33 protein-coding genes, 11 tRNA genes and 1 rRNA gene (1 of these 45 running past the window's edge) are annotated in these 50,648 nt (G+C 46.0%); 3 read left to right on the forward strand and 42 right to left on the reverse strand.

Going from position 1 to position 50,648, the window contains the following annotated elements:
• The 7 genes from AC0YN0_RS27260 to AC0YN0_RS27290 all read right to left on the reverse strand — a co-directional run.
• Nucleotides 1–1,380, reverse strand: the 5' end (the start) of a protein-coding gene (locus tag AC0YN0_RS27260; RefSeq protein ID WP_475824103.1) for an S-layer homology domain-containing protein. It extends 2,970 nt beyond the left edge of the window; only the first 1,380 of its 4,350 coding nucleotides appear in the window; the start codon lies at nucleotides 1,378–1,380; its stop codon lies off the left edge, out of view.
• A gap of 883 nt (nucleotides 1,381–2,263) precedes the next feature.
• Nucleotides 2,264–2,431, reverse strand: a complete 168-nt coding sequence (locus tag AC0YN0_RS27265; protein WP_475824104.1) for a hypothetical protein — start codon at nucleotides 2,429–2,431, stop codon at nucleotides 2,264–2,266.
• Entirely contained in the window at nucleotides 2,428–6,510 is a 4,083-nt protein-coding gene (locus AC0YN0_RS27270; protein WP_475824105.1) for an NACHT domain-containing protein, read from the reverse strand. The genes AC0YN0_RS27265 and AC0YN0_RS27270 overlap by 4 nt, the downstream gene beginning before the upstream one ends.
• Nucleotides 6,507–7,736 carry a UvrD-helicase domain-containing protein gene (locus AC0YN0_RS27275; protein WP_475824106.1) on the reverse strand — a complete coding sequence of 410 codons (1,230 nt, stop codon included), beginning with the start codon at nucleotides 7,734–7,736 and terminating at the stop codon, nucleotides 6,507–6,509. Before AC0YN0_RS27275 ends, AC0YN0_RS27270 begins: the two co-directional genes overlap by 4 nt.
• Nucleotides 7,723–9,351: an ATP-dependent nuclease gene (locus AC0YN0_RS27280; protein WP_475824107.1), complete on the reverse strand. Its 1,629-nt coding sequence runs from the start codon at nucleotides 9,349–9,351 to the stop codon at nucleotides 7,723–7,725. Before AC0YN0_RS27280 ends, AC0YN0_RS27275 begins: the two co-directional genes overlap by 14 nt.
• A gap of 70 nt (nucleotides 9,352–9,421) precedes the next feature.
• Nucleotides 9,422–10,351, reverse strand: coding sequence for an AlbA family DNA-binding domain-containing protein (locus AC0YN0_RS27285; RefSeq protein WP_475824108.1), 930 nt, complete (start codon nucleotides 10,349–10,351; stop codon nucleotides 9,422–9,424).
• Between the two features lie 2,443 nt (nucleotides 10,352–12,794).
• Nucleotides 12,795–13,547, reverse strand: coding sequence for an SEC-C domain-containing protein (locus AC0YN0_RS27290; protein WP_475824109.1), 753 nt, complete (start codon nucleotides 13,545–13,547; stop codon nucleotides 12,795–12,797).
• Here AC0YN0_RS27290 and AC0YN0_RS27295 point away from each other — a divergent pair.
• Nucleotides 13,482–13,715 (forward strand): IS3 family transposase, encoded by a 234-nt coding sequence (locus tag AC0YN0_RS27295; RefSeq protein ID WP_475824110.1) that lies wholly within the window; start codon nucleotides 13,482–13,484, stop codon nucleotides 13,713–13,715. The genes AC0YN0_RS27290 and AC0YN0_RS27295 overlap by 66 nt on opposite strands.
• 216 nt (nucleotides 13,716–13,931) lie before the next feature.
• Here AC0YN0_RS27295 and AC0YN0_RS27300 read toward each other — a convergent pair whose 3' ends face one another.
• The 9 genes from AC0YN0_RS27300 to AC0YN0_RS27340 form a co-directional block, all read right to left on the reverse strand.
• The gene (locus AC0YN0_RS27300) at nucleotides 13,932–14,264 is read right to left on the reverse strand and encodes a helix-turn-helix domain-containing protein (protein WP_475824111.1); all 333 of its coding nucleotides are present in this window, start codon (nucleotides 14,262–14,264) and stop codon (nucleotides 13,932–13,934) included.
• Nucleotides 14,265–14,440: 176 nt separating this feature from the next.
• Nucleotides 14,441–16,273, reverse strand: a complete 1,833-nt coding sequence (gene glmS, locus AC0YN0_RS27305; protein WP_475824112.1) for a glutamine--fructose-6-phosphate transaminase (isomerizing) — start codon at nucleotides 16,271–16,273, stop codon at nucleotides 14,441–14,443.
• A 637-nt stretch (nucleotides 16,274–16,910) separates the two neighbouring features.
• A complete protein-coding gene (glmM, locus tag AC0YN0_RS27310) occupies nucleotides 16,911–18,251 on the reverse strand; it encodes a phosphoglucosamine mutase (protein WP_475824113.1) in 1,341 nt (446 codons plus the stop codon).
• Between the two features lie 62 nt (nucleotides 18,252–18,313).
• Nucleotides 18,314–19,711 (reverse strand): CdaR family protein, encoded by a 1,398-nt coding sequence (locus tag AC0YN0_RS27315; RefSeq protein WP_475824114.1) that lies wholly within the window; start codon nucleotides 19,709–19,711, stop codon nucleotides 18,314–18,316.
• Complete coding sequence (cdaA, locus tag AC0YN0_RS27320) at nucleotides 19,704–20,552, reverse strand: diadenylate cyclase CdaA (protein WP_475824115.1); 849 nt, start codon at nucleotides 20,550–20,552, stop codon at nucleotides 19,704–19,706. The genes AC0YN0_RS27315 and cdaA overlap by 8 nt, the downstream gene beginning before the upstream one ends.
• A 207-nt stretch (nucleotides 20,553–20,759) precedes the next feature.
• The gene (locus AC0YN0_RS27325; RefSeq protein ID WP_475824116.1) at nucleotides 20,760–21,398 is read right to left on the reverse strand and encodes an anti-sigma factor family protein; all 639 of its coding nucleotides are present in this window, start codon (nucleotides 21,396–21,398) and stop codon (nucleotides 20,760–20,762) included.
• A gap of 229 nt (nucleotides 21,399–21,627) precedes the next feature.
• The gene (gene sigW, locus AC0YN0_RS27330; protein ID WP_442051345.1) at nucleotides 21,628–22,185 is read right to left on the reverse strand and encodes an RNA polymerase sigma factor SigW; all 558 of its coding nucleotides are present in this window, start codon (nucleotides 22,183–22,185) and stop codon (nucleotides 21,628–21,630) included.
• Between the two features lie 11 nt (nucleotides 22,186–22,196).
• Nucleotides 22,197–23,120, reverse strand: a complete 924-nt coding sequence (locus tag AC0YN0_RS27335; RefSeq protein WP_475824117.1) for an EamA family transporter — start codon at nucleotides 23,118–23,120, stop codon at nucleotides 22,197–22,199.
• 186 nt (nucleotides 23,121–23,306) lie between these two features.
• Nucleotides 23,307–24,473 carry a S1C family serine protease gene (locus AC0YN0_RS27340; RefSeq protein ID WP_475824118.1) on the reverse strand — a complete coding sequence of 389 codons (1,167 nt, stop codon included), beginning with the start codon at nucleotides 24,471–24,473 and terminating at the stop codon, nucleotides 23,307–23,309.
• 187 nt (nucleotides 24,474–24,660) lie between these two features.
• Here AC0YN0_RS27340 and AC0YN0_RS27345 point away from each other — a divergent pair, with 187 nt between their 5' ends.
• Complete coding sequence (locus AC0YN0_RS27345; RefSeq protein WP_475824119.1) at nucleotides 24,661–25,887, forward strand: peptidase; 1,227 nt, start codon at nucleotides 24,661–24,663, stop codon at nucleotides 25,885–25,887.
• 88 nt (nucleotides 25,888–25,975) lie between these two features.
• Here AC0YN0_RS27345 and ppc read toward each other — a convergent pair whose 3' ends face one another.
• From ppc to AC0YN0_RS27390, 9 genes are all read right to left on the reverse strand, one after another.
• A complete protein-coding gene (gene ppc, locus AC0YN0_RS27350) occupies nucleotides 25,976–28,780 on the reverse strand; it encodes a phosphoenolpyruvate carboxylase (protein WP_475824120.1) in 2,805 nt (934 codons plus the stop codon).
• A gap of 382 nt (nucleotides 28,781–29,162) precedes the next feature.
• The gene (locus tag AC0YN0_RS27355) at nucleotides 29,163–29,876 is read right to left on the reverse strand and encodes a GDSL-type esterase/lipase family protein (protein ID WP_475824121.1); all 714 of its coding nucleotides are present in this window, start codon (nucleotides 29,874–29,876) and stop codon (nucleotides 29,163–29,165) included.
• Nucleotides 29,877–29,913: 37 nt separating this feature from the next.
• Nucleotides 29,914–31,023 (reverse strand): glycoside hydrolase family 88 protein, encoded by a 1,110-nt coding sequence (locus tag AC0YN0_RS27360; RefSeq protein ID WP_475824122.1) that lies wholly within the window; start codon nucleotides 31,021–31,023, stop codon nucleotides 29,914–29,916.
• Between the two features lie 30 nt (nucleotides 31,024–31,053).
• Complete coding sequence (locus AC0YN0_RS27365; RefSeq protein WP_475824123.1) at nucleotides 31,054–32,685, reverse strand: response regulator; 1,632 nt, start codon at nucleotides 32,683–32,685, stop codon at nucleotides 31,054–31,056.
• A gap of 7 nt (nucleotides 32,686–32,692) precedes the next feature.
• Nucleotides 32,693–34,414, reverse strand: a complete 1,722-nt coding sequence (locus AC0YN0_RS27370; RefSeq protein WP_475824142.1) for a sensor histidine kinase — start codon at nucleotides 34,412–34,414, stop codon at nucleotides 32,693–32,695.
• Between the two features lie 55 nt (nucleotides 34,415–34,469).
• Nucleotides 34,470–35,348 (reverse strand): carbohydrate ABC transporter permease, encoded by an 879-nt coding sequence (locus tag AC0YN0_RS27375; protein ID WP_475824124.1) that lies wholly within the window; start codon nucleotides 35,346–35,348, stop codon nucleotides 34,470–34,472.
• Between the two features lie 14 nt (nucleotides 35,349–35,362).
• On the reverse strand, nucleotides 35,363–36,262 hold the full coding sequence (locus tag AC0YN0_RS27380; RefSeq protein WP_475824125.1) for an ABC transporter permease: 900 nt from the start codon (nucleotides 36,260–36,262) through the stop codon (nucleotides 35,363–35,365).
• Nucleotides 36,263–36,358: 96 nt separating this feature from the next.
• Nucleotides 36,359–38,098 carry an extracellular solute-binding protein gene (locus AC0YN0_RS27385; RefSeq protein WP_475824126.1) on the reverse strand — a complete coding sequence of 580 codons (1,740 nt, stop codon included), beginning with the start codon at nucleotides 38,096–38,098 and terminating at the stop codon, nucleotides 36,359–36,361.
• Between the two features lie 182 nt (nucleotides 38,099–38,280).
• A complete protein-coding gene (locus tag AC0YN0_RS27390; RefSeq protein WP_475824127.1) occupies nucleotides 38,281–40,500 on the reverse strand; it encodes a GH92 family glycosyl hydrolase in 2,220 nt (739 codons plus the stop codon).
• Nucleotides 40,501–40,650: 150 nt separating this feature from the next.
• Between AC0YN0_RS27390 and AC0YN0_RS27395 the strand changes: the two genes are divergently transcribed.
• Nucleotides 40,651–41,508, forward strand: coding sequence for a helix-turn-helix domain-containing protein (locus tag AC0YN0_RS27395; RefSeq protein WP_475824128.1), 858 nt, complete (start codon nucleotides 40,651–40,653; stop codon nucleotides 41,506–41,508).
• 915 nt (nucleotides 41,509–42,423) lie between these two features.
• Here the strand turns inward: AC0YN0_RS27395 and AC0YN0_RS27400 are convergent.
• From AC0YN0_RS27400 to AC0YN0_RS27480, 17 genes are all read right to left on the reverse strand, one after another.
• Nucleotides 42,424–42,693, reverse strand: a complete 270-nt coding sequence (locus tag AC0YN0_RS27400) for a hypothetical protein (protein ID WP_475824129.1) — start codon at nucleotides 42,691–42,693, stop codon at nucleotides 42,424–42,426.
• Complete coding sequence (locus AC0YN0_RS27405) at nucleotides 42,690–42,971, reverse strand: hypothetical protein (RefSeq protein WP_475824130.1); 282 nt, start codon at nucleotides 42,969–42,971, stop codon at nucleotides 42,690–42,692. Before AC0YN0_RS27405 ends, AC0YN0_RS27400 begins: the two co-directional genes overlap by 4 nt.
• A gap of 876 nt (nucleotides 42,972–43,847) precedes the next feature.
• Nucleotides 43,848–43,921, reverse strand: a tRNA-Gly gene (locus AC0YN0_RS27410).
• Between the two features lie 8 nt (nucleotides 43,922–43,929).
• Nucleotides 43,930–44,006: transfer RNA gene (locus AC0YN0_RS27415), tRNA-Pro, on the reverse strand.
• Between the two features lie 29 nt (nucleotides 44,007–44,035).
• Nucleotides 44,036–44,112, reverse strand: a tRNA-Arg gene (locus tag AC0YN0_RS27420).
• Nucleotides 44,113–44,119: 7 nt separating this feature from the next.
• Nucleotides 44,120–44,194 (reverse strand) — tRNA-Gly (locus tag AC0YN0_RS27425).
• Between the two features lie 255 nt (nucleotides 44,195–44,449).
• On the reverse strand, nucleotides 44,450–45,304 hold the full coding sequence (locus AC0YN0_RS27430) for an ABC transporter ATP-binding protein (protein WP_475824131.1): 855 nt from the start codon (nucleotides 45,302–45,304) through the stop codon (nucleotides 44,450–44,452).
• Between the two features lie 216 nt (nucleotides 45,305–45,520).
• Nucleotides 45,521–47,980: a phosphodiester glycosidase family protein gene (locus AC0YN0_RS27435; RefSeq protein ID WP_475824132.1), complete on the reverse strand. Its 2,460-nt coding sequence runs from the start codon at nucleotides 47,978–47,980 to the stop codon at nucleotides 45,521–45,523.
• 91 nt (nucleotides 47,981–48,071) lie between these two features.
• On the reverse strand, nucleotides 48,072–49,685 hold the full coding sequence (locus tag AC0YN0_RS27440; RefSeq protein WP_475824143.1) for an alkaline phosphatase family protein: 1,614 nt from the start codon (nucleotides 49,683–49,685) through the stop codon (nucleotides 48,072–48,074).
• A 101-nt stretch (nucleotides 49,686–49,786) separates the two neighbouring features.
• Nucleotides 49,787–49,869 (reverse strand) — tRNA-Leu (locus tag AC0YN0_RS27445).
• Nucleotides 49,870–49,892: 23 nt separating this feature from the next.
• Nucleotides 49,893–49,968 (reverse strand) — tRNA-Lys (locus tag AC0YN0_RS27450).
• 9 nt (nucleotides 49,969–49,977) lie between these two features.
• Nucleotides 49,978–50,052 (reverse strand) — tRNA-Gln (locus tag AC0YN0_RS27455).
• A 9-nt stretch (nucleotides 50,053–50,061) separates the two neighbouring features.
• Nucleotides 50,062–50,137 (reverse strand) — tRNA-Val (locus AC0YN0_RS27460).
• Between the two features lie 3 nt (nucleotides 50,138–50,140).
• Nucleotides 50,141–50,215, reverse strand: a tRNA-Glu gene (locus AC0YN0_RS27465).
• Between the two features lie 48 nt (nucleotides 50,216–50,263).
• Nucleotides 50,264–50,339 (reverse strand) — tRNA-Thr (locus AC0YN0_RS27470).
• Between the two features lie 4 nt (nucleotides 50,340–50,343).
• A tRNA-Asn gene (locus AC0YN0_RS27475) sits at nucleotides 50,344–50,419 on the reverse strand.
• Between the two features lie 120 nt (nucleotides 50,420–50,539).
• Nucleotides 50,540–50,648: ribosomal RNA gene (locus AC0YN0_RS27480) — 23S ribosomal RNA — on the reverse strand; the annotation flags it as partial.

Below are 50,648 nucleotides of genomic sequence, written 5' to 3' on the forward strand. Positions count from 1 at the left end.
ACCACCGGAGGTGCTGTTGCTAGTATTGCTGTACCACTGGTAGGTTAACGTTCCGCCGTCGATGGTGTATGCCGTCACTCTAAGCGTCGCCGTTCCTCCCACATTTACCGCCTGATTCGCCGGCTGTGTACTGATGGTCGGAAAATCAGCGTTAATCAACATCCTGGCTGCCCTAACCTGACCGGAATAACCATTGGCTTCAGCCCAGAAAGCATATAAACCACCATTGAATTGTTGCATGGAAGGTTCCCAAGCTGTATCGACGGTACCGGCATTAATACCATTTGAACCTCCATCATCTACAGATGACCAACTTGTTGTATCATACTTTTTTACCCGAATTTGAGCTCTGGTAGTGCCATTATCTTCAAGCCAAGTAACGTATAAATCATTATTGAACACCATCGGTTTAGGAAAAGATGCTTCCCTGTTAGTATTTACATTCAAGCCAGTTGAACCCCCGCCATCGACACTCGTCCAGCTTGCTCCATCATACTTCTTGACTCTAATCTGACTACTCTCATACCATGTTGCATACAGGGCATCATCAAATTCGATTAATTCGGGCGCTAATGCGTTGTAAGAAGGATTTACGTTTATACCGTCGCTTCCTCCACCATCGACACTAATCCAACTGGAGCCATCATATTTCTTTACTCTCACATGTGCAGCCCAAGGACCATATTCATACCAAGAAACGTATAAAGCGTTGTTGAATACGGCCATCGTCGGATAGTTTGCAGAATTCAAAGGATCTGCGTTCAAACCTGTAGAGCCTCCGCCATCGACACTGGTCCAATTGGTACCGTCAAAGCTCATTACTCGAATCTGATTAACTCCGTCGTCTACCTTCTCATGCCAAGCTACGTAAAGGATGTTGTTCATGACGGCCATGCGTGGAGCAGACGATGTTGCCGATGCGCTTCCATTCAAGCCGCCTTCATCCACGCTGATCCAACTGGTTCCATCGTATTTTTTCACTCGAATCTTACCAGTTTCCTCCCAAAGCAAGTATAAAATATCCTCATATACAATTAAGGAAGGGTTAAGCGCTCGATCTGCTGGATTTATATTCAGACCGGTCGCACCGCCTCCGTCTACGCTTCTCCATGTTGTTCCATTAAAGCTTTTTACTCGAACCTGATTAACTGCCGATGCCCTTTCAATCCAGGCTGCATAAAGAGTATTATGGTGTACGGCCGTACGCATAGCTTGCGATGCATGACTCGAAGTGTTCACATTCAGGCCAGTAGCCCCGCCGCCATCCACCATAATCCAATTAGAGGCTGCTGCCTCAGCCGTTCCAGGGCCAGCTATCAACGTCAGCATCATACTTACTATTAACAGATAAATCAGCGATCTGCGTTTCAAATGCTTCATAAATATCTTGTTCCTCCTTGTAATCCCATTTCTATTCTGAAAAAAATAATAACCATACTCGACTACCCTACCTCTAAACTCTCTCCGACATTTTGTGCCTAAACGTATGTATTGACTCAGAGGCTTCTTGATTAGCAGCAATTAGATGTTTGAAAAAGCCAAATTTAAAAAGATCTAAATACTCGCTCTCCGTAAGGCAAAGCTAAATTAAGTATAATGGTTGAAATACAAAAAATGACCTACCCAGACGGGTAGGTCAACAAGGAAAAGGGGTAGGTAACGTAGGCGTTCTATAATTACATTTCAAACTAACTTGTCTCCCACAAGCCCCAAAGGACCCGCTACAATCACATTTCTAACTAATTTTGCTCTAGAGGAACTCTAAAGGTCAGGCCACATTCTGCTCGGTCATTATATTTTCTTTTAACACAAGAATAACTTATCCCTGTCGATTAATAGAGAAATCAACTTGAGTCATCTGGTTTAGTTTACGGATCCTTTTTACACGCTAACCTATAGTGCCCGACATTTAGTAGCTCCTTCATAAAAATACCCGATGATCTAGTAAAGCATCATCGGGTATTTTCTAGTTGTTCAATAATTCTTGTTGGAGATCAAAACAATACTTTATTGTAACTCTCCCATCAAGAACATAACTTTATTGTTCAGAGCAATACTTTATTGTAATGAATCAAAGGTGATGTCAGGTGATAAAAATGTCTGGTACCAATTTTGTTGATTTTATTGGGTTTGCCACGGTACATGATAAACCCGAAAAGCAAAATGTCTGGTACCACTAAAAATTACCATAATAAGAATCTTGGAAACCATTCATTAATAATTTCATGAGTTATGTGTGTACTGACTCCCCAATAGTCAACTTTTATTTTGCATTGGACTCCTCCAAGTGCATCGCTTCCTCTTCCATAGGATTGCTCCCTGAAGTTTTATTGGCTGATTTTTGACCCTTATCATAGCCTATTTGATAAGCACAGTAAATTATAGCTACTACAAAAACAAGAAGAGCAAAAAATTTTATAAAAGTTTTCATAAGCCTCCCCCTCTTCCGATGTAACGTCTGTGCAACATACGAAGGGTATTATGGCTTTCCATGCTTAATGAAAGTCTATCCATCCTTTGATTTTGGGATTGATTTATTAATTCTTGCAGATATGACTCAATATCAATCGCACATGGTCCATAGCTATCCATCAGTTCAACAAAACGAACTCTCTCTGTCAGCCCATGTTTGTTAACCAACATATACTCGGAAATATTTCTAACTAATAATTCGTGTATCTGTAAAACTCGACAGTGAATAAAGATAAGATCTAATAAAGCCATTGTGATCCGATGACTTGGTTTTCTATTCGAAATAATATCTACAACCACTCTATATACCAAATCCTCTGTCCAACTTGGATTGGAAACCACAATGAGTTTTTCCAAAGCCTTTAATTGTAATACTTGAAAACTCACATTATTTCTTTGGTTTATATTTCCTGACAACTTCTCTACAATATGCTCTACTAATCCAGGACTCGGATCGAAATGTGTAATCAGTTCGATAAAGCGAAGTTCACTATGCGTCCCCCACCTTCGACCATTTCCGGAATAACCGTATAGAAATTCATCAAATAATTTTGAAGCAAGTCTATCCGATGAATGTTTTAACTTCAACTGAAGCGCATACTCAAACAACCTCAGTACACTATTTGTACTAAACTTATTTTCAAAAATAGTCTTATCTATTACTGACTCTAAATAATGAGTCGGAGTCTCTCTTCGATATCGAGAGGCTAAATTTAAATAATTAAGAACTTCTTGTATTGATGCCGTATTCAATAAATCTACCTTTTGAAGAACTGAATCTACAAATTTTATAAAAAAGTTCTTTTGTGTAACAAAATGATCGCTTAAAAGTACAGCAATTGACAATAACTCTGAGTAATGGCTATAACGATTTTGATAATACATTTCTACTAGTTGTTCGTAAAAATGCACATGTAGTTTCGGGTAGTTTTCAAGTAGATTTTTCAATACTGTTGCATCCAGATAGAATGTTAAAGAGTATGCAACTTGACGCAAATTAAGTATTTCTTCAATACGGTGATGCCACTCAATACTACCGATCATTTTAGCAAACAAACTGCTTTGAATTAGCTGATGGATGTTTTCGTCAAACGTCTTAAATATCACTTCTATTAACTCCATGCTACCTAGTTGACGTCTCAATTCCTGAAACCTATGATTTACTACCTCTAAGGCCCATTGACACAAGTATGGTTCCTTTTGAACAATAAGTTCCAATTCATTAAAATTAATTTCTTCATATTGATGCAGACTCAATATCAGATTAAAATTATTTCCTGCCAGTCGAGAATAATCCCTGAAGAAGTGTTTGACTTCACTTCTTTTCTTAACAATATATACCTCGTTGTCATTATAGTCTATGTCGATCCATTCAAGGAGCTTTGCCACCGAAATATTATTACCTGACATGTTCCACAGTTCAACCATTGTTCTCCATATTCGTGCATTCTCACTTACAGGAAAATCCCCTTGTGATATTTGGCTAGCTCCCATTTCTTGCAGATATAATTTGGAGTTAATACCAGTGCTCGATTCTCCGAGATCAAAATTGATCCGATCCCCATTACTGATAGCAACAAGAAAAAGTATTAAATTTTGAGAGTATATGGATAAATGTTCTAATACAGGCATAGGATCTAAGCCGACATTAATTTCATTTACTGGAAACGTCATTTGATTCTTGCTGTTTATTGTTAAGTCCAGTTCTGAATATATCATTGAAATAATAGCCTTACTATTCTCTCCAATGACATTACTGCAATGTTCAAATAAAAATGAAACAATTTTAGGATGTTTATGTAGCCAATTATATCCTAAACAGAATCTAAATGTCCCTTCCCTACTTAGTTTCCGAAACCTTCTTTCAATTCTGTTATTAGCTATATGCAGCAAGAAATCTGCAGCTAAAAACTCTCCGAATGTCTTATGCAAAAATTCAAAATTGAATAATTGCTCGCCACTTTCTTTGGTGGCCTTGTTCTCGTGTATAAAAAAGAATCCACTAAAAATTTTCTGCCCATCAATATTATCATCGTTCAATTCAAATTGATCAATTTCATTAGTTAAATTCATATCATTGTGACTAGTGCTATCCCTTAAAAACATCATTAATGAAACAAGCCCTAATCTTAATCGGTACTGCAAAACTGCTTTTTCTTTTTCTTTTTCGCCGAGATTAATAAAGTTGCTATCCTTTCCTAACTGTCTCAATGTGAATTTTCGAAACAGTTTATCATATAATTTTGATTGATCAAAATCATATCTTTCAGCATCAATCTGAAGATCTGCATGTTCAAAATCATAAATAGCAAGTAGCAATAATAGCAAAGGCTCTTTAGATAACTCTTTAATTTGTATATTTTCAGGTAATCGAAATGATTGAAACCCAACCTTTGTCTGAAGCCTATTCCATCCCTTGATCCACTGCTCTCTTCTCCTATCATCAAAATTTTCTAGTTTAATAATTGTTGTATCTCTTGGAATAGTAATATCTTTCATAATAGACAACCGACTTGTGATTACTACCCTGAGTGAAATATCGTGTACATATGCTTCTCGTTGGAGATCACGAATCGAACTTAAATATCCATTCAGCATCGTAGGAGAGGCTTGTAACAGTTCATCAAAACCATCTAGTATAATTACAGGTATCCTATTTTTGCATTCCTGCACCCATGAAAACCAATCAACTTCAGCTCTTCCCAATAACGATAAGCTCAGTCCTTGGTTAATATGATCCTTTACGTGACTATTGCTGCTAGCCACGTCTCTTAATTTCACGAAAAATGGAACAAAGTCATGACTATCACATAATCTTGCAGCAAAGATCTGACTAAACATTGACTTTCCCGCTCCCGGATTGCCTAAAACAAGAATAGGCTTACTTGCATTATTAGGATCTACTAAGGATTTTAATAATTGTCCTCCAACATCTTCTCCACTTATAACCCCATTATCTGATCTATTCCAGAATTCAGGTACTAGAAAATCATTCCCGATTCTTTCTGACGAGTAACTTATCAGTTTATAACTCTGCGGAATATACATATTCTCATTAGTCGAGAAATTAATCTCTTCTACTTCTTCACTGTCAAGTATAGGCTTATTCAAATAATCACGCAGCCCTCTGTGATGCATACTGATATCTTTTAATCTATCCGTATTTGCTGCACTAACAAGAATAGTTTCATGCCGACTCATAGATATCTCGTTCTTAATAAACTTCTTAAGACCTACATCGCTCATATAAATGTCGTTTTGCAAATCTGCTATTTGATTGATTAGCGGCTGAAACTGCTTTTCTACTTCACCAACAGCTTCATCTACTATTTTAGCTAGATACTTCATTAACTGCTCTTGTCTTTTTATATCAATCCATAGTGAGAATTCTGGAAATTCCGCTATAAGGTTAATGATATAAGCATTATATATTACATTAGTCTTATCAATACAACTTTGAATTTTGATGCCTAATTGTTCTTTATCACATTCATTTATAAATTCTGAAACGGTATCCTGAATAGACAAAAATAAATTACTCACATACGTGTGCATTTCAGCCAAGTCTCTGAAATTTGGAATACTTAGAGACGATTCTGGAGATTCGCGGTACTGCCCTTTTAACTCTTCTAACTTTTCCTTATGATCCGTCTCAGGCTCAAATTCTGTAAGTAGCTTTTCTAGATAGGGAAAAAACTCCTCCACACAAGCATCCCTAGCAGCAAGATTAATTACAAGAACGTTAACTAGCCCCAATTTCTCATCTCTCTGCCTGGCTGTCAGTTCCCTTCCCTTACGCGAATAATTAAACTTATCATGTAGTAACTTAAAAAAGTTTCCCGGTTTAAAAGCAGTTAGTGTAGCACCGGTTGCTAAATGAGCAATCATAGTTAATGGTGTAGGTGCAATCAGTATAGCGGCTATGGTCCCCGCGGTTACGAAGAATCCTGCATACTTATTTATAGTCTCACTAATATCCTCATGACCACTATCCTTCAACATCTCTACTACGTCTGAAAGAGATTTTTGTATTTTCATGATATACCTCCAATATTCATGTATTTTTTATTACTATTTGGTATAGCGGCTACATCACTAAGAAGGCCATCTCGTTTATCAATAAATTCAATTGAGTGAATAATATTTTGAAATTTGAGGACCTTTATCTCACCACTACCAATATTCATGCTTGATTCATTAAAATACTTGTTTGATACCAACTGCGCAACCACAATAACTAAACTATATTTTGCTCGAGTGATACCAACATAATATTTATCAGGTGCTTTAAATCCTATACTTGGATTTAGTAGAAATTCTTTAAGTGGTTTATTGGGAAATATCAAAACACGTTCCAAAGTCATCCCTTTGCTCACCCCGAAGTTTAAAGATGAATATCCTAGTGTTGGTGTTTTAACATCGTACTTCAGGATACTTGGATTAAAGTGCTCAATATAAGTAGGAACATCAGATTGAAGGATCTGAAAAACCCCTATTGCAGGTTCAACAGCTTCCAATACTCCTACAACCGGATCTTTTGGGTAAACCAAATTTGCAAAATGCGCTATGTCAGGAACAAATCTTCTTGAGGTATTATTTTTTATGATATTTATACGATGTGATTCTCTGCAAGCCTCAAGATAACTAAATACGTTCATACCACCTTTATTCCTATCTGATCTCGGATTATGAGTCTTTAAAGTCGCTTGTTTATAGTCACCAACACAATAAACCTTTATAGATGAAAGGAATAATAATTCGAGGAGTTCTATATCTTTTCCGACTAAATCCTGTAGCTCATCAATATAGATACCTGCATAAGTGTCCTCAAGCCTCTTTAATACAGCTCCATCAGATAATTTGTTTAATAATAATGCAAACTCAGAGGCACGATTGGCTTTAACATCACTATTCCTATTCAGAAAATAAGATGTTGTATTCTTTTTTGAATAATCAACACCATACATATTGGAGAAATCCATTGATTGTATCAGACTTATTTTTTTAGTATAGCTACTCTGATACGGTTTGATTAGCTCTTTTAGAATGAATTGAAACCAAGTACTTACGACAACATTGCTATCGAGAACACCATAATTCTGCTTCGCGTATTCTTTCTTTATTGAATAAATACCTTTATGTGTGTAAGACAACATCAAAACTTTTTTAGTAGTCTCTTCAGCTAAAGACTTGGAATCGCTGCACATTCCATATGTTTTACCTGAGCCAGCACAAGCAAGAACTAGTGTATTATCGTATTGCATGTTTTATATACGAGGGGTACTCGATACTTTCTTCCGAGTCAAATACCCTCAATCCCCATTCTGCTTTATTGTTAATCATGAAAGATTCAACTTCTCCCTCTGTTTTACCTACCATCGAATTGCCCTTAGAAATAACTTTCCTAAACTTATTAAAGATATCTAACTGAACTGAATTAACGGCCAAAATACTAGGCTCTAGTGTATGTAGCGCTTCGTTAGTTTCATAATAGATCTCTATTAGATCACCATACTTTTCGATATAATCATTATATTTATCAGTGATGTTCTGCTTAACATTACCATCATTGTCCGTAATAATTCGTAATGGCTTCCTTACCAAAATAGCCAGATCACAATACCTTTTAAATGCTAGGGAGTCGACTGTAATAACATCCACACCATCTTCAATCGGTAACTTTCCATGTATATCCTTATAAGCACGTTGAACAACTAATTCGTCAGTCGGGCCTTCAACTAAAATCACCTTATCCGCTAGTAAAAACCGAATTGTCCCATAGCCCGGCAATTTTTTAAAGAAATTCATGGTGTTGGGGCCTATATCTTTCAATTGACTTATGTTCCCTTTATAGAGAAGAATAATATTATTTAATCCTAGTTTGTTTGCTACAAAACTACTATGGGTTGATATAAAGACCTGCTTATTGTTATCCTGACTTATTTTCGAAATTAATCGTGACATATTCCCAAAAGCCAAATTGTTTTCTGGCTCTTCAAACAGTACAATGTTAGATTTTTCGCTATCTTGTTTGAAGACCAATTCCATTTTAATTAAGTTCTGCGTACCGAACCCCATGTCCTCAAAAGGAATATCCTCAACATCAATTGCGACTTCATTCATCCATGATTCAATCGCTCCTTCGCGCATCCCAAACTTGATTGTTCTTTCATCAAGCTTTTCTTCCTCCGCCAACCTTTCATTTAGGGCTAATACATTCGGATTGTTATTGAATTCGTGTTTCATTTTCCTGTATGCTCTGGCTAATTGTATTTTTTCATCATCAAATAAATTGTTTGTAATACGTGAATTTATAAATCTATTCACTGCTGAATCGTAATCTTTTTGTGTAGTATCAATTAGCGAAACCTTTAGCGGAAGCGTTCTAAAAATGATCGGATTATCACCAAAATCTCTCCAACTTAATTTATAAAATTCAACAGGAATATCATAAATTTCCTCGTTCTGTACCATTGCCCGAAAGGCTGGCGCATATTCCGAGTTAAACTCTACAGTCATGCGAATACCCGGACAATCTTCACCCAATTCGTTATTTGTCCCCTTGTATTGTGTGTTATTTCCGTTATTTTGAAAATAGGCTTCAACAATTATAGAAGGTAATTCTTCAATCGCTTTTGATGGATTTGAGATAGCTGCTCTAAATTCAGAACGAGTTTCAAAATTAAAGAATGAAACCTTAAGTTGACGTTCAAAAGACAAATTATTAATTTTACCGGTAAGTAGAACTTGAATATTTTCAAGTAATGTGCTTTTACCCGAATCATTATCTCCAACAAAAATATTGCATTCGTCATTCAGCGTTATTATCGCATTTTTAAACATTCTATAATTTCGGATATTAAGTTTATTAATTTTCACAGTCATTCTCCTTAAGGATGTTTGTATAATTACTAAAAAAATGAAAGATAGTGAACTCTTTAAAATTGTTCTATGATCTTCGATGCGTCCGAAACTTATGCTTAATCCCCTTCTCCTCTTTCACCTTCCAGAGAAAGTCACCGTTAACAAAAACACTCGCTTGGCTTATTTTCACGGAATACTTGTTATCCCGCGTATCCATAAACAGTAACTCGAAATCGTACATGTCATCAGATATACCGTGCTCATCAATATTCAGCCTAAAAGGATCTGAGGATTCAAAACCAACCAGTAAGTGCCCAACTACTTCTGATTTTGGTAGCAAGGTTAACTTAAAGTCTGCGCCTACATATGTATCTAATCCATACACACGATGTCTGGACAATTCTACTTCTTGTATATTTCTTATAATTAGAGTCCCCCAGATGATTGTAATTGGCAACTCTGTTGTATTTGATATTGCAACCTCAATTGACGCACAGCCCTTAGAATCATGCACAGCATGCAATATTTGCTCCAGGAATCTGACTTCAAATTGTCCTTTATTTAGATACATATAATCAAAGTCACTTCGCCTTGCTGGGGCGTTCATACTTCCTTTACGAATTAAGCAATAACCTTCATTTAATCGTTCATATTTCTTTCTAAGCATGAAAGGTTTGTTTTCTGAATTATATATCCTGAATACCCCAAGTACTTTTCCCTTGTAGTCATACTTAAAATAATCAAACAGTACCTCAGGCTCAACGTTACTTAGTATTATTTGTTTGTAGTTTGCCGAATCTATAAATTCTTCCGGGCATATTCCACTGATTTCCTTTCCCTCTGGCCGGTCCTTTACGCCAATGATAATAAATTTATCTCCATCGTGACGGGAATTGGCCATGGCCATAATATCCCCGATCAGATCCATGCTCTTATCTTTATTGTATTGTTTATCTTTGAAATCCAAATAATCGCACTCGTAGCCATGTTCGATCAATTCATAAATTCTATCCATGCAAAGTACACCTCATCTAGCGAACTTTAGTCATTGAACTCATTCGACATTTTCCAATAAAATCCTACTTTAACAACAAAAATTATCTGATATTATACGAGCAAAGAACATCATAAGACAGCTAAATTTCGCTTTCTTATCTTTTAAAGCAAATGAAGAATCAGGATGACCACTATGGCTTGAATGGGCCATCGCTGTACCCCGACAATGAACCGAGCTCGACCGCCTTTCGAATTCTTCTCCTCCCAATTACCAGCGAGGTCTTACCATCCACGATCGTAACGCTTTTCTCTCCGCTTCGAGCCCGCCAGCTCGAGGGAAGAATCCTCTAACTTCGCTCCATCAGCATAACCACCACATCTCGCCGCGAATTCGCTTGAAGGTCCAAGAAGGATCACAACTCAACGGATCTGTTTCCAAGCCTTGCCCTTCCGCTGGCGCCGTGGGCGACAGAAAACAGACAACTGGCGTGAGCCGGTTGTCTACCTTTTCCCTTTTGTCACTTGGCAAAGGAAGCGAAGCTTCTCGCCGTTCTCTTTTGTAAATAGATCTTGAGCTATTGATTATGGCCATAATAAAAAGCCTACCAGGTTGTCACTTGGCAGGCTTTTATTAATCCATGAGGTTTTGCTTCATTGCAAAGGAGGAAAAGACATCCGATGGAACTAGCCAGCTCTTAGCGGACTGCCGTTTGTCCGCTTTAGAGCCGGTAGTTCGCTTGGCCATTCCGACTGAACGAGCTGGGGAAACATATTAAAACTATTTACAACTGGGACTTAAAAAAAAGAATGATTTTACTATATATTCATGGAGGATATTTATGTGATCTTCAGTATGAAACTATTGCATAACGAGGTTATTTCTCGAAGTGAAAAAATAGATGCATAATTGAATTTATAGTTCATACAATGTAATAAGAATAAAAAAGTATAGACAATCAAGGTTATGCATGTTTGTCGATTGTGAGCATATTATATTAATAAATAAGAAGTTTGATAGATGAATGCGAGAAATGTTTCATTTGAAGGGAGTGATGCTTAATGTTTGTTTAAACGAATTACATAACGATTTACTCGAATAATTAATACTACAAAAGGAATGATCTTATTGGATATATTAAGTGAATTAACGAAGTGGTTAGTAGAGCAAGCATATGCATTTAAAACAATTACGATATATACGAATTTTGCACTATCAATGCGAAGAGTAAAATCGGAGCATATTGCTCAACGGAAAATCAAGAAAATAGAAAAGACCCGAGATACAGAAGCATCAAAGGTCTTTTCCGAAGATAAAAATGCTTAGTGACGGACCGCCATCCGTGATTCACTAAGGGTCAAAGCCCTCCCCTAACAAGGTTGGGCTTCTTACATTATATCCAGTCAGTGCCGGTTAGGACATACTCGATATAAGCCACGTTACATGTTATGCGAATTATTGAGATTCAATGTTAGAACTACGGTTTTATTTGCGACTCAATGTAACGGAAAGTAATGTAAATCACGCCTTTAAGGATTTAGTTTTTAATCCCGATTGGTGTATATAGTGAGAATTAAGTATTGCTATGGTCCGCGACGTTAGCTTCTCTTTTTCAATTTCATTAATCACTTCTTGGAGAGAAGGAATAAGTGAGTCGTACATCTTCTTTCGCCTTTGATTTGTAAGCTTAGAGTTATTCGCGTTTGCACCCTTCATTTGTTCGGTCATTTTAAGGAAATCTTTGAGATCTAGAATAATGAATGTCTTCAAGTCCGAATCAATGGGCTCCTTGATTGGTAAAAAGGACTGAATAAACCGACGACGAGGCAACTCTCTTATATATGAGATGGATTCCAAGACAAGAGGAGTTAATCCTCTTATCAATATTGTCCCCGTGATGATTAAAAACAATATCTGATAATACCAAGCGAGGGACATACCCTTCATTAAAACTGTACAGCCAGCTAAGACGGCGAACAATACAATTAGTGGTAGGGCTAAGTCAATTAAACCAGCTTTGTACTTGTGCCTAGTGTTACATCCCTTATGCCAAAAAATCCTCTCAGAAGAATTAAGTACTCACGAAGCTCGTTCCATTCTTAAGTCGAGTAGCGCGGTGTTAACGTTGTAAGCAATATCGAAGCTGCACGATTAACGGCGGCTACACGACCATGATAAATCGAGAAAAAGCGTAACTTTGACGCTACGCTTTTTCATGATTTACTTTACAAAAGAATATCAGTTATTGGATTGATAGTAACCGAGCACGGTATCAAAGAGTCCTTTAGATCCTTTAAAACTGATTAACTTATCCGTTTTCCCAGAATTTAGTAGCTTCTTAATTTGAGCTGCAGGATTGACTACACCTAAAAACTCCTTGTTTAAACTTCTAGTGCTTTCGCTATGTTCTCAACCATGTCCGGCTTCTCAGCCAAGATAACGCGATTATATATACAGTAACCCCTCAATTCATAGGAAGAAATTGTGGCAATTGCTTAATCGGATCTTTATCTTGGCTATATCTCTCAGCACGAATGTAATTGGATCTGATTGCATAAGTAATTCTCACAAAATCTAGCGCAATAGCCTTCATATGAATTTCTGATGGAATCAAATAACCTTGAATTTCAGAAGCAATATTTAGATGGTATCGTGATGCTACCCTATGGCTTCCGTCAGCTACTTCTTTATCAACGTTTTCATGTTCGAATTCAATTACGTAAATTGGTCGGGTATTTTGCCGCGCTTGATTAAAATGTTTTTTATTTAAGTTCGAATCTGATATTGAACTCCTTAATTCAGAAGTGCGGAATGTGGTCTGAGGAATATCATACTCTTTTACAAGTTGTTCTAATTGATCGACAGACCAAAAATACCTAATTTCTCCTATGTTTGTGTATATCTCCTTATGGAATTTTTGTTCGGTTTCTTTATAAAAACTTTTTAAATTCGCAGGATATTGAATTATACGGCTCGCTGCTTCATCCAATTGATCAATGAATTTATCACGATCGGGATAACCTACAAGTGTATCATTTTGTTTCCGGATAAAACGAATCATATCTTTTAAATGGTTTACATATCTATCCCTCTGATAATTCCGCTGTTCTAAATTCATTTTCTCAAAGAAAGTTTCACTTTCTAAGAACATATGACAACTTTTATACTTCTTACCGCTATTGCAGTGACACGGATCATTTCTATTGATCTTGCTCATACCTTCACACTCCTATTGAAAGAAACTCTTGACAATGCCTGTATAGAGGCTTTTTACAGTATTTTGAAACGCGAGTTTATCTACAGCAAACCAAAATTTAAAACCAAGGATGAAGCACAACAGAAGCTGTATCGCTACCTGGAGTTCTTCTACAACCGGCAATCTTAACTTAAGAGCGTCCACTCTATTGACAGAAGAGCACTTACCTCTTCCTTCGAATTGTTACACCGTCAGATTACATTAAATAATAATTATAGACTAATCTAGAAAATGAAACAGCGACAGTCAAGGACAGATTAAGTCCTAAACCGTCGCTTGTTTATTGAAAATTCTAAAGACTGGCTACTGGAAACACTACAGTCTTCTTTAACTCAATAATCCTATTTAGTTATCAGCATTGAATGAATCAATTGTATCCAGTATCGCTTTCTGTTTCTGAGATGTCATCATCCTGAAGTTGTTGATTAACCTTTTCTCTACCGCATTAAGATTACTTTCTGCCCCGGTAAATACTTCATTTCTTTCGTTCCCGAATAAGAGCCATGATGCATTAACATTAAAGACCTTAATGATTGCCTGTATAGTCTCTAATGATGGATTGTATTTGTTCTGTTCAAGCTCGCTGAGGGTTCCTTGAGAAACACCAATACGCTGGGAAAACTCAATTTGGTTCAGATGATTAAGCTTTCTAATCTCCCTAATTCGCTCTCCTAACATTGAGACATCTCCTTCTTTATAAAAAATCCCGATGACCTAACAAAGCATCATCGGGACTGTTCTATCGGTTCCACACTTTTGTCACTGGTTCCACACTTTTGACATTGGTTCCAGACTTTTTTTACTGGTTCCACACATTTTTATAACTGGACAGGTGAGTATTTCGTTTTAAATTTCTACTCCACCGTCACACTCTTCGCCAAATTCCGCGGCTTATCAACGTCATGACCCAAAGCTAGCGAAGCGTAGTAGGAAATCAATTGAAGCGGCACGACCGACAGAGCTGGCGTCAGAACCGGCAGCGTCTTTGGAATGGTGAACAGCTCGTCGACGGATTTTGCAGCTTCGGCTTCGAAGCCGGCGTTGCCTATACCGAGGACATGCGCTCCGCGCGCTTTCACTTCTTTGATATTGCTCAGCGTTTTCTCATACAGCGCTTCTTGCGTAACGAGCGCGATAACCGGGATGCCGTCCTCGATCAGCGCGAGCGTGCCGTGCTTCAGCTCGCCTGCCGCGTAAGCTTCGGAGTGAATGTACGAAATTTCTTTCAGCTTCAGCGAGCCTTCTTGCGCGACAGCGTAGTCTACGCCGCGGCCGATGAAGAACAGGCTCTTGTGGTGCGAGATCGACTCTGCCACTTGCTTCAGCACATTGGATTGCTCAAGGATGCTCTCCACTTGCTCAGGAAGCTTATGCAAGCCTGCAATCAGTTCTTCAACAGCGGATTGCTCTTGCGTTCCTAGTACGCCTGCAAGATGCAAGCCGAATAGGTAGAACGCGATCAATTGCGAAGTGTAAGCTTTCGTCGAAGCGACCGCGATTTCCGGTCCAGCCCAAGTTACGAGCACGTCGTCCGCTTCACGGGCAACCGAGCTGCCGACTACGTTCGTAATCGCCAGGACACGAGCGCCGTTGCGCTTCGCTTCGCGCAATGCTGCGAGCGTATCCGCTGTTTCGCCGGATTGGCTTACGACGACAACAAGCGTGTCAGGGGTAATAATTGGCGAACGGTAGCGATACTCGGATGCGACATCGTTCTCTACCGGAATGCGGGCTAGCGACTCGATGACCGTTTTGCCGACAAGACCTGCGTGGTACGCCGTACCGCAAGCTACGATATGCACTTTGCGAATCGATTTGATATATTCTTCTGTCATTGTTAGTTCTTTCAAGTACACCGATTTGTTGTCATCGGCAATACGACCAAGCATGGTGTCGCGGTATGCCTTCGGCTGCTCGTAAATTTCCTTGAGCATGAAGTGATCGAAACCGGCTTTCTCCGCCGTTACTAGATCCCAATCGACATGAAATATTTCCTTGGAAATAGTTTCGCCTTCTGTCGTCATCAGTTCGACACCATTACGTGTCAACACGGCCATTTCGCCGTCGTCCAAAATGTAGACGTTGCGAGTATGCTCGAGGATCGCCGGAATGTCGGAACCGATGAAGTTCTCGCCTTCGCCGATGCCGATAACAAGCGGGCTTGCAAAGCGTACAGCGACCAAGCGCTCAGGCTCATACTCTGTCAAAACGCCCAGTGCGTAAGCTCCGCGCATACGTTTCACGGCGCGTTGCACCGCTTCGACAATGTTGCCGTCGTATTCTTCAGCGATCAAGTGCGAGATGATTTCCGTATCCGTCTCCGACACGAATACATGACCTTTCGCAGCCAGCTCATCCTTCAAATCCAGATAATTTTCGATAATGCCGTTATGCACGACGGAGAACTTCGCCGAGTTGTCCGTATGCGGATGCGAGTTCACGTCAGATGGTTTGCCATGCGTTGCCCAACGTGTATGGCCGATACCTACCGAACCTTCCAGTGGATCTCCTTTTAGCTTATCTTCAAGATTAGCCAAACGTCCGATGGATTTCGTAATTTCCAAGCCGTTTTTCGTGAAGACAGCGATACCTGCGGAATCATAACCGCGGTACTCCAGCTTCTTCAATCCTTCGAGCAAAATGTCCTGCGAATCCCGTTTACCAATATATCCAACAATTCCACACATAATTTAATAAGCCTCCGTTAGGTGTATTTCCCGCCTTTACCCGGATGCAGCCTTGCCAATGTGCGGCACAGACAATATGAAGTTGTCACAGATTAATCCCATATGTTGCATTAAAATGTAACCCTTCTGCCCGTGCTCGCCCCGCAGGCAGCATCTTGGACATACGGGATCAATATCAGCCTGCCGCAATTTTGTAAGACGGGTCGCCCAGTCTCTTTGATTTGCGGCTTTCGGTTGGCTTGTCGTACCGGAAGGTCCCCGCCGAATGTTTCGAACACCTTCACCTCGTCAGCTTTCCGCATGGATAACGACTCTATTCAGCCGCTGTCCCATCGCGCAAGCTCTGGCGCTTATCTTGCTTATTTAACCTCTATCCTCGCTTTCCTTCTTGAATCATACTACCTATCATATTCAATCTAGATACAATCTGCAACCTGTTTTCTGAAAATGGACAACTTACCAGCCACCAAGTATGACATTTACATGTCCATAATGGGCATTCGCCTGCAAAAACTCGGACCAACCGGGTTACCCACCCAGCTGGTCCGTCCTCTAAAAAGCTTCGATCCAATTATAAAACTCTATGGAAAAGACACCCGATCAGGCCGTTCGTTCCATAGAATAACAGCCTTTACCATTAACCTAGCTCATTTTTAACGACGTCCACGATCTGAGCCACATAAGCTTCAACTTGATCCTTGTCCGGACCTTCCGCCATAACGCGAATGAGCGACTCCGTACCGGATGGACGAACAAGTACGCGGCCGTTATCGCCAAGCTCGCTCTCAACTTGCTTCACAGCTTCCTCAATGGCAGCGTTGCCTTGGTACAAGCTCTTGTCTTCAACGCGAACGTTGACGAGCACTTGCGGGAACTTGCGCATAAGTCCTTTGAGTTCGCTTAGCTTCTTGCCCGATGCAGCAAGCGTGTCGACCAGCTGCAGAGCAGTCAGGATGCCGTCTCCCGTCGTAATATAATCGAGGAAGATGACATGGCCGGATTGCTCGCCGCCGAGGTTGTAGCCGCCGCGACGCATTTCTTCCATGACATAACGGTCGCCGACCGAAGTCTGAGCCGTTTTCAAACCGATATTCTCTGTACCTTTGAAAAAGCCGATATTCGCCATTACCGTTGTTACGACGGTATCATGGTTCAGCTTGCCCGCACGCTTCATCGCATCGCCGATGATGCACAGAATGAAGTCGCCGTCGACTTCCTCGCCCTTCTCGTCGATCGCGATCAAGCGATCAGCGTCGCCGTCGAAGGAAAGGCCGAGATGCGCGCCGTGCTTCAGCACTTCCTCGCGCAGATATTCCGGATGCGTCGAACCGACGCCCGCATTAATGTTAAGGCCGTCTGGCTCCGCGCCTACGGTAATTATGTCCGCGCCAAGCTCGCGGAACACAGTCGGAGCAAGCTCGTATGCTGCGCCGTTCGCACAATCAAGAACGATCTTCAGGCCGATGAAATCACCTTTGATCGTTGTTTTCAAATAATCCAAGTACTGCTGCTTCGCTCCGTCATAGATCGATACGGCGCCAATCTCGCCACCCTCTGGACGCGGCAATTCATCGACTTCCGCATCGATAAGCGCTTCGATCTCAAGCTCCGTGTCATCCGACAGCTTGAAGCCGTCGCCGCCGAAGAACTTGATGCCGTTATCCTCGACCGGATTATGCGAAGCGGAGATCATAACGCCCGCATCTGCGTTAAGCTCGCGCGTAATATAAGCGACTGCTGGCGTGGATACAACGCCAAGACGCACGACGTTCGCGCCAATCGACAGCAGGCCGGCAATAAGCGCGGATTCCAGCATAGGGCCGGAAATTCGCGTATCAAGACCGATCACAACGACCGGGCTCTCCGCTTTTCTTGTCAATACATAGCCGCCGCAACGGCCGATCTTATAGGCTAGCTCAGGCGTCAACTCTCTATTTGCAACGCCGCGTACTCCGTCAGTTCCGAAATATTTCCCCATTCTCATTTTGCCCCTTTGTTCAACATGTTATCGATTACTTGTAGCCTCATTAATCCCACCAGCTACTCGCTGCTATTCGCAGCATTCCCGCCGGCATTGCCGTTCCCGCTTCCCGGGTCAGGCGTTGCGGACGGCGTAACGCTAGGTGTCGTACCCGTCTCATCCGGCGGCGTCTCAACCCCCGTACCTGCTCCAACCGATCCATCATCCACAATTTCAATGGTCACGGATAGCGGCTGTCCGTCCGCAGCTACCGTCTGCACATAAGCAGGCAGAACTACATCTAGCGGAATCGTATGCACGCCAGGCCCAAGCCCCGCGAGACTCGCCGTAATCGTAATCTGATTCGCTTCCACCTTGGAGAGGATCGATTCCGCTCCGCTAACCGTTAAGTCGTATTTGCCCGACACAGGCGCTCGCACGACGGCCGTCAGCCCTTCTGCAAGCCCCTCCATATTAATCGCCATGCCCGTAAAGGTCCGCTTTACCGTCGGATCGACAAATACGCTGATCGAAATCTCGCTCGGATCGACGGACTTAATGCCGTCAATAAGCTGCGTCTTCACCTTGAACGTTCCCGATGCCTTCACCTTCGACAAGTCGAAGACGACTCCGTCGAACACCGTCAGCGCATCGATCGTTTTCTGATCGCCATAGACGGTAACCTCTTCGATCTCCGGCTTAATCGATTCAATGCTGACGCCCTCCGGAAGCGTGCCTGTATATCGAACCTGCAGCGGCACTTTCTTGAATGGCGGCGTCACCTTAACCTCGACCATGACCGTGCTTGGATCGACAATGGCATTCGTCATCTCCAAGCCGTCCGTATCGTAAACGACGACCTTCGCTTTTTTATCCGTAACCGTCTTATCCGCGCCTTCAATATTGACTGACGCGACGACGCTTCCTACGCGCTGCATATCGTCCTTCGGCAGCGTTACCTCAATACCTGGTCCGGCAGCTTCCGTCGAGAGCGTTACCGCGGCTGGCTCGCCAGCGACAAAGCCTTCCGCAGGCTTACCTTCCGCAACGACCTGCAGATCAAACGTTTTCGTTACGATTTCCTCTAATTGCACCGTTACCGTACGCGGCGACATCGCCACGAGCTGAATACCTTTAGGTAATTTTACAACGAGGGGCAATTCCTGTATGCCTGGTTTTACGTCTTTCACATCCACTATTACTTTATAATCATCAATGGAGGAAGCTGACAGCAAATCGGTGAGCTTACCCTGCACATCGATTCGCACAACGGTCGGCTCCATTGCCGTCAGGGCGAACTTATCCTCATCGAGTCCCTCAATGTTAATCTTCGCCGCTTCAATCGTCTTCGTGTCGATCGACGACGTAACGGTCTGCGGCGACGAATCGGTATCGATATGTACGACCGCCCATAACAATAAAGCAAGCACTACCGATAAAATCTTCATTGCAGTCGGATGACTTAGCCACTTATCCACGGCCTCCTCCTTTCCGCTTGAAGAGCGACGAGATCGACAGAGTCGACCCCTCCTTGCTCTTCGGGCTTGTCTTCGGCGTCAGCTCCTCGAACAGCTTCGAGATGAGCGACTCCTCATTAATGTCACGCACGATCATACCGTTCAACGACAACGATACTTGTCCCGTTTCCTCGGAGACGACGACTGATATCGCATCGCTCACTTCGCTTACCCCGATGGCAGCGCGATGGCGCGTTCCAAGCTCCTTGCTAATAAACGGATTTTCGGAGAGCGGCAAATAACAGCCTGCGGCCATAATCTGATTGCCGCGAATAATGACCGCTCCGTCATGCAGCGGCGCATTCGGTGTGAAAATATTAATGAGCAGCTCCGAAGTAATCCGCGATTCCATCTGAATACCGGATTCAATCAGTTCGCTCACGCCCGTGCTCCGCTCGAATACGATCAAAGCGCCGATCTTGCGGCTGGCCATATGCTGAACCGCTTTGATGACGCCGTCCACCTGCTCGCTTACGGCATCCCGCTCCAAAGAATACGTCCGCGAGAACAGCTTGCCCCGTCCGAGCTGCTCAAGCACCCGGCGCAATTCCGGCTGGAATATAATAAGCACCGAAACGACCCCGAACGTGAACATCTGATTCATCAGCCACTTGAGGGTGTACAAATTGAACCAGGTGCTAATCGCCCAAGTACCGACCAGGACGAAGATCCCCTTAAGCAATTGCACAGCCCTTGTGCCGCGAACGAGCAAAATCATTTTATAAATAATATAGCTGACTATGCCAACATCGATGATGTCCTTCAACCAATCATGCCAAGTTAAATCCGAGAAATAGCTCATATGCCAACCCCCAACAGCCGATAACCTTGTTTTTCACAACCTGATCCGATACTATGCCTTACGCTTCGGCTTCCTATCGATTATGATCGGAATTCAACTTTATTATTTTCTATAATTGGGATTGGAAATCCTTTATTTTGATAAAAGTTTACTTTGCACGGATACGGTACACAAAAATACCTCCCTGCACGAGGGAGGTATGACGCTTTAATCGGCGATTCCGCCAAACGTCTGCGTTACCTTGAACCAGAACCAATCAAGCGCCTGATCGATTGTGCGGCTCTGCCCTGCAATATGCCCCGTCGATGCGAGGTTCAGCGTCCCGTCGATGACCGTCACGTTTCCGTCGATCTCGCCAAGCACCTCAGCCCGCCCGTTCTCCACGGTCAGATTGCCAGTTAGATGTGCGCCTTCCGGGACGATTACGGTATTTCCTTCTATTATAACAGATTGAAGGTCCTCACCCGCAACGACCAGCTTCGTATCTTCCTCCCACAATGTGAAGAAGCTGCCAAGCATGACGAGCAGAAATACGGCTGCAGCCGTAACACCAGGATATCGGTAAATAAACCGAACGAAACCGTTCCGTGTCTTCGCTTTCTTTAACGGGAGCTGCTGCATAATTTTGTTCGTTAATTGCTCAGAGGCTTGCTTGTCGTAACCGGTTTGCGGCGCTGCCAAAGGCAGAGAGTGGAATGCTGCTGATTCCGTGTTCTCCAATTGCTCAAAGCGGCTACGGCAAGCAGGACATGAAAGCAAATGCTTCTTCAGCTCTGTAATATCTTCACGCGGCAGCTCGCCGTCCAAATAGTCATGCATCCATACGATGGCGACGTTGCAATTCATAGCAGCCAGTCCTTTCTTTCCATTGCTTCCGCAGTAGTTCGTAATTGATGAGTGAAAAAAACGTCAAGTGTAAACAGCTAACGTCGTTATTATGTCATGAAAAAACAGCCACGATCATCTATCATCGGCATGGCTCGTTTAAGCTTGCTATAGGATACGTTGCGAATCACAGGATGTTTCACTTTTTTATGCTGCTTTTTTTTCCATAGGCAAATGCCCGTGACGAAGCCTACAGCTTGTGCTCCAGCTTCTTGCGCAGAAATTCCCGGCCGCGGTGAACGCGCGTCTTAATCGTAGTAACCGGCATATCCATAATATCGCCAATTTCCTGCAAGGACAAATCCTGCATGTACCGGAGCGTCATAACCGTCTTGTACTTCGGTGGTAGCGTCTCGATCGCTTGATGGATGATGCGCTGCGTGTCCGATAGCAACATCTCCGTCTCCGGTGTCCGGTCATCGCTTGGAATCATCGAGTAGCCGTCGAGTCCCTCGTGCTCCGAAGATTCCGCATCGAGCGAATAAACCGGCTTCCGCTTCCTTAACCGATCGATGCATAAATTAGTAGCTATTCTATATATCCACGTAGAAAATTTCAAAGTCTCGTCGTACCTGTCCAAGTTTTTGTATACGCGAAGAAACGTATCCTGAACAACGTCCTCCGACTCCTGACGATTGTTCAGCATTCGGTATGCCATATGAAACAGCTTATCCTGATACAGGCTCACAAGCTCGGCGAACGCTCCCTGGTCGCCTTTCAGCGACAGGCGCGCCAAGCGTGCCTCCATTACATTCACCTTTACTCCTCCAGACGTTCCGTGCGTACAACCGCTCGCCTTGCTGATTGCTCGGCGATGGCGATCCCAATCAATATAAGGATGATGCCAATTATTTGGCCTGTGCTTAATTTCTCATTAATAATGAGCCATGCGCTCACTACGGCGACCGGCAACTCCATTGCTCCGAGCAGCGAGGCTAGCCCGCTTCCGATCTTCGGAATGCCTGCATTAAAGCAGATCGCCGGCATCACACTGCCAAGCAGCGCGAGCGCCGTTCCCCATCCGAGCATTTCCCATTCCGCATCGCCGGCCCATGCCCCTGCTCCGTAGAGCAGAGCGATGACTATGAAGCCAAAAGACATCATCATTGCGGACTTCATGACCGGATCATGATCGGTCTCGATCAGTCCCGTCAGGAACAGAAACAAACTATACGTAACAGCGGAGGCTAAGCCGTAGCCTACTCCGATGATATCGATCCGTGCAAGACCCGCTTCCTCGAACAAGCCTGCCGCGAGCAAAGTGCCCGCCATTGCGACAGCAATCGCCGCCAGCTCCAGCTTCCTCGGAAACCTTCGAACGCGTATACATTCTAGCAAAATCGTAATCCACATGAACTGAAAAAGCAAGACAATTGAGAAAGATGCTTCCAGCCGCTGTAGAGCCATATTATAAAACACCGTAGTGAGGCATAAGCCGAATATGCCGACGATAGCCAGCATCAGCCACTTTCCTCTGCGAAAAGGGTTCCGCCACCGTTTCGGACGAAGCAGCACGAGCAGCCATAGCAGGACAACGCTTATGCCGATTTGGTGCACCGTTATTTGTTCGAAGCTGAAGCCCGCTTCATAAGCAAGCTTGACGATTGGCGATAATATGCCGTAGCAAGCAGCGCCGATTAATACGATAATAACGGAAAACCAATATGATGATGACTGCTTCACCCTTCGTTCCTCCTGCACCTGCTTGCCAATCATTCTGATTATTATAAACGTTATAGAATAGCTCGGCAATCGACCTAGGTCGGGGATTGGAGAATTATGCTTGACCTACAACCTACAAATAAAACAAGCAGCAGCCAGGATCATTACGTTCCTGACAGCTGCTCTCTATAGAATTGCCCGCTGTGCTTATAGCGTATTCGTCTTCAATTGATCCAGTACGTTCAATATGGTAGTCGTCGGAATTGCGAAGCCAATGCCTTGCGCCTCAGCGTTAACCGCCGTATTAATGCCGATTACTTCGCCTTTCTCGTTAAGCAGCGGTCCGCCGGAGTTGCCCGGATTGATCGATGCGTCCGTCTGCAGCAGATGCTCGTACTCGTGATCGCCCTGCTCATCCGCAATCGTAATCGGACGCTCCTTCGCGCTAAGCACGCCCATCGTCATCGTCTGATCGAAGCCGTACGGGTTGCCGATGGCGATAACCCAGTCGCCGATCCGCGTCTCGTCGGAGTTGCCAAGCTCAAGCGACGGGAATGCCTTGCCGTCCGGGCTTGTCACTTTCAGCACGGCAAGATCCAGCTCATAGCTTGTACCCATTACTTGCGCCGTAAGCGGTTCGTCATAACCTTGAACGGTAACCTTCACTTCCTTCGCTCCGGACACGACATGCTCATTGGTCAGAATATAACCGTCCGATTCGAAAAAGAATCCTGTACCCGAGCCGCTAAGCTCGAGCTCGCTGCTGCTCTGCTCATCGGACGGCTGCTGCTCTTGCTCTTGCTGCTGCTCCTGCTGACTTTGACCGCCTCTTCCCCCTCCGCCGAAAAACTGGCGGAACAGAGGGTCGTCCATCATCGTGCTTTGCCTGCTTGGCTCGGTATAGGTTTCGATCTTCACGACAGCAGGGCTGGTCGCCTCGTAGATTTGCGCTACGGTAGCGTTCGTCCCTAGCGATGCCGTCGTAAGCCCCGCATCCTGCTGAGCTGCGCCGCTTGCGATAGAAGTTGTTCCCGTGCCGGCCCCCGTGCTGCCGCCGCTGAACAAGTTGTTTCGATCGGCTGCATATGCGAATCCGCCAACGACCATGGCGCCGATAAGGAATGATGCCAGCATCGTTCGGGTCGAATTCCGGCTGCTGCGCTTCGAGCGATTACTGCCGCCCATGTTCATAAGGTCCATATGGATTCCAAGCTCCTTCTCATAGGAAGCCTGCAGCTCCGACGGCTTCCGCTGTCCTTGTGCCTGCGAATCGTAAGTATAGGTCGTGCTAGGCTTCGTACCTGCTTCGTTCTGTGAATGCATATTCGAATTCGTTGTTCCATTATGGGAAGTATATTTGTCCTGTTCGTTCATGTTTATCATCCTCCTGCGTTTGTTCTCTTTGCTATGTTTCTATCATGCAGGACGCACCTTAAATCAAACTTAAGCAGATTATAATTGAACATAAGAAAATGATTTTCAAAGACAACATGCAACATTCCAATCATTCCCTCGTCTATGAGTAGGTAACATACTCGCTTACTAACAGGAGGAACGACAGATGAACAAAATGTACAAAGTATTAGCAACCGCATCCATTATGGCACTTGCTGCCGTACCGTTGACTGCTAGCGCGCAGGATATCCCGCCGGCATCCATTCATACGGGACAAGGGCAGATCGTGAATCAAGCCAATGTCGTACCGGCCGTTTGGGGCCAAATCACGGACTTCGTCAACGACGCTTCAGGTAAATTCATCACGGTCAAAGGTCGCGGTCTCGCGATTAACGACCAGAGTGAAATGATCCTTAACATTACGAAAGATACGAAAATTTATAATGCTAAAGGCAAGACCGTGGCTCTAAAAACGATCATCGATAATAAAATGGTCGTTAAGGCGTTCTACGGCCCTAATATTACGAAGAGCCTTCCCGCTCGCGGAACGGCATTGACGCTTGTCGTTCAAGACAGCAGCTTCACCGGTATCGAAGGAACGGTTGGCGAAGTGAGAGATAACGGCATTGTCGTAACGGGAACCAATATGTACTCGGCATCCGAAGAAACGGTTGTGCTTCATTTTGCAGACAATGTCCAAATCTTCGATCAGAACGGACAGGCGATTAAGGCAGACGTGATCCAGCCCGGCATGTCGGTCAAATCCATCTATGGCCCAGCAATGACGAAGAGCATTCCACCGCAATCAACGACCAAATACGTCGTAGTGAACACCGTGATCGAGGAGCAGACACCTCCCGGTACGGATGGCATCATTACGAATATTACAGGCAAGCAAGTGACGGTGATGGGTAATCCGCTGGAGCAAGGCGGCGTCAATTATGTCATTCTGACAGTCGACGAACAGACGGAGATCGTGAACGAGAAGGGCGAGAAGCTGACGGCTGACGCGCTCAAGCAGGATGTGCGCGTAGAGGCGTATTACGGCGAAGTGATGACGATGATCTACCCTGCTCAGACTCATGCCGACAAGCTTGTCGTGAAGGCAGCTCAAACGCATAAAGTAGAGGGAACAATCGCGGCATCCGATCGTGTAGGCAAAGATCAAGTATACGTGAATGTAGGTTCCGATGATTCTACAGCTAACGATATTATCCTGAATATTAGCGAAGCTACGAGAGTGATCTACCCTGTCGGCATCGACACAGGCCTTATTGCAGGCAGCAAAATCGTCGCTTACCATGCGGCAGAGATGACGGCCTCCCTTCCAGGCATGACGAATGCGGAGCTTGTCATTGTGACGAGCGACATCGCTGTAGATGAAGCAGAATAATAATGAATCGTTAGATATTATCTGGATACACAACAAAAGAGGCGGTACAGGATGTAATGTCCTGTGCCGCCTCTTCTTATATGGAGCATTAGCCCGTATTGCGAAGGCCTGCTGCAATTCCGTTGATTGTAAGGAGCACCTCGCGGAGCAGCTCCGGATCGTCTTGATCGTCAGCGCGCAATGCGCGAAGCTCCGTCAGCAATTGCACTTGCATGTAGCTGAGCGGATCGACGTACGGGTTACGCAGACGGATCGACTCTTGGATGACAGGTACGTTATCCAAAATTTCCGTTTGTCCCGTAATGGCGAGAATCAGCTCGGAAGTCAGCTTGTATTCTTGCTCGATTTGGGCGAAGATACGGTCGCGAATCGTTTGGTCGGAGATCATATCCGCGTATTCCTTCGCGATGACAAGATCTGCTTTGGCAAGCGCCATCTGCAAATTGTCGATCAGCGTACGGAAGAACGGGAACTTCTCGTACATCGTGCCGAGTGTCTTCAGCTTTTCTTTGTCGTCGCCTGTGTATTGCTTCAGCGCAGTACCCGCTGCATACCATGCCGGCAGCAAGTAGCGGCTTTGCGTCCATGCGAATACCCATGGAATCGCACGCAAGTCCTCAAAGCGATCGCTGTTCTTCCGTTTCGACGGACGGGAACCGATGTTCAGTTCGCCAACCTCAGGCAGCGGCGTTGATTCCTTGAAGTAAGTTAAGAAGTCCGGATCGCGGAAGATCAGATCTTGATACTTCGTAAGTGCCGTCTCGGAGATCGAGCGGGCGATGTCATCCCACTCCGGTTCCGTTTGCAGCCCCTGCTCTGGATATTTCGCAAGACGCGCCGCTGTAATAAGCGCCCACGTTGCTTGCTCCAAGCTGCGGTAAGCAATGCCTTGCATCGAGTAACGCGAGGACAGAACCTCGCCTTGCTCGGTGATCTTAATGCCGCCGCCAACCGTATGCGGAGGCTGTGCAAGAATACTGCGGTTCAGCGGCATGCCGCCGCGACCGAGTGCGCCGCCGCGTCCATGGAAGAACTTCAGCTTCACATCGTATTCTTTGCCGGCAGCCGTAATATCGTTCAGCGCAACGCGAAGCTCCCAGTTCGCTGTAACAACACCGCCGTCTTTGTTACTGTCAGAGTAACCAAGCATGATTTCATGCAGGTTGCCGCGCGCTTCAACCGCTTGGCGATAGATCGGCATCTCGAACAGCTGCTTCATAATGCCAGGAGCTGCGTGAAGGTCGTCAATCGTCTCGAACAACGGAACGGATTGCAGCGTGCAACGAACCGTACCGTCCGATTCTTGGCGGAACAAGCCAACTTCCTTCGCGAATACCATAACTTCAAGCATGTCGCTTGCCGCTTCTGTCATACTGATCAGGTAGCTGGAAATACAGTTCACGCCAAATTCCTGTTGTGCGCGGTAGATCGTATGGTACACGTCCAAGCATTCGCGCGTCGAAGCCGAGTAGTCCAGATGGCTCGACGTCAGCGGACGCGGATCGTTCAGCAAACGATGCAGCAATTCCGACTTCTCTTCCTCAGGGAGCGAAGCGTAATCGGAAACAACGTTCATTTTCGCCAAAATCTCGCTCATTGCGTTCTCATGCTCTTGGCTGTGCTGACGCACGTCAAGCGCCATCAGATGGAAGCCGAACAGCTCCACTTGGCGAATAAGCGTAGCCACATTCGTATCAGCCACATAATCGGCGAAATGTTGACGAAGGCTGCGGTCAATGACAAGTAAGTCCTCGAGCAGCTCATTCGGATGATTATAGCGCATCGCCGAGCCCTTCAGCGACTCGTCGCGCGTATTCGCAAGCTTCTCCAGCATAAAGCCAAGCTTAATGCGGTAAGGCTCCTTCGTATTTCTCCACAGATCTACGCATTTCAGCTCAACATGCTCGCGGTCCAGTCTGATCGATTCAACCAGCTCATCGGACACTTGAACAAGATTCGTGCTGAAGCTTAGAATATCCATCAAGCCGTTCAACTTCTCTTCGTACTTGCGGATAGCAAGCTGGCGATGAAGCGTTAACGTCTCCCATGTTACCTTGGCGGTTACGGACGGATTGCCGTCACGGTCGCCGCCGATCCAGGAACCGAAGCGCAGGTAGTCAGGCACATGCCACTTCTCGTCCGGATAATATTTGCCGAGGCAGCGCTCAAGCTCTTCGTAGACGCTTGGCAATACCTCGAATAAAGTTTCGTCAAAATAGTACAGACCGTTGCGCACTTCATCGATAACCGTAGGTTTGCGATCGCGCAGCTCGTCCGTTTGCCACAAAATAAGCACTTCGTTCGTTAGCTTCTCATGCAGCTTTCCGCGTTCGCGGTACGTAAGCGTAGGGTTGTCCAGCTCCATAACGTCATTGGCGATACGTTTGTGGATATCCAGCACCGCACGGCGTGTTGCTTCCGTCGGATGCGCCGTCATTACGAGCTCCAGCGAAATGCCGCCCAAAATTTCTTGCACGTCTTCGATCGCGATACCGCGTTCCTTCAACTCTGAAACCGCGCTTTCGATCGAACCGCGTTGAACCGTCTCGCCCGCCGATACCTCGTAGTCGCGTTTCCGTCTAATACGATGATTTTGCTCGGCAATGTTGACAAGCTGGAAGTAAATCGCGAACGCACGAATAACCTGATGCCGAATTTCCGGACTCAAGGACGAGATCGTTCCTTTGAATTGTTCGAATAGCTCCGGTACGAATTCCGCGCGGAGCGCTTTGCTCGTCTCGCGGATTTGCTCCACGATCTCAAGCAGCTCTCGTCCGCCTTGGTGCACAAGTACTTCGCCAAGTATATTGCCTAGAAAACGGACATCTCGGCGCAGCAGATTGTTCGATTGCGGCCGATTGCCCGTCAATGTAGATGCTGATTGATCCGACATACTGTGTTCCTCCTCAAACTTTTGCGAATGCAAAAGTCTCTTCGTAAGCGTTAGCTTGCTTTTGCGAATACAAAACTTTCTTCGTAAGCGTAAACTTGTTTTGCGAATGCAAAACCAACCTCATATGCATAATGTTCGTTTTGCGCACACAAAAGGATTACCCTTTTTGACTCGAATATAAACTTCTCCTATCATACTACAAAACGGAACAGGGTTGAAGCCCCTATCCGAATCGGTTCTTGCCTGTATGCTGGTAATGTTCGGTGTTTAACGCCATGGCAGCGATACCATGACCAGAGTTCTGGATAACTGTCCCAATCTATCCATCAAAATAAACAGAAGCCCTGCTCAGCAAGGCTTCCCGGTATTGTATTCGCTCTTATTAACCTGCGACGAGAATACCTTTCCGTTCCAACGTTTCAATCAACGACTTCGCCATGATGTCGTAGCCTAGCAAATGCGGGTGAAGTCCGTCATCCGCAAGCTCTTCGCGCAGCGTGGTTCCATCTTCTTGCGTCATATGCGAGTGGTAGTCAACGTAGACAGCTGCTTCCTCGTCGGCTACTATTTGCAGCCTATCATTCACTTTGATGATGCTCGCATTCCTTATATCGTTATTTCCCGATTGCGGCAAATTCGTTGGAAGCAAGGAGCATACGATCGGCGTAATGCCGTTCGCATTCGCCTTTCGAACCATTTCGCGAATATCGTCCACTAACCCCGGTATAATTTGCTCCTCCGTTTTCCGATCGTGGATCGTCCAGCCGTCCAATCCCCAGAAGTTGTTCACGCCGATCTTAATGACGACGTGCTTCGGCTTCAGTTGAATGACGTCCGCATCGAATCTCCTTAATACGTGGCTGCTGATGTCGCCGCCGATTCCGCGATTGACGACAAAGTGACCGCCCCTACCGAAGTAGGCATTCAGCTCCCACATATGGGTAATCGAATCGCCGATAAACACAAAGTCGACGGGCACGTTATGAGCGATTAATATTTCGTTGCCAATATCGAATTCTCCTCTGCGGCTGTCCGCTGCAGCTGCTGCGGCGAAGAAGCCGGGTTTCACGATATCGATTCGTTTCGTATTAGTCATTTATAAGTTCCTCTCCATCTGAATTATATTTTGAATATTACAACTTCTTGAGCTTCAGCAAGGCTTCAACATAATAATAATCCCCGTAAATAAGCGGCGCATCCACATACACATCCGCCGCATAATAACCTGTAGCATGCAGCAGCAAAGCTTCCTCATCCGCTTCCCAAGCGCCGTAATGGTTGTAGAGAGAATAAAGGATCGCTTCCGCCTGTTGCCGATACTTCTTACTTTCCTCACCCTGTACCGCCGCTGCTAAATCCAGTAACCCTGAAGCGGCTATCGCTGCAGCCGATGAATCCCGAGGCGTGTCCTTGCCGAAGCCCGGCAGTCGGAAATCCCAATAAGGCACTTTGTCTTCAGGCAGATGATCGAGAAAAAATCGCGCGACTCTCTCGGCAGCCTTCAAGTACTTCTCCTTCCCCGTGTATGAGTAACTAAGCGTAAATCCATACAATGCCCACGCTGCCCCTCTAGCCCAAGCCGAATCCGCGGCATGGCCTTGTCCGGCTAATGCACCGATCCGCTTGCCGGTTTCCGGGTCGAAGCTGACGATATGGTGTACGGAACCGTCATCCAGCACAAATTCTCGCAGCACGGTATCCGCATGAAGCTCGGCGATATGTCGATATCTTGGATCGTCGATTTCTTGGGAGGCCCAGTAGAGAAGCGGCAAGTTCATCAGACAATCGATAATTGCCCAGCCGCTGTGATCCTCCCCGCCCCAATTCGGCCACGCGCGTATGAACCCCCCTGCCGGATTAAATCTTCCGGCGAGCAAGCTTGCAGCCATTAGAGCGTGCCGCTTCGCTTCCTCATCTTGCAGGTGCTTATATTGATTCACGCTGCTTAAGCCGAACATAAATCCGACATCGTGATGCAATGGATCGAATCCCCAAAGTGTCCGGCTGATTTGCCGCTCGCATTCAACGGCCAGCTCCTTCAGACGATCATTACTCGTTTCCTCATAGGTTAACCACAGTAATCCCGGCCAGAATCCGGAGACCCAGTCATAAGCGGGACTCTTCTCGTAACGGCCCTGCGCGGAGCCGTTCGGAAATGATGCTCCAATGGACAAGCTCGTCTGCTCTATTTTATTAATCGCTTTCCGGCAAGCTTCATCTACCCAATTCACCCTTGCAATCATGTGGACCCTCCTAATCTTTCTCGCAACGAATCATCTTTTCCGATAAATGTCAGGCGTCACCCCGTAGTACTTCTTAAAGGTTCTAATAAAGTGCTGTGGACTCTGATAACCGACCATTTCCGTGATTTCATAAATCTTAGAGCCCGACTTCTCCAATAAAGCCTTCGCTTTCTCCATGCGTGCGCGCAATATATATTCGCTTAAGTTCTCTCCCGTGATTTCCTTGTAAATTTGCGATAAGTAAATGCCGTTCAAATAAACGGAATCTCCGATGGATTGCAGCGTTACGTTTTTCCCAAGATTCTGCTCGATATAGGAATGAATTTTGTGTACGAGCTGCTGATGATTCTCGCCGATATGCATAGGCTGCAAGATCTCGTTCTCTAGTAGAGCATCCAAGATAATATGGCTCCAGGTTTTTAAGAGCTTAGCAGAGTGAATAACGTTATGTTCGGCGCGGCTGGAGATTGTTCCGACGATATCCTCCAGCACTTTGCCCCTCTTATGCGCAAGATACGTGAAGCTGCTTAACAAATGCAAATACGCCTCTCGCAAATGCGCCTGTGAATCCTTATGCGAATGCTCCAGCTCGCCAAAAATGTCGGATAGCTTAGCGTTCAGCTTGTCTCCATTCCCGATATCCATAAGTTGAGTCAGCATGGGAGACTGATAGAGAGACTGCAATGGCTTCATTTCCCGGTCTGTGCTTTCCTGAGTAGTCGACAGGATCATTCCCTGCTGATTCGACCTCATCAATATAGAAGCGATAGAAGAATAAGCAGAATAAACTTCCTCTGGAAATTGCGTTAGATTCGAAATACAAATGGCGATATTTCCCCGCAAATAATGATCGACATTTTCAGTGAGCCTATTGGCCAAAGAAACCAGCAGGCTTTCCTGCGCGGAATTCCAATCCCGGGCGAGATTCTTTTCCTCGGATTTGGGCAGAAGCAGCAAAGTCAGATTGCCTTGCGGAGCCTTGCAGGACCAAATATGAAATTGCGCCGAGAATAGCTCCTCCGCCATATTCAGGACGGCAAACTCGAAAAGCTTCATATCTTCCAATCCATAAGCTTCGTAGAAATAAGGCTCGAATTTAATCGCCGCCATTTTGACCTGATCGCCTGAGGCAAATGGAATTCGGTACATGCTGAGCTTATCCGCTAATTGACTTTTGGAAAAGTTTCTCTCTTGCAACAGTTCAAGCAACAGATTTTCTCGCAATAACGGTAAATTCCGATGCACGACGGAAGTCGAATATTCGAGAATTTGATACCGCTGACGCTCATTGTTGCGTTTATCTACGATTTTACCAACCGCCGCCAGAAGCACGTCATCCCGGACCGGCTTAATGAAGTAATCGATGGCATTTAATTCGATCGCTTTTTTGGCATATTCGAATTCTGCATATCCCGTGAGCAGAATGCAGTCTATTTTCATATCATGATCGTTAACGTATTGAATAAGCTCTAGACCTGACATTCCCGGCATGCGAATATCCGTAATGAGAATATCGATAGGATGGTCTCGAATGATCTCTAGTGCGCTTTGGCCGTTGTACGCTTTATGAATCGCAGAGATATCGAACTGATCCCACGGCATGGTCGTAGCGAGAGAATCCACTTGATGTTTATGATCGTCAACGATTAATAATGAAAACATCTGCCGCTCACTCCTTATCGACTATTTCCCAATACAGCTCAATTCGCAATCCGCCAAGTGTCGAGTGATCGATATGGACGCCGGAATGATCGCCGAAATAATATTTCAGACGATGGTTCACGTTCCACAAGCCTGTTCGTTTCGAGATATTGACTTCTTGTCCGGTCGTCTTCCTCAGCATATGCAAGGCATCCGAGGACAAGCCCGATCCGTTATCCTCAATGACAAGCTTGCAGTTATTCGCTTCTACGATTCCCGTGATCGTAATAAGTCCCTCTTCCTCCCTCTCCTCCAAGCCGTGTACGATCGCATTCTCAATCATCGGTTGAATGAGAAGTCTCGGGATCTTGAGTTCCAGCATGTCTTCCGGAATCGCAATGGTGTAATGCAGCTTCTCCAACTGGGAATTCATTATATCCATGTAGCTGACCGCTAAATCCATTTCCATTCGAAGCGTAGACACGAGCGATTCGTTTCGCGTTGTGTATTTGTAATAATCTCCTAAATTATGAGCCATCGCGATGACCAATCGATTTTTGTTCATTTTCGCCATGTTCACGATATAAGCAAGACAATTGTAAAGAAAATGCGGGTTGATCTGCGATTGCAGCTGCTTCATAATCGCCTCTCTGGAGCGAACTTCCTCCGTGTATACCCGCTTCAGCAATTGATCGATTTCTACCGCCATGCCGTTAAACGAATCAAACAACGATTGGAACTCGTTTTTACGGCGGCTTCTGATTTGATAAGCGAAATTTTTATTTTTCATTTGCTCGACGCCGCGTATCAAGATCCGAATTGGCACTTGAATGTGCGAGTACAGCAAGAAGGCTGCCACGATACCGAACAGGAATAACAGCACTAACATCACATAAAACAAATTTCGGCTATGAACGACCGGTTGAAGAATTTCGTCCAACGGCTCGATATCCACCATGCTCCAATCCATCTTGCTTGACGCGAGCGTATACAGAAGATATTTTTTGCCGTCGATCTTGACGATGGTGCGATATTTGGAATTGGCCGTGAATTGATCCAGCGGATAATCCTTCATCACTTGCCGGATCAGCCCTATGTTCGCTTTGCTGCTGTACACGACCTGATCCGAGCCATGGTAAAAGAAGGCATCGCTATTTCCGTTTAACGTAAATCCATCCAGTAGATTCGATATATTTTTGGTCAGAAAATCGACGCGAATAATCATCTCGGAGCTCATAAGATCCGTAGAATCAACTTGAGAGGGAGTAACGAAGTACCTAGAAAAGGCATCCATCTGCACCCCGTTGACATCCACTTTATTCAACTTCCACGTAGGCGTATAGTGTTCAACAAACTCCTTTTGATCGGATAGGGCAGAAGACACGGTCGATATTGAAAGATCGCTTCTCGGAAAATAGATCGATATTATATTCATCACTTGATTCGTAATGCTGAATAAAGCCAGCTTGCCTTGAATCGATTGAATGACGTTTTGACGGTCATAACCGGACTCGGGCATATTGCCGAAGCCTACGTTACGAATCTCGGGATCTTTGGTCGCGAGCGCGGCGTACATCATATTCTGATCCAACGTACTTTCCAGCTGATTCAGAAAATACGAAAGTTTTTCTTCGTTTCTGGTGTTGATCTGCTCCTCGATGACATCGACGCTCTGCTTGTTCGTATATGCGTACAATCCGATAATGGGCGTTAGAATTAAGACAATCAGAAGAATCACCTTCGTGATCACGTTCAAGGCCTTCTCCTCCTTATACCATTTCCTACTATTCTAGCATAAGGATCGCTTATTCTTTGACCGAACCGAGCGTCATTCCCTTAACAAAATATTTTTGCAAAAAAGGATAGACGACCAGGATCGGCAACGTACCGACGAAGATCAGTGCCGCTTTCAACGAGCGCTCGGACAGATTCTCCAGATCGGCCGGGTTGAGACCAATCTGCGTATAATCGAATCCGGTAATTAAAGCCTGAAGGAATGTCGCCAGCGGAATCTTGTTCGCTTCGTTCATATAAATCATCCCGTCGAACCAGGAGTTCCAATGGTACACCATGGTGAATAAAGACAGTGTCGCAATGGAGGGCAAGGAAATCGGGAAAAATATCGTGAATAAGGTACGGAAATGTCCTGCGCCGTCAATCGCGGCCGCCTCTTCCAGCTCCTTAGGAATTCCCCTGAAGAAGTTCATCATGAGGACCACATTGAATACATTGACGGCCACGGGCAGGATCAATGCCAGGAGCGAATTGGTCAACCCTGTCTTCTGTACGACCAAGTAAGTCGGAATTAGTCCTCCGTGAAAGAGCATCGTGAATACGAAGAACCAAGCGTATAACGTTCTTCCTTGGAACTTATGATTATCCTTGGACATGGAGTAGGCAGCCAGCATCGTCAGCAGCATCGAAACGCCCGTTCCGAGTACCGTTCTCAGAATGCTTACCCGGAAAGCAACCAGGAAATTGTTGCTGTTCAACGCCTTCTCATACGCGTCCAGATTAAAACCAATGGGCCAGAGTTTGACCAGGAATGAAGTCGTCGCATAGTTGTCGCTCAACGATACAGCCAGAACATGGACCATCGGAAGGATGCACAGCAAGGCAACCGCCGATAGAAAGAGATGATTCGAATATCGAAACAGCCGGTTAGAGAATGTAAGTTTGTGCATCGCATTATATCCTCTCAGAATATCCTGTAATTCGCGTATTTAGAAGCTAATCGATACGTAGTGGCGATTAATATAAACCCGATGACCGACTTGAAAAATCCAACCGCCGTAGCCAAACTGAACGAGCCTTGCAGCAGCCCTACGCGATAGACGTAAGTATCGATAATATCGCCTTTCCCATAGACTAGCGGATTGTACATATTATAGACTTGGTCGAATCCGGCATTCAGTACATTGCCTAAGGACAAAGTCGTAATGACGATCGCGATCGGGATCACCGACGGAATCGTAACATGGATGGCCTTCTTGAAATTGTTGGCGCCATCGATATCGGCGGCTTCGTATAAGCTTGGATTGATTCCCGTCATGGCGGCCAAATAAATGATCGTTCCAAAGCCGAATTCCTTCCACACGTCGCTTGTGACCAATGTAAAACGAAACCAATCGCCGCTCCCTAGGAAGAAAATGCGGTTAAGGTTTAGTGCCTCCAACATCTGATTAATCAAGCCGTTGGTCGCTAATAAATCCGTCAATATCCCGCCGAGAATAACCCAATTCAGAAAGTGCGGCAAATAGATAAGCGATTGAATCGTTCTCTTGAATAACATGACCCGTACTTCGTTCAAGAGCAAAGAAAATACAAAGGGCACGACTGACCCGACCACAATCTTAAATACGGCAATGAATAACGTATTCCAAATGACCTGAATCGCTTGGGGATCGTTAAACATAAACTCGAAGTGTTTCAGTCCGACGAATGGCGAACCCCAGATGCCGAGCCAAGGCTTAAAATCCTGGAAACCGATCAGGAATCCCGCCATCGGAATATAGTTATAGACGATCAATAACAGGACGGACGGTAACAAAAACAAATGCAACGGCCATGTTTTATATAGATACTGTTTCAGTGTCATGCCAGTATGCTCCTATCGATGCGAGATATCGAAGCAGCAAATGCGGAGCGAGATGGACAGCACTGCACTCCGCATTTCCTTCTTCATTAATGAGGCTTACTTCATGCTCGCAGCAGATTCATTCACTTCTTTGGTGATTTGCGCCCCGCCCTGGTCATTCCATTGCTTAACGAATGTATCAAAATATTCGGGTGGTTGTTTGCCGTAAATGATTTGCAGGAATGTTTGTTCCTCCAAGGTGGATAGTTGATCCCACTTCTCTTTCATGGTCTTCGTATTCGCGCCGCTGAATCCATTCGGCACGTCGCTCGGCAGCTGTTCGTTAGCGACCGCAAAACCTTCAATCGTCAGTTTCCCGTTGCTCGCGGCTAATTTCTGCTCAAAGACATTATTCGTTTGACCTGCTGCGACGCGCTGATAAATGCTCGGGCCTTCCATTACGTTCATTGGAGCCGTTCCCGATGAAGGAGACAGCAGCAGATAAGCGTTCAGACTGACAACGCCGTCCGGAACATTCGTCCAATCCGGCTTGCCATCCTTCATCACGTAGTCGTATCCTTCGCCGTATCCTTTGTCGAACGGACATTCGGAATCTTCGATCGCGCAGCCGTACAGCGTATCCCAATATTTGAATATGGCCTCCATATTGTCGAAGCCTTCGCGGAACACGTAAATGCCATAGGATAACAAGGATGCTTGACGCCCGACTTCGCCGTTCACGCCAGCAGGAAGCGGATACGGTTTAATATTAACCGTTTGATTTTTGCCTTCCGCCTCCGCAACCGCGGTCCCGATCGGCCAACCGCCGGACCATCCGGGAGCAAAAGCGATTCCCGCTTTTCCCGAAGTGAACTCCGCCATCGCTTTAGCTGCATCCTGCGTTCCGAAATCCGGACTTAGATATTGTTTCTTATACCAATCCTGCAATTTCGCGAGCCCGTCTTTAACGCCTGGAAGAGTAGAACCGTATTGCATGCTGCCGTCTTCGCCCTTAATCCATAAGTAAGGCTGATCCTGTCCGAAGATAAATGAAGTATCCGCCATATAGTTGCTTGTCGGATGGTAATATCCCGTGTTTCCTCCTATTGCCAACCCGTACGTATCGTTTTTGTTATTCCCGTCCGGATCTTGATTCGTGAACGCATCCAGCACGGCTTCGAATTCTTCTATTGTAGTCGGAGCTTTCAAGTTCAACTTATCCAACCAATCCTGCCTGATCCACATGACCGTCGCGCCGACGATTCCGTTGGAAATACCCGACAAGCCGTAAATCTTGCCGTCTCGTTTGACCAGGTTCCATATTTCAGGATTTTTGACGTAGGAATCTTTAACTCTTGCGGTAGCGTACTTTTCGAACGCCTCATCGATAGATTGAATTTTTCCGGAATCGACCAAATCCTCGAACAAGGTTCCCGAAGTATAGAGAACGTCGGGCAATTCCTCTCCGCTTGTCATCGCGAGCCGCACTTTGGTTTCTAGCGAATCCGTTACGACCCATTTGTATTTCGTGACGATTCCCAGGTTATCCTTAAACCAACGAGAGACCGGATTATCCTCGGGAGTATCGCCATTCCGCAGCTTATCTGAAGGCTTTAAGGCAAGAGCTGCCGTAATCGTAACCGGCGGATCGAATTTCGTACGATCATTCGGCTGAGGTTCCGGCTGAGCGGAAGGACTTTCTTCGTTAGAGCCCGGGCTTGCGCTCTCGGACGGCTGAGTGCTGCTTTCGTCCGAAGACTGGGATGGCTTGTTGCTGCTGTTCGAACACGCGGTGAACATGCTTATACACAGGATGATACTCATAATGAATGCAAATGATTTCCGATAGCCTTTCATTTGTAATCCCCCTCGTTTATGGTCCTTGCATACTCAATTATTCCATGAACGCTTAATCATTGAAATGATCATATATCAAGATCATGAACTTTCATTAGTACGTTCGCAGAAACTTATGAACGTATGCAAAGAGCCGTCAGAATCTCTGACGGCTCTTCGTTCGCTGCTCGTAAATAGACCTTTTAAGCCATCCGCTGAATAGACATAGAGAATGGCAAATCTTGTTCTTCAACATTAGTATGATTAGGAGTATCGGTTAGCTCGAAGCGGATAAGCGCACCGTTCATAAGTTGATCATGCGTGAAATACAGCTGCCGGTGCGGTTCATTGTTTAATTGAACGCTCTGGACGTAAGGTTTGCCTTCCGTCTGCGAACCCGCTTCTATGACAATTCGATTGCCATTCTCTAATTGAATGGACATTCGCTCAAACAGCGGGCTGCCGATGACATATTCGGGAACGCCGGGACATAACGGATACATCCCCATGCTTGCGAAAATATACCAAGCGCACAGGCTGCCGTTATCCTCGTCGCCCGGCAAGCCTTCAGGCGATGAGCTGAACAGCTCCTCCGCCGTCTTTCTAACCCAATACTGAGTATGAGAGGGAACACCGACCGCCGCGAAGAGATAGGGGATATGGAAGCTAGGTTGATTGCTGATCGCGAATTGTCCGAAGGGAATGGAAGCCATCTCCGACATTTCATGAATCTCGAAACCGTAGCCGCCAACCTTAAACTCCGGCGCTACAGTCATAAGTTCGATCATCTTGGCTAAGAACGCTTCCCGGCCTCCTAAGCCATTAGCCAATCCCAGCACATCGTGTTGAACGGCCCAACTGCACTGCCAAGCGCTTCCTTCGCAATACGCGCCGCCCCACTCGATCGGATCGAAGCCTTCCACCCAACTGCCATCTGCTTGTTTACCTCTCATAAACCCTACGGAAAAGTCTAGCAAATGTTTGTAATTGCCAGCTCGATTCATTAACAAGCGGTAATCATCCAGCCTCCCGATCCCTTTCGCAATCTGCGCAACGCAGAAGTCTCCATAAACATAGTCTAATGTATTGCTGACGCTCTCATGAAACTGGTCTGCCGGCAAATACCCGTATCGATTGTAGGCATCCGAGCCTTTCCTGCCGAAACGCGAGTCCGCCGCAGATTCAAGCACATGTTTGAGTAAGCCTTCGTACGCTGTGTTCACCTCGTAGCCTTCAATGCCTTTGACAAAAGCGTCAGCAAACACCGCATCGATTAAAGTTCCCGGCATGGCGCTGCGCTCTCCGGGGGAAGACCACTTGGGCATCCATCCCCCTTCCTTGTAGGCATTAACGTAACCTTCCAAAATTTCGCCCAAACGGGCAGGAAACAAAATACTAAATAAAGGGTAAGAGGTGCGGTACGTATCCCAGAATCCATTATCGCAATACATGGGGCCGTCAATGACCTGGCCATTGTAAGGGCTATAATGAATTTGGCGACCGTCCTCCGTATATTCATGCCACATCCTAGGAAACAAACAAGTCCGGTACAAGCAAGTATAGAAGGTTCTCAACTTCTCCTCGTCGCGATCCTCAACCTGTATTCGACCTAATGTTTCTTCCCAGCTTGCAGCGGCTTCCGTTCTTATTTGTTCGAATGACCTTGAACCTACCTCTTGATTAAGATTCGTTTGTGCTTGCTCGATACTGATAAAGGAAGTACCCATTCTTAACACGGCCACGCCTGATTCAGGCAACGTCAACCCGATGAACGCCCCCGTACGTTCACCTTCCTCATGCAATCGGAACGATTCCTGAAATTCCTTATCGAATACGCCGCATGCAGGCACATCGAAATCGCAATCGATTTCGATCACGAAGTACATCGCGTAATTATCGGGAACGCCTCCTGAATTCGCGCGGGTATACCCCGTTAGCCTTCTGCGATCAGGGTCGATCGTCATGGATGATTCTCCGGCAAACGGAGACACGATCACTCTCGCCTCTTCCCGCTCATCGAAAGTCAAACGCATGACTGCGCATCGCTCGGTCGGACTAAGTTCCATCGCGGCTCGGTAACGCTGCAGGCGGATCTTGAAGTAGTCCGGCTTAACCTCCATCTCTTCGCTTCGGAATGAGGACGAACGCTTCGAGGAGGATAAAGCAAGACCGCCTGTTTGCGGCATTAGGGTCAGGTGTCCGTAATCTTCTATCCACGGGCTCGGTTGATGAGTCAAACGCAGCCCTTCAAAGCGACGGTGCGAAGGGTGAAAGAACCAGCCTTTCCCCGCTTCGTCGGTTTGCGCGCTCCATGCTGCCATCCCGAACGGAAGCGCAACTAACGGAAGCGTATTACCATTGGAAAACGTAAAAGTAGAAGCCGTTCCTTGCAAGGGATTAACATATTGTAATATACTCTTCATCAATTGCAGCAACCTTTCCAACTCGATCTTTTGCTCTTCATTGTAGTTGGAATGCCGCCTTGCTTCTTATCAAAATTATAAACTTTCTCTCAATTTTTAAGAATTTCGGCTATCATAGCGAGATAACCCACATTTAAAGCGAGTGATTCGATGATTCCCTTCAATCTGCCTGGCGATCAGGAGCTTCACGGAAGCTTTCCCTTTACATTCAAAATCCACAAGCTGACTGCCGATGTCCCACCGCATACGCACAATTTCATAGAGTATACGTATGTCTTTTACGGTAAGGGTATCGAGATCGTCAATGGAACCGAGCGTCCTATTCAAGCAGGCACCTTCACGCTTTTGTTGCCGCATCAGGTTCATCAAATAAAAATTACTCCCGGTGAAGAGCTTCATCTCTATATCGGCGCCATCGGCCTGCAAGCCTTGTTCGGCTCCGATGAATCCGCCGCATCTTTGAACGCGTTACTTCTTCGCGAAGGCATGCAAGGGGATCCTTCCTATCCGCTAGAAGACAAGCTCTCGGTCGCGCTGCTTCCCATCTTCGCCGCCATGCACGAAGAGATGCGAAGCGCTCACTCCTGGAACCAATTGATGTTCAAAACGAAATTAATCGAAGCCCTGATCTTGTTGGATCGCCATTGCTTCCGCATTAAAGAGCCTGAGACTCCACGAACGCCTAGCCACAAAAAGGGGAAAATAGCGGATATCATACTCTACGTTTATCAAAACTATCGCGAGGATATTAAGCTCGTCACTTTGGCGGAGCGCTTCTATTTAAGCGTGCCTCACATAAGCGCTTCTTTTAAGCAGTATAGCGGAGATCACTTTCATAATTTCCTGGAGAAGATCAGAATCTCGCATGCCTGCAGCCTGTTGGCCTCCAGCAATGAATCAGTAACTTCAATCTGCTTCGAGGTCGGATTCACATCCTATTCCACCTTCTCCCGCGTATTTCAGGAGCGGCTACATATGTCACCTACGGCTTATCGGAAGCTTTATTAGATGGCGGGCATTGTGTTTAGGATGGGAAATCTCGCTTATAGCAAGCATTCAAAGAAATGAGGGGAGTTAGGATGGAGAATGCATCTTATACCAGCTAGGGAAGCCAGAGAGGTGTTCAGTTTGCTGCATAACTGACGTGTTAGGATGAAAAATCTCGCTTAAGGCGAGCTAAAAGATTAATTTGAGGAATTTAGGATGGGGAACTGAGCTTATTTCAGAAATGGGGAGCGGGTGATGGGAATACTCAACATTTCGTACGGGTCGCGATTCCTTCGGCATCCACTTCAACCGCGTCAATTTACTCATGTATTTGCTTAATCAAACAACAATCATGTAGATCATGCTATAATCCAAAAAAGGGGGGATATCGATGGGTTTTTTAATCGTTGTTATAATTTTTGCAGTGGTGTTTGGTGTATTCAAAAAAAAAAAGAAGTAGCTCATTGAACTTTTCGTGATCCGCTCGCCGTTGTAGTAGACTGTAACTTAGCCGTATACGCTTCGGTGCGCGGTGGTACTCTTGGAACTCTATACATCACCCCAAGTTCTTCAACATTCATTGAGATACTACTTCGCATTCATGTGTTTCTCTCCAAGGACCGACATGATCCGTTCCCCATATTTTTAATGTTCCCATTGTAACTTTTCAGCCATACCGTTGCGGACGTGTTTATTGTAGGCCATCTTTTCAGCTAATATTCGGGGATAGTTGTCTATATCGTATTAAGCCGATTCATAATGTTGTCTTCTTCGCCGGTCTCAAACGTAAAGATCGAAAGCCTATGGCGATCAATTGATGACAACTCTGGCTCCATATCAAAAAAGAACCTTCTCAGGTTCTTAAAGTTTGTTTTGGAGCGGGTGATGGGAATAGAAAAGAGCCTGCTAATGAGCCGCCTCTAGTTCTGCTATTCGTTAATTACTGAACCGAGATGTGTATCCATCACAGCCCTTTATATATTCACTACAAAAACTATCCCCAGTTCCCGGCGTTATAATCATAAAAAAAAATACACCTATTACGCAGATAATAAAAAGCGCAAACAGGATAGTCCCGCATCCGCAACCACCATTTACTTTGTTTTCTACGGACTCCTGATCTTGAGGTTCTTGAGGTTCTTGAGGTTCTTGAGGTTCTTGAGGTTCTTGAGGTTCTTGAGTTTCTTGAGGTTCTTCTTGACTCATTCAGCAGACCCCATTTCAGCAATTTGATTGTTGATTTCGTCTAGGCCGGATAGGTCTTCCTTGTTCCTTTCCAAAACCGATAAATCTATCCCCTGTGTTTCTATCTTAACCACACCCTTCTCATAGGAAACACTAGCTCCGAATGCCTCCGTGATGTCCCTTACTCGAGCGCAACTCTTAGCATCAACAATGTTGGCGTTGCTAAGAGCTTGTCCGTCCAGTGTTACTCTAGCTTCCTTTTGAATAATCTCCTCTACCTTTGAAACTCCGGCCGCCATTGCCTATCCAGTGACCATCACAAAGACTCTCATTATGATGCAGATAAATATTTTCTCATGTGCAAACTTTATACCCAATTTTTGTATATAGTATAGCATACTAGGATTGGGTATGGGTATGACTTGAAGCTACCGATCGGCTACGGCCAGTAGGCCCCTGCAAGGATAGCGTGGTTGTGTCCTCCAACTGAACATGTAGATGCTCCTGAATTCGCTTTTTCATTAAGGTCTGTCTGCAGATCGCTTCCCATATCCATATTTCGTATGTCGCTCCAGTCAACAAATCGACCACAAGCCGCGTAAAGGCGAACTGGAGCTGGTAACAGCTGTGTTTGAAGAGTAAGTGAAAGGCGGAGAGTACGGTCGGTCGAACCCACGCTGCGGGAATTCTCTCCCATCCAAAGCTCCATAACACAAAAAAGAACCTCTTCAGGTTTTTGTCGTTTCGTTATGGAGCGGGTGATGGGAATACTCAACTTTTCGTACACATCGCGATTGCTTCGCTCTCTGTCCGTGCAAAAGTTGACGCTCGACCTTAACGGCTTGCTTCGTTTAGCCTTAACGGTCGGTCGAACCCACGCTTATAGCGTGTGGGAATTCTCTCCTATCCAAAAGCTCCATAACACAAAAAAAGAACCTATTCAGGTTCTTGTCGTTTCGTTATGGAGCGGGTGATGGGAATACTCAACTTTTCCTAAGGATCGCGATTGCTTCGCTCCCTGCCCGTGCAAAAGTTGACGCGCGACCTTGTCAGCTTGCTACGCTTAGCCTTAACGGTCGGTCGAACCCACGCTCTTAGCGTGCGGGGAATTCTCTCCCATCCAAAAACTCCATAACACAAAAAAAGAACCTTTTCAGGTTCTTGTCGTTTCGTTATGGAGCGGGTGATGGGAATCGAACCCACGCTATTAGCTTGGAAGGCTAAAGTTCTACCATTGAACTACACCCGCAAACAAGATGGTCGGGATGACACGATTTGAACATGCGACCCCCTGGTCCCAAACCAGGTGCTCTACCAAGCTGAGCTACATCCCGAATTAAGTATATCTTGCAATTAGTAAAGATGGCGCGGCCTAAGAGATTCGAACTCCTGACCTTTTGATTCGTAGTCAAACGCTCTATCCAGCTGAGCTAAGGCCGCAATCTTATGGAGCGGAAGACGGGAATCGAACCCGCGACCCTCGCCTTGGCAAGGCGATGCTCTACCGCTGAGCCACTTCCGCACGGTGTTTTCGTCAGCCGTTTCAATCAGTTAATGTCGCGGCGACAAGTAATAATATATCACCTAGAGAAACAGATTGCAAGTGTTTTTTGCGAAAAACTTATCTTTTTTAAAAATCCGCTGAAATCCGTTGATTTTACTGGCTTTTCCCCGCCTAGAAACAGTGACGGATAACCCATAACGAACACAGCTGGCAATTAAAAAAAGCCATGACTCCAATTAAAGAAGCATGGCTTTCCATTAGACTAAATAAGTGTTATGCTCCAGCGGCAGCCATAACGATTTCCGGCTGAGAGCGGCCCATCATTACTTTATCAGCGGTTGGCTGATCAGCAAGCGCGAACGGCAGGCATAGAGGTACGCCCGAACGCGGATCCGGTACGATATCGGCTTCGATATTGAAAACTTCGCGCATAATCTCAGGCGTAATAACTTCAATCGGTGAGCCCTCGCCTGCAACTTTGCCAGACTTAATAGCAATCATATGATGCGCGTAGCGCGATGCATGATTCAAGTCATGAACAACCATAACAACCGTACGATTGTTAAACTCATTAAGCTTCTGCAACAGATGAAGCACTTCAAGCTGATGCGCCATATCCAGGAACGTCGTCGGCTCGTCAAGGAACAAGATATCGGTTTCTTGTGCCAAAGACATTGCAATCCAAGCGCGCTGACGCTGACCCCCGGACAGATGATCGACCGGACGATCGGCGAACTCAGTCATGCCTGTTGCTTCAACCGCCCATTGCACGATTTCGCGGTCTTGCTTCGTCATCGAACCGAAACCCTTTTGATAAGGGAAACGACCGTACGAGACAAGCTCAGATACGGTTAAGCCGTCCGGAGCTGTAGGATTTTGCGGAAGAATGGCAAGCTGCTTCGCTACTTCCTTCGTCGATTGCTTATGAATCGATTTGCCGTCTAGAAGTACATTGCCTTTAGATGGAATCATGATGCGGGCCATCGTCTTCAGGATCGTCGATTTGCCGGAGCCGTTCGCTCCTACAAGCGCCGTAATTTTCCCCTGAGGAATTGCAATGTTTAAATCTTGAACGATAAGACGATCATCATAAGCAATGTCGAGATTCGAAGTCGTAAGACGAATCATTAGACATGCACGCTCCTTCCGTTGCCTGGTCAGGCTATATCTCAGTAAATTAGATTAATTAGGTAAAAAGTGATAACGATTATCACTACTTCAATAATGATAATGGTTATCACTGACAATGTCAATGTCTTCTTTCATCAAACCTTCACTCTGTCTTCATAAAAAACAAAAGATGTGACCGTTCTATGACGACCACATCTTCATCCTGCTTAAATCTCACCACTTCAGCTTATTGCCGAACACGAGGGCATTGCTGATCAATCGGCCTGGTACGGTAATCATCTTCCCTTGTCCGAACATACCCGAAGAAGCTCCGCCGTCCATATTCATCGCTTGCTGAGCGCCAAGGGATACCATTATTTGACCCCATTGCTTCATCGTAGCCGCCCCGACGGTAGCGAGAAGTAATGAACCGTCCTTCTTTACTACAATTGCGCTTCTGGCCGCTTTGTCGGTTAATATTTTGGAGCTGCTGAACCCTTCAGGGGCAGGATTAACCGCAAGCTTACCATTCGTTACAAGTCGCGGACCTGCGGCAACCGCGGTGTGAACCCGTCCCCAGCTGATCGCTTGTCCAGCCATATTCGTCATCGATACTTTATAATCAACAACCGTACCGACTTTGAAGCGCTCAGCGAGCTTCTCCTCTGCGCCAGTAAAGACAAGTACATAGCCGTCGGAAGGAATGTCGGCATTCGTGTTTTTCGCTATTTTTGTAACGACGCCTTTGCGCACGGTGATAGCTGTTCCATATGCGAAGCCGATCTTAGCTCCACGCTTAGGCGTGAACATAATAGCAGAGGTCGTACCGGCAACCGGCGTCCGATTGACGAAGTAGACGTACCAGTTGTTCGGCGACTGGTAAGAGCCGTTCGTTCCGCCGAGTATTTTGACGCGAAGCGTATCCATCACGACCGTACCGTCCCAGGTAAAACCGATCGCCGTCCCCGTATTGCCGATATGCTCGACTTTACCGTCGGTAATGACCGTGCCGTAAGGCTCTGGAATGCCTCCGTAAGCTTCGAAGTACGTTGCATTAATCGCCGCCTCCGCGTTGTAGGATTTGGTTATGTCGCTCAACTGTTGGACGACGCCGACTTTGCGGCTGGCTAGCCCCACGGTTACAGGCATACCCTTCGGAATAGCAACGGTATTAACGGAATAGGTTTGATTGTCTACTTTCACTTTTTTGAGCTCGTATTTGGTTTTGTAGGCTAAGGCAGCAGCCGTAACTTTGATCGGCAGCTTCAATTCGCCTTTGTAGCCCTTTGTCGTGACGACGACAGAGATGTTCGTCGAGCCTACGGAGACAGGCGTGACCATGCCTTTGTCATCGACGCGGGCAACGGACGGATTGCCCGATGCGTAGCTGACGGCGACTGGAACGGACAGCTTCAGCTTGTCCGTGAGCAGGAGCCTTGCATAGAGCGGCAGCGAGATCGACGCTGCCGCATAGGTGACCGCGACGGGCCGGTATGGCCCCGCCGCGATGAGCTTATCGGCGGACGCGTACGCGATCCGGCCGCCCCCAAGGACTGCAATGCCGCCGACAGGCTGGGCGGCATCGCCCTTGTAGGTGTATGCGATTCGGCCGGCAGCGCCGTCGATCGCATACACCGCACCAGAGCGGGCGCCGGCGCGGGTGACGCCGGCGCGAGCCGCAGCCGCTGGCGCAGCCGCAGGCGCCAGCGTCAGCGCGGCGGGCGCGAAGCCGCCCGCCCCGGTGGCGCTCACGCGCCATGCCTCCGCGCCGGTATCCGCGCGGAAGGCCACGACGGCATTGCCGTCAAGCTCAGCGGCAACTGCCGTCTCTACGCTGTCCGAGCCGACCGCAAGAATCGGCTCGGTCCAGCCCCCTGCCGCCGCTGCGGCGAACTCGCGGCTGAAGCGGACTTTCCCGTCCGCTTCATAAGCCGCTGCCGCCTTCGGCGCAACAAGCACCACGCCGCCCTTGCTGTCGGCGGCGAGCTTCGCACCCTTAAGCGGCTTCTGAAGCGCCGCCTCCCACTTAATGGCCTCCCCCTGTACCGCGTACAGAACGCCATTGCTTCCAATGACATAGACCCCCGTCGCTGCTTCCTCAATCTCTGTGACCGACACATCCTTCGGCAGCAGCGCTACCGACTTCTCCCCGTCTTTATCAAGCGACAAGATTGCGTTCTGATAAACGAAATACGGCAATCCTTCCCCATCAGTCACCGTCTTCGAAGGCTGCAGATTTTCCGTCTTACCCGTGAAATAATAAATAGCTGCCTGACCGCCTGCGCCAGAACTGTCATAGCGATACAGTCGTGCACTCTTGCCCGCTATGAACAGCTGTCCCTGCTTATTAACGGCAGGTGCCGAGAGATCTGTATATGCATTCAATCGCTTAAGCGATTTGCCATTACTGTCAAAGTAGTTAATCCAGCCATTTGCAGCGACTGTTACGACCTTACCTGTTCCTATCATTAAAGGTTTATGCAGTGTACCATCGCCTGCCGCACGCCAATATTCAATCTCAGGCTTCGCTTCGACCACTGCTGACGTAGTCGTTGCTGCTGCAGCAAACGCTGCATTTGGCTTCCCTGCAACAGAAAGCAGTGGAACACTTCCCCCGCCGAACGTGCAACCTATCGCTACCGACAGCGCAATCGCTACTCCCCTTAATGATTTTTTCTCTCTGCTTAGTGCCATTTCCTCATACTCCCTTAATTTCGATATAATGACTAGTCTCTTAGAACTATATCGTCAGGCGTATTTAGAAAATGAACAATAGGGAGCACTATTACTTTTGCAGCAATTCCAAAATGTAGCTCTTCATATCCACGATACGAAGTTTATCCGGTTTATCATTCGTACCCGCAACTATTAGCGGAACTAACGATACATTCGCATGTAAGGCACCATGTCCACCGCCTCCTGTATGTTCCGGAGAGCTCCCTCCCGTCAGCTCATATCCTGCCTTCGTCGTCACGACAATAAATTCACCCTTATGCGAGTTCAACGCTCCCCACAAGCGCTGCAAACCATCTGGATATTGACCATACATCAATTGGTTTTCTTTACGATCAACCTCCAAACCCATCACAGCCGCATCTCCTTTCCAGGTCCAATGCGCGCCATAACTATCCTTCCATTGGCCTCCGGGTCGATAGGAGAATAAACGTTCGGAATCACCTTGTCGCACATGAATCCAATCTCCTTCCTTCCAAGCAATGAGATCGATTCTGTTATCTCCGACTAAATGACCCGCAATTCCTGCTAACGACTGATCGGTGTGCAACTTATAGACGTAAGCCATCGTTTCATTAACCGCCAACACAATTTCCGTATCTCCGGCAATCTCCGAGCCTGGCTTTTGAATCCGATATTCGTCCAGCAGCTTCGCAAGATCAACAATTGGATTCTCATCTTTCGGCAAAATAACACTCATCCCGCTGTCTCCCAGCAGCATAATAACAGCCTGCTCCAGCGCTTTATCTGTCGATCCGAATGCGGTTATAAGCCCCTCCAATTGCTTATCCAGCTTAAGTAGCCCTTCCATGTCTTCCGGTCCATGATGGTGGAGCTTCTGATCCAAATCCGGCAAATATACATACAGAAAATCTGGCAATAACTGATGACGAATCAAATACTCCGTCGTCTGAAGCGCATATTCGTTCGTGAATCCTATACGATTCGTTAAATCAACGGGAAGCTTGACTTTGCCCTCGAGGGGATTGGAAAAAACGCCAAAAGACAAAAAATCAGGTCCTCCTACCTTAATCCGGTCGGGCAGTGATGTCGGTGCCTTCACCCACTCCGGTATACGCAGCCAATGAGCAGTCGGCCCCCTATATATAATGCCATTAATAGAACCCGTAGTTAACTTGCCTGCCACTTCATCATCTTCGAAAATCGTTTGTACCGCTTGATTAATATGCTTTCCATTCAAGTTCATAAGGCTATCGGCGGCAATCTCATTAATCCCTTGCTTCATGACTTCCATAGGCCCTGTTCCATAATTGATGACACGATTCTCATCGGCCGAATACCAGATCAGACCGGGCAAACCATGCTTATCCGGATATGTCCCGGTTAAGAGCGATGTATCAATGGTGACCGACATCGTCGGGAACGAGCTGACTACATTTTTATAATATTGACCATGCTGTATTAAGCTCTTCAGCGTTGGAAGCTGATTCTGCGTAAGGCCCCGATCAATGGATTGGTACATGAGCGAATCCACGACAATCAAAATCACCTTTTTGCGAGCCTTATTGGTGGAATTCACTTGTGGTTTCGCTTTTGAAGCGATGTGAAGCAGATCAGGCTCTTTCGGCTTCGGTTGTGAACAACTACAGACGAGCACTAAGAGAAGAGAAATGGCGATCATTCTAATACTAAAGTTCCATTTCATGCGCAACCGTACATCCCCCCATGTTTTAGTTATAAAATGCCCCGCATAACTAAAAATAAACAGCAAAAAACCCTTGATCTCTCAAGGGTTTCTTCATGGTATGGTGCGCGTAGAGGGACTTGAACCCCCACGGTCGCCCGCTAGATCCTAAGTCTAGTGCGTCTGCCAATTCCGCCATACGCGCGTGGGTGATGCGGGTAAAACTAATGGTGAGCCATGAAGGACTCGAACCTTCGACACCCTGATTAAAAGTCAGGTGCTCTACCAACTGAGCTAATGGCTCGTGCTAAAATGGCTGGGGATTCAGGGATCGAACCTGAGAATGACGGAGTCAAAGTCCGTTGCCTTACCGCTTGGCTAATCCCCAGCAGCGATATGGTGGAGGATGACGGGATCGAACCGCCGACCCTCTGCTTGTAAGGCAGATGCTCTCCCAGCTGAGCTAATCCTCCAAATGGTGACCCGTAGGGGATTCGAACCCCTGTTACCTCCGTGAAAGGGAGGTGTCTTAACCCCTTGACCAACGGGCCTTATTACGTGCTGCGATTGAAGCTTGTCTTCACTTATGTAAAGTGATCTGGAGCTCTCAACCGGGATCGAACCGGTGACCTCATCCTTACCATGGATGCACTCTACCTACTGAGCTATGAGAGCATAATGGCTCCCCGAACAGGACTCGAACCTGTGACAACTCGATTAACAGTCGAGTGCTCTACCAACTGAGCTATCAGGGAACGTTACAAAAGAGGTACGGTTAAATCTCAAGGCATTGCGCCCTGAAAACTGGATACGAAAGAATGTTTCTGCTGAACTTTAGCTGTTGCCTATAGGTTGTATGGACCATATAAGCTCTTTAGGATAAGCCCTCGACCGATTAGTATTCGTCAGCTACACACATTGCTGTGCTTCCACCCCGAACCTATCAACCTCGTCGTCTTCAAGGGGTCTTACATACTGGGAAAT

The organism is Paenibacillus sp. J22P218, from assembly GCF_056269195.1.

Bases quoted from the DNA above. Each gene is read 5' to 3' on its own strand.
- AC0YN0_RS27435 (WP_475824132.1), bottom strand. From the start codon at position 47,980: ATGGCACTAAGCAGAGAGAAAAAATCATTAAGGGGAGTAGCGATTGCG.
- AC0YN0_RS27360 (WP_475824122.1), bottom strand. From the start codon at position 31,023: ATGATTGCAAGGGTGAATTGGGTAGATGAAGCTTGCCGGAAAGCGATT.
- AC0YN0_RS27295 (WP_475824110.1), top strand. From the start codon at position 13,482: ATGACAACTTTTATACTTCTTACCGCTATTGCAGTGACACGGATCATT.
- AC0YN0_RS27380 (WP_475824125.1), bottom strand. From the start codon at position 36,262: ATGACACTGAAACAGTATCTATATAAAACATGGCCGTTGCATTTGTTT.
- AC0YN0_RS27405 (WP_475824130.1), bottom strand. From the start codon at position 42,971: ATGGCGGCCGGAGTTTCAAAGGTAGAGGAGATTATTCAAAAGGAAGCT.
- AC0YN0_RS27430 (WP_475824131.1), bottom strand. From the start codon at position 45,304: ATGATTCGTCTTACGACTTCGAATCTCGACATTGCTTATGATGATCGT.
- AC0YN0_RS27375 (WP_475824124.1), bottom strand. From the start codon at position 35,348: ATGCACAAACTTACATTCTCTAACCGGCTGTTTCGATATTCGAATCAT.
- AC0YN0_RS27265 (WP_475824104.1), bottom strand. From the start codon at position 2,431: ATGAAAACTTTTATAAAATTTTTTGCTCTTCTTGTTTTTGTAGTAGCT.
- AC0YN0_RS27390 (WP_475824127.1), bottom strand. From the start codon at position 40,500: ATGAAGAGTATATTACAATATGTTAATCCCTTGCAAGGAACGGCTTCT.
- AC0YN0_RS27365 (WP_475824123.1), bottom strand. From the start codon at position 32,685: ATGTTTTCATTATTAATCGTTGACGATCATAAACATCAAGTGGATTCT.
- AC0YN0_RS27345 (WP_475824119.1), top strand. From the start codon at position 24,661: ATGAACAAAATGTACAAAGTATTAGCAACCGCATCCATTATGGCACTT.
- ppc (WP_475824120.1), bottom strand. From the start codon at position 28,780: ATGTCGGATCAATCAGCATCTACATTGACGGGCAATCGGCCGCAATCG.
- AC0YN0_RS27340 (WP_475824118.1), bottom strand. From the start codon at position 24,473: ATGAACGAACAGGACAAATATACTTCCCATAATGGAACAACGAATTCG.
- AC0YN0_RS27285 (WP_475824108.1), bottom strand. From the start codon at position 10,351: ATGGATAGAATTTATGAATTGATCGAACATGGCTACGAGTGCGATTAT.
- AC0YN0_RS27325 (WP_475824116.1), bottom strand. From the start codon at position 21,398: ATGAATTGCAACGTCGCCATCGTATGGATGCATGACTATTTGGACGGC.
- AC0YN0_RS27270 (WP_475824105.1), bottom strand. From the start codon at position 6,510: ATGAAAATACAAAAATCTCTTTCAGACGTAGTAGAGATGTTGAAGGAT.
- glmM (WP_475824113.1), bottom strand. From the start codon at position 18,251: ATGGGGAAATATTTCGGAACTGACGGAGTACGCGGCGTTGCAAATAGA.
- glmS (WP_475824112.1), bottom strand. From the start codon at position 16,273: ATGTGTGGAATTGTTGGATATATTGGTAAACGGGATTCGCAGGACATT.
- AC0YN0_RS27400 (WP_475824129.1), bottom strand. From the start codon at position 42,693: ATGAGTCAAGAAGAACCTCAAGAAACTCAAGAACCTCAAGAACCTCAA.
- AC0YN0_RS27385 (WP_475824126.1), bottom strand. From the start codon at position 38,098: ATGAAAGGCTATCGGAAATCATTTGCATTCATTATGAGTATCATCCTG.
- AC0YN0_RS27395 (WP_475824128.1), top strand. From the start codon at position 40,651: ATGATTCCCTTCAATCTGCCTGGCGATCAGGAGCTTCACGGAAGCTTT.
- AC0YN0_RS27290 (WP_475824109.1), bottom strand. From the start codon at position 13,547: ATGAGCAAGATCAATAGAAATGATCCGTGTCACTGCAATAGCGGTAAG.
- AC0YN0_RS27275 (WP_475824106.1), bottom strand. From the start codon at position 7,736: ATGCAATACGATAATACACTAGTTCTTGCTTGTGCTGGCTCAGGTAAA.
- AC0YN0_RS27355 (WP_475824121.1), bottom strand. From the start codon at position 29,876: ATGACTAATACGAAACGAATCGATATCGTGAAACCCGGCTTCTTCGCC.
- sigW (WP_442051345.1), bottom strand. From the start codon at position 22,185: ATGGAGGCACGCTTGGCGCGCCTGTCGCTGAAAGGCGACCAGGGAGCG.
- AC0YN0_RS27300 (WP_475824111.1), bottom strand. From the start codon at position 14,264: ATGTTAGGAGAGCGAATTAGGGAGATTAGAAAGCTTAATCATCTGAAC.
- AC0YN0_RS27440 (WP_475824143.1), bottom strand. From the start codon at position 49,685: ATGAAATGGAACTTTAGTATTAGAATGATCGCCATTTCTCTTCTCTTA.
- cdaA (WP_475824115.1), bottom strand. From the start codon at position 20,552: ATGAGCTATTTCTCGGATTTAACTTGGCATGATTGGTTGAAGGACATC.